Source organism: Streptomyces cupreus, assembly GCF_014257025.1.
Taxonomy (GTDB): Bacteria; Actinomycetota; Actinomycetes; order Streptomycetales; family Streptomycetaceae; genus Streptomyces; species Streptomyces cupreus.
Genome location: NZ_JACMSF010000063.1, coordinates 1 through 46,916, shown reverse-complemented (window position 1 = coordinate 46,916; position 46,916 = coordinate 1). Strand labels below are relative to the sequence as shown.

At 70.5% G+C, this 46,916-nt stretch carries 45 protein-coding genes, 1 other RNA gene and 3 pseudogenes; 23 read left to right on the top strand and 26 right to left on the bottom strand.

Going from position 1 to position 46,916, the window contains the following annotated elements:
• Positions 1-129 precede the first annotated feature (129 nt).
• The gene (locus H4N64_RS36855; RefSeq protein WP_186286952.1) at positions 130-942 is read right to left on the bottom strand and encodes a hypothetical protein; all 813 of its coding nucleotides are present in this window, start codon (positions 940-942) and stop codon (positions 130-132) included.
• A gap of 118 nt (positions 943-1,060) precedes the next feature.
• On the opposite strand from H4N64_RS36855, the pseudogene H4N64_RS36850 reads away from it, so the two are divergent.
• A pseudogene (locus tag H4N64_RS36850) lies at positions 1,061-1,174 on the top strand (IS5/IS1182 family transposase); the annotation flags it as partial.
• Between the two features lie 133 nt (positions 1,175-1,307).
• Positions 1,308-1,631: a VOC family protein gene (locus H4N64_RS36845; protein WP_186286951.1), complete on the top strand. Its 324-nt coding sequence runs from the start codon at positions 1,308-1,310 to the stop codon at positions 1,629-1,631.
• Positions 1,632-1,761: 130 nt separating this feature from the next.
• On the opposite strand, the gene H4N64_RS36840 is transcribed toward H4N64_RS36845, so the two are convergent.
• The 7 genes from H4N64_RS36840 to H4N64_RS36810 form a co-directional block, all read right to left on the bottom strand.
• Entirely contained in the window at positions 1,762-2,178 is a 417-nt protein-coding gene (locus H4N64_RS36840; RefSeq protein ID WP_186286950.1) for an aggregation-promoting factor C-terminal-like domain-containing protein, read from the bottom strand.
• Positions 2,179-2,515: 337 nt separating this feature from the next.
• Entirely contained in the window at positions 2,516-3,346 is an 831-nt protein-coding gene (locus tag H4N64_RS36835) for an ECF transporter S component (protein ID WP_186286949.1), read from the bottom strand.
• Positions 3,343-5,037, bottom strand: coding sequence for an ATP-binding cassette domain-containing protein (locus H4N64_RS36830; RefSeq protein WP_186286948.1), 1,695 nt, complete (start codon positions 5,035-5,037; stop codon positions 3,343-3,345). The genes H4N64_RS36835 and H4N64_RS36830 overlap by 4 nt, the downstream gene beginning before the upstream one ends.
• The gene (locus H4N64_RS36825; RefSeq protein ID WP_260860195.1) at positions 5,034-6,293 is read right to left on the bottom strand and encodes an energy-coupling factor transporter transmembrane component T; all 1,260 of its coding nucleotides are present in this window, start codon (positions 6,291-6,293) and stop codon (positions 5,034-5,036) included. The genes H4N64_RS36830 and H4N64_RS36825 overlap by 4 nt, the downstream gene beginning before the upstream one ends.
• Complete coding sequence (locus tag H4N64_RS36820; protein ID WP_186286947.1) at positions 6,286-6,906, bottom strand: SCO2322 family protein; 621 nt, start codon at positions 6,904-6,906, stop codon at positions 6,286-6,288. Before H4N64_RS36820 ends, H4N64_RS36825 begins: the two co-directional genes overlap by 8 nt.
• A complete protein-coding gene (locus tag H4N64_RS36815; protein ID WP_186286946.1) occupies positions 6,903-8,117 on the bottom strand; it encodes a prenyltransferase/squalene oxidase repeat-containing protein in 1,215 nt (404 codons plus the stop codon). Before H4N64_RS36815 ends, H4N64_RS36820 begins: the two co-directional genes overlap by 4 nt.
• Positions 8,118-8,431: 314 nt before the next feature.
• On the bottom strand, positions 8,432-9,457 hold the full coding sequence (locus H4N64_RS36810; RefSeq protein WP_186286945.1) for an MBL fold metallo-hydrolase: 1,026 nt from the start codon (positions 9,455-9,457) through the stop codon (positions 8,432-8,434).
• 129 nt (positions 9,458-9,586) lie between these two features.
• Here H4N64_RS36810 and H4N64_RS36805 point away from each other — a divergent pair, with 129 nt between their 5' ends.
• Entirely contained in the window at positions 9,587-11,044 is a 1,458-nt protein-coding gene (locus tag H4N64_RS36805; protein ID WP_186286944.1) for an aldehyde dehydrogenase, read from the top strand.
• A gap of 5 nt (positions 11,045-11,049) precedes the next feature.
• Entirely contained in the window at positions 11,050-11,283 is a 234-nt protein-coding gene (locus H4N64_RS36800) for a ferredoxin (RefSeq protein ID WP_186286943.1), read from the top strand.
• A gap of 255 nt (positions 11,284-11,538) precedes the next feature.
• On the opposite strand, the gene H4N64_RS36795 is transcribed toward H4N64_RS36800, so the two are convergent.
• On the bottom strand, positions 11,539-12,159 hold the full coding sequence (locus H4N64_RS36795) for a TetR family transcriptional regulator (protein ID WP_186286942.1): 621 nt from the start codon (positions 12,157-12,159) through the stop codon (positions 11,539-11,541).
• 172 nt (positions 12,160-12,331) lie between these two features.
• Here H4N64_RS36795 and H4N64_RS36790 point away from each other — a divergent pair, with 172 nt between their 5' ends.
• The 3 genes from H4N64_RS36790 to H4N64_RS36780 are packed head-to-tail and all read left to right on the top strand — an operon-like array spanning position 12,332 to position 15,497.
• Positions 12,332-13,687 (top strand): glycosyltransferase, encoded by a 1,356-nt coding sequence (locus tag H4N64_RS36790; protein ID WP_186286941.1) that lies wholly within the window; start codon positions 12,332-12,334, stop codon positions 13,685-13,687.
• Complete coding sequence (locus H4N64_RS36785; RefSeq protein ID WP_186286940.1) at positions 13,681-14,430, top strand: methyltransferase domain-containing protein; 750 nt, start codon at positions 13,681-13,683, stop codon at positions 14,428-14,430. The genes H4N64_RS36790 and H4N64_RS36785 overlap by 7 nt, the downstream gene beginning before the upstream one ends.
• Complete coding sequence (locus H4N64_RS36780; protein ID WP_186286939.1) at positions 14,427-15,497, top strand: prenyltransferase/squalene oxidase repeat-containing protein; 1,071 nt, start codon at positions 14,427-14,429, stop codon at positions 15,495-15,497. The genes H4N64_RS36785 and H4N64_RS36780 overlap by 4 nt, the downstream gene beginning before the upstream one ends.
• A gap of 127 nt (positions 15,498-15,624) precedes the next feature.
• On the opposite strand, the gene H4N64_RS36775 is transcribed toward H4N64_RS36780, so the two are convergent.
• The 8 genes from H4N64_RS36775 to H4N64_RS36740 all read right to left on the bottom strand — a co-directional run bounded on the left by H4N64_RS36775 (position 15,625) and on the right by H4N64_RS36740 (position 23,013).
• The gene (locus H4N64_RS36775; RefSeq protein WP_186286938.1) at positions 15,625-15,915 is read right to left on the bottom strand and encodes a hypothetical protein; all 291 of its coding nucleotides are present in this window, start codon (positions 15,913-15,915) and stop codon (positions 15,625-15,627) included.
• A 37-nt stretch (positions 15,916-15,952) separates the two neighbouring features.
• Positions 15,953-16,957 carry an LLM class F420-dependent oxidoreductase gene (locus tag H4N64_RS36770; protein ID WP_186286937.1) on the bottom strand — a complete coding sequence of 335 codons (1,005 nt, stop codon included), beginning with the start codon at positions 16,955-16,957 and terminating at the stop codon, positions 15,953-15,955.
• Positions 16,958-17,050: 93 nt separating this feature from the next.
• Complete coding sequence (locus tag H4N64_RS36765; protein ID WP_186286936.1) at positions 17,051-17,863, bottom strand: DUF5336 domain-containing protein; 813 nt, start codon at positions 17,861-17,863, stop codon at positions 17,051-17,053.
• 158 nt (positions 17,864-18,021) lie between these two features.
• Entirely contained in the window at positions 18,022-18,987 is a 966-nt protein-coding gene (locus H4N64_RS36760; RefSeq protein WP_186286935.1) for an N-acetylmuramoyl-L-alanine amidase, read from the bottom strand.
• Positions 18,988-19,009: 22 nt separating this feature from the next.
• Positions 19,010-19,663: a class I SAM-dependent methyltransferase gene (locus tag H4N64_RS36755; RefSeq protein ID WP_186286934.1), complete on the bottom strand. Its 654-nt coding sequence runs from the start codon at positions 19,661-19,663 to the stop codon at positions 19,010-19,012.
• Positions 19,664-19,742: 79 nt separating this feature from the next.
• The gene (locus tag H4N64_RS36750; RefSeq protein WP_186286933.1) at positions 19,743-20,900 is read right to left on the bottom strand and encodes a sialidase family protein; all 1,158 of its coding nucleotides are present in this window, start codon (positions 20,898-20,900) and stop codon (positions 19,743-19,745) included.
• Positions 20,888-21,388 carry an RICIN domain-containing protein gene (locus H4N64_RS36745; RefSeq protein WP_186286932.1) on the bottom strand — a complete coding sequence of 167 codons (501 nt, stop codon included), beginning with the start codon at positions 21,386-21,388 and terminating at the stop codon, positions 20,888-20,890. The genes H4N64_RS36750 and H4N64_RS36745 overlap by 13 nt, the downstream gene beginning before the upstream one ends.
• Before the next feature lie 98 nt (positions 21,389-21,486).
• Complete coding sequence (locus H4N64_RS36740) at positions 21,487-23,013, bottom strand: MFS transporter (protein WP_260860194.1); 1,527 nt, start codon at positions 23,011-23,013, stop codon at positions 21,487-21,489.
• A gap of 153 nt (positions 23,014-23,166) precedes the next feature.
• On the opposite strand from H4N64_RS36740, the pseudogene H4N64_RS36735 reads away from it, so the two are divergent.
• From H4N64_RS36735 to H4N64_RS36725, 3 genes and pseudogenes are all read left to right on the top strand, one after another.
• Positions 23,167-24,647, top strand: a pseudogene (locus H4N64_RS36735) (MFS transporter).
• A 51-nt stretch (positions 24,648-24,698) separates the two neighbouring features.
• Positions 24,699-25,241, top strand: a complete 543-nt coding sequence (locus H4N64_RS36730; protein WP_186286931.1) for a SigE family RNA polymerase sigma factor — start codon at positions 24,699-24,701, stop codon at positions 25,239-25,241.
• Positions 25,238-26,077, top strand: coding sequence for a hypothetical protein (locus H4N64_RS36725; protein ID WP_186286930.1), 840 nt, complete (start codon positions 25,238-25,240; stop codon positions 26,075-26,077). The genes H4N64_RS36730 and H4N64_RS36725 overlap by 4 nt, the downstream gene beginning before the upstream one ends.
• Here H4N64_RS36725 and H4N64_RS47005 read toward each other — a convergent pair.
• Positions 25,976-26,590, bottom strand: a complete 615-nt coding sequence (locus H4N64_RS47005) for an SPDY domain-containing protein (protein ID WP_418896325.1) — start codon at positions 26,588-26,590, stop codon at positions 25,976-25,978. The genes H4N64_RS36725 and H4N64_RS47005 overlap by 102 nt on opposite strands.
• A 113-nt stretch (positions 26,591-26,703) precedes the next feature.
• Positions 26,704-27,015, bottom strand: a pseudogene (locus H4N64_RS47000) (DUF317 domain-containing protein); the annotation flags it as partial.
• Between the two features lie 583 nt (positions 27,016-27,598).
• Between H4N64_RS47000 and H4N64_RS36715 the strand changes: the two are divergent.
• From H4N64_RS36715 to H4N64_RS36705, 3 genes are read left to right on the top strand one after another with little or no spacing between them, the layout of a single operon-like run.
• Positions 27,599-28,042 (top strand): hypothetical protein, encoded by a 444-nt coding sequence (locus H4N64_RS36715; protein WP_186286928.1) that lies wholly within the window; start codon positions 27,599-27,601, stop codon positions 28,040-28,042.
• A gap of 56 nt (positions 28,043-28,098) precedes the next feature.
• Positions 28,099-30,156, top strand: coding sequence for an NACHT domain-containing protein (locus H4N64_RS36710; protein WP_186286927.1), 2,058 nt, complete (start codon positions 28,099-28,101; stop codon positions 30,154-30,156).
• Entirely contained in the window at positions 30,156-31,151 is a 996-nt protein-coding gene (locus H4N64_RS36705; RefSeq protein WP_186286957.1) for a DUF6801 domain-containing protein, read from the top strand. The genes H4N64_RS36710 and H4N64_RS36705 overlap by 1 nt, the downstream gene beginning before the upstream one ends.
• 83 nt (positions 31,152-31,234) lie before the next feature.
• Here H4N64_RS36705 and H4N64_RS36700 read toward each other — a convergent pair whose 3' ends face one another.
• A complete protein-coding gene (locus tag H4N64_RS36700) occupies positions 31,235-31,660 on the bottom strand; it encodes an IS5 family transposase (RefSeq protein ID WP_336246906.1) in 426 nt (141 codons plus the stop codon).
• A gap of 44 nt (positions 31,661-31,704) precedes the next feature.
• Entirely contained in the window at positions 31,705-32,337 is a 633-nt protein-coding gene (locus tag H4N64_RS36695; RefSeq protein ID WP_186286955.1) for a response regulator transcription factor, read from the bottom strand.
• 230 nt (positions 32,338-32,567) lie between these two features.
• Between H4N64_RS36695 and H4N64_RS36690 the strand changes: the two genes are divergently transcribed.
• The 3 genes from H4N64_RS36690 to H4N64_RS36680 are packed head-to-tail and all read left to right on the top strand — an operon-like array spanning position 32,568 to position 35,485.
• A complete protein-coding gene (locus H4N64_RS36690) occupies positions 32,568-33,425 on the top strand; it encodes a MaoC/PaaZ C-terminal domain-containing protein (RefSeq protein WP_186286926.1) in 858 nt (285 codons plus the stop codon).
• A gap of 24 nt (positions 33,426-33,449) precedes the next feature.
• Positions 33,450-34,526: a Zn-dependent alcohol dehydrogenase gene (locus tag H4N64_RS36685; protein ID WP_186286925.1), complete on the top strand. Its 1,077-nt coding sequence runs from the start codon at positions 33,450-33,452 to the stop codon at positions 34,524-34,526.
• Positions 34,526-35,485, top strand: coding sequence for a 3-oxoacyl-ACP reductase (locus H4N64_RS36680; RefSeq protein ID WP_186286954.1), 960 nt, complete (start codon positions 34,526-34,528; stop codon positions 35,483-35,485). The genes H4N64_RS36685 and H4N64_RS36680 overlap by 1 nt, the downstream gene beginning before the upstream one ends.
• Positions 35,486-35,554: 69 nt before the next feature.
• On the opposite strand, the gene H4N64_RS36675 is transcribed toward H4N64_RS36680, so the two are convergent.
• Complete coding sequence (locus tag H4N64_RS36675; protein WP_186286924.1) at positions 35,555-35,707, bottom strand: hypothetical protein; 153 nt, start codon at positions 35,705-35,707, stop codon at positions 35,555-35,557.
• A 98-nt stretch (positions 35,708-35,805) separates the two neighbouring features.
• Positions 35,806-37,080, bottom strand: a complete 1,275-nt coding sequence (locus H4N64_RS36670) for a hypothetical protein (RefSeq protein WP_186286923.1) — start codon at positions 37,078-37,080, stop codon at positions 35,806-35,808.
• A 255-nt stretch (positions 37,081-37,335) separates the two neighbouring features.
• Between H4N64_RS36670 and H4N64_RS36665 the strand changes: the two genes are divergently transcribed.
• From H4N64_RS36665 to H4N64_RS36655, 3 genes are read left to right on the top strand one after another with little or no spacing between them, the layout of a single operon-like run.
• Positions 37,336-38,175, top strand: coding sequence for a Nif3-like dinuclear metal center hexameric protein (locus H4N64_RS36665; RefSeq protein ID WP_186286922.1), 840 nt, complete (start codon positions 37,336-37,338; stop codon positions 38,173-38,175).
• Positions 38,172-38,915 carry a zinc ribbon domain-containing protein gene (locus H4N64_RS36660; RefSeq protein ID WP_186286953.1) on the top strand — a complete coding sequence of 248 codons (744 nt, stop codon included), beginning with the start codon at positions 38,172-38,174 and terminating at the stop codon, positions 38,913-38,915. Before H4N64_RS36665 ends, H4N64_RS36660 begins: the two co-directional genes overlap by 4 nt.
• Positions 38,916-38,941: 26 nt before the next feature.
• Entirely contained in the window at positions 38,942-40,174 is a 1,233-nt protein-coding gene (locus H4N64_RS36655; RefSeq protein WP_186286921.1) for a bifunctional RNase H/acid phosphatase, read from the top strand.
• Here H4N64_RS36655 and H4N64_RS36650 read toward each other — a convergent pair.
• Positions 40,149-40,781, bottom strand: coding sequence for a bifunctional 4-hydroxy-2-oxoglutarate aldolase/2-dehydro-3-deoxy-phosphogluconate aldolase (locus H4N64_RS36650; RefSeq protein ID WP_186286920.1), 633 nt, complete (start codon positions 40,779-40,781; stop codon positions 40,149-40,151). The genes H4N64_RS36655 and H4N64_RS36650 overlap by 26 nt on opposite strands.
• Positions 40,782-40,841: 60 nt before the next feature.
• Positions 40,842-41,624 carry a peroxide stress protein YaaA gene (yaaA, locus tag H4N64_RS36645; RefSeq protein WP_186286919.1) on the bottom strand — a complete coding sequence of 261 codons (783 nt, stop codon included), beginning with the start codon at positions 41,622-41,624 and terminating at the stop codon, positions 40,842-40,844.
• Between the two features lie 76 nt (positions 41,625-41,700).
• On the opposite strand from yaaA, the gene H4N64_RS36640 reads away from it, so the two are divergent.
• The gene (locus tag H4N64_RS36640; RefSeq protein WP_186286918.1) at positions 41,701-43,140 is read left to right on the top strand and encodes an RNB domain-containing ribonuclease; all 1,440 of its coding nucleotides are present in this window, start codon (positions 41,701-41,703) and stop codon (positions 43,138-43,140) included.
• Here H4N64_RS36640 and H4N64_RS36635 read toward each other — a convergent pair.
• Entirely contained in the window at positions 43,091-43,873 is a 783-nt protein-coding gene (locus H4N64_RS36635; RefSeq protein ID WP_186286917.1) for a MerR family transcriptional regulator, read from the bottom strand. The two genes, H4N64_RS36640 and H4N64_RS36635, sit on opposite strands and share 50 nt — an antisense overlap.
• 110 nt (positions 43,874-43,983) lie before the next feature.
• Here H4N64_RS36635 and H4N64_RS36630 point away from each other — a divergent pair, with 110 nt between their 5' ends.
• The 3 genes from H4N64_RS36630 to H4N64_RS36620 all read left to right on the top strand — a co-directional run bounded on the left by H4N64_RS36630 (position 43,984) and on the right by H4N64_RS36620 (position 45,773).
• The gene (locus H4N64_RS36630; RefSeq protein WP_186286916.1) at positions 43,984-44,559 is read left to right on the top strand and encodes a Uma2 family endonuclease; all 576 of its coding nucleotides are present in this window, start codon (positions 43,984-43,986) and stop codon (positions 44,557-44,559) included.
• 29 nt (positions 44,560-44,588) lie between these two features.
• Positions 44,589-44,990: RNase P RNA component class A (rnpB, locus tag H4N64_RS36625), an RNA gene on the top strand.
• Positions 44,991-45,338: 348 nt separating this feature from the next.
• Positions 45,339-45,773 carry a hypothetical protein gene (locus H4N64_RS36620; protein ID WP_260860193.1) on the top strand — a complete coding sequence of 145 codons (435 nt, stop codon included), beginning with the start codon at positions 45,339-45,341 and terminating at the stop codon, positions 45,771-45,773.
• Positions 45,774-46,916 lie beyond the last annotated feature (1,143 nt).

The window sequence follows — 46,916 nt, the reverse complement described above, 5'->3', positions numbered from 1 at the left end:
TAGGGCGGGCCCGGTGCCAGGGGATTTGGGGGCGGAGGGTGAGCCAGGTGCGGAGGTGGTCCGGGCCGGTCATGGGGCGCCCTTTCCCGGTCGAGTTCGGGGACTCCCGGCGTGGAAAGGATCTACCGATCACCGTCGGAAGAACCGGCGTTCGTCCCCGTAGGAGTGGAGGCGGGCGGAGGTGTACGTGTAGTTGGCGGGGTCGGTCGAGGGGGCGGCGTCCGTTTCCAGGGAGGCGGCGAGCTGCTCGGAGACGTCGTGGACGACTGTGTTCTCCGGCGTGGTCCAGCTCTCGAAGCGTCCGCCGATGGCGTCCTCGACGAGGGTGTGGGCGGTGTCCTGGTCGACGTCCCAGCGGGTGAGGAACCAGGTCAGGACCTGACGGCAGTGGGCGTACCAGGCGTCTCCGGAGCCGGTGCGGTCCAGGGAGTGCAGGATCAGCTGGTGAGTGGCGCGTTCCCAGGCGTCGCGGCGGTCCTCGGCGGGGAGTTCGCCGAGGGGGTAGCGGTCGAAGAACCGCCCGAGGAACTCAAGCCAGTCCCGCCACTCGCACAGCGCGGCGGTGACTCGCTCCAGGGTTTCGTCCGGGGTGGTGATGGAGTGCAGGGCACAACACCAGAGGCCCACGGGCCCACCCCCGAGATCCCCCTCGTCATGCGACCAACGCCAGCCGGTGGCCCACAACCCGTACCGCTCGACGAGCGCCGCGGTCATGGCGTCGCCCCACTCCCACCCCACGGTGTGCGCCCAGTTGCTGAGCACCCGGAACTGCGCATAGGCCTCATCCCGATCGGCGAGCCTCTCCCACTCGGGCCGCACGGGCGCCCGCCCGGCGGGCCCCAACGCCCGTACGACATCGACCGCTTCGGCACTGTCGAAGGGATGCGTCGCGGGGTCGACCTCGGTCCAGGTGAGGCGATAGGGGCGAAGTTCCAGGTTCACCGGACGGATGTTCCGTGACGGAGGGCCGCGAACTCAACTGAGTTTCCTTCACCCCCTTCGAGCTTGTAACACGATCTTGTTGAGACGCACTGGTTGAGCGTGACTGGTGTGAGTGATGGAGCTTGGGTTCGGCTCCGGACAGACCTGCTGGCGACGGCTGGAGCGGTGGCAGCAAGCTGGCGTGTCCGACCAGTTGCACCGTGTCCTGATCGCTGAGCTGAACGCGGCCGGCTCGACTGGTCGAGGGCCCTGCGTCGAAGCCCAACCGTGATCGTGTCACGAGCTCTCCGCGTGCGTAGGATGCGCGTGTTGGCCAGGGACCTCTGCCACTGTCCCTACGCGGACCAGCACGAAGGGGCGCCAGGATGGGCATTCGGATCAACGGCATTGTCGTCGACGCCAACGACCCCGACCTTCTGGCCGAGTTTTGGAGTCGGCTGCTCGGTCTGGCGATCACCCGGCGTGAGGATGAATGGATCAGCCTTGGGCCGAACTTCGCCGTGCAGAGGGTTCCGGAGACAAAGAGTGTGAAGAACCGTGTGCACATCGACTTGGTGGCTGACGACTTCGCCCAGGCGGTCGTACTCGCCGCCGAGCTCGGGGCGAGCCCTGTGGGCGAGATGCAGGAAGACCTCTGGCAGGTCTGGCGTGATCCGGAAGGCAACGAGTTCTGTATCTGTGTGTCCTGATGGCAGATGCAGCTACATGGCTCGGAAGCCTCTTGCCGAACGAATCACAAGATCGTGTTACGAGTTCCAAAAAACGAAGCCGCACCCGTGTGGACACGGGTGCGGTTCGGTGTGCGGGGGGCCGCTCGGCTCAGTACCAGCCGTTGGCCTGCCAGAAGTTCCAGGCGCCGCAGGGGCTGCCGTAGCGGTCCTTCATGTAGTCGACGCCCCACTCGATCTGGGTGGCGGCGTTGGTCTTCCAGTCGGAGCCGGCGGAGGCCATCTTCGAGGCGGGGAGGGCCTGGACGAGGCCGTACGCGCCGGACGAGGGGTTGGTGGCGTTCACGTCCCAGCCGCTCTCGTGGTCGACGATGTTGGAGAAGCACTGGTACTGGGCCGAGTCGCCGATCATCTTCTTCGCGGTCGCCTGGGCCGAGGACGCCTCGGACACGGCGGCCTGCGCGGGCGCCGCGGCGAAGATCGAGCCGGCGGCGGCAACAGCCACGGCGGTACCGGCGAGGGCCTTCTTCGGAGTGGCGATGCGGCGGATGACAGAAACGGCGGACAAGGCGGTGACCTTTCGTCGGGGACGGAGTGGCCGCGGCATGCCGGAACCACGCGGTGTGTGGCGGGGACATGCGTCGGCGCCGAGGCCCGTGGGGCTCGTCGGCGCCGTGCGACGTCATCCAGAGAAGCAGGCCGGGAGGGGGTCCGCAATGACCCCTTTTGCTAGTTGTGGTCGTATGTGGGGTGCATGCTTCTCGTGTGACGTGGCTCTCAATGTGCAGGTCAGAACCCATTTTGGTGTGGACATGGCGTCCGGTTTGTCCGACTAGGCCGTGTAGTAGGTGATCTGGGTCATGTGGGGTGGTTCACCGTGGTGCTGACGGTGTGCTCCCGGGGGCTTACGCAGCGGGTCCGTCGAATGTGACCGGCGCCTCGAAAGCGGCCCTTCGCGTGGCCCGGCGGAGCGCCTTGAGGATCGCCGGGCCGAGGGTGAGGGTCAGGACGACCGTCACCAGGGCTCGGCCGAGGTCCCAGCCGAGGGAGGTGGTCAGGCAGTACACGATGAAGCGCGCCAGGTTGGCGAGGACGCCCGCGTCCGGGTCGTAGGCGATGTTCGAGGCCTGTTCCCGCAGGAACGGCCAGCCCGCGAGGTTCGTCATCGCGCCGTAGGCGAAGGCGGCGACGAAGCCGTACGCCGCGATCATCAGGCGCTCGGGGAGGCCGCGGAGCCGGTCCGGGGCCGGGAGCAGGCCCGCGCCCATCGTGAACCAGCCCATCGACAGCATCTGGAACGGCATCCACGGTCCGACCCCGCCCGTGAGCAGCGCCGAGGCGAACATGCTGAGCGAGCCGAGCACGAAGCCGAAGCCCGGGCCGAGGACCCGGCCGCTCAGCAGCATCAGGAAGAACATCGGCTCGATGCCGGCCGTGCCCGCGCCGATGGGCCGTAGGGCCGCGCCCGTCGCCGCCAGTACGCCCAGCATCGCCACCGCCTTCGGGCCCACGCCGGACTCGGAGATCGTCGCCGCAACCACCGCGACCAGGAGGACCAGCAGGCCCGCGAACAGCCACGGGGCGTCTTGCGCATGGGCGCTCGCCTGGGAGTCGGGTGGGGCGAAGAGGGGCCAGCCGATCGCGCCCAGGCCGACCGCGCTGACGAGGACGAGGGCGGCGAGGGATCGGGGGCCGAGGCGGATCGGACGGGACTGGGGGGTCGGCGGCGGGGTCATGCGAGGGCCTGCCTGACCTGGGCGACCGTGAGCCAGTGCTGGGGGGCGAGGATTTTGGTGACCTGGGGGGCGAAGGAGGGGGACGACACCACGACCTCCGCTGTCGGGCCGTCGGCGATCACCTCTCCTTCGGCGAGGAGGAGCACTCGGTGGGCCAGTTCTGCGGCCAGTTCCACGTCGTGGGTGGCCAGGACTATGGCGTGGCCCTCGGCCGCGAGTGCCTTCAGGACGGTGACCAGGCGGGCCTTCGCCGCGTAGTCCAGCCCTCGGGTCGGTTCGTCGAGGAGGAGCAGGGGTGGGCGGGCGGTGAGGACGACGGCCAGCGCGAGCGCCAGGCGCTGGCCCTCCGAGAGGTCCCGGGGGTGGGTGTCGTCCGTCACGCCGGGGAGCAGCTCGGTGACGAGTGTGCGGCAGGTGCCGGGGGTGGCGTTCGCGTCGGCGTCGGCTGCGGTGCATTCGGCGGCGACCGTGTCCGCGTAGAGGAGGTCCAGGGGTTCTTGCGGTACGAGGCCTACTTGGCGGACGAGGGTGGGGGGTGCGGTGCGGTGGGGGGTTACACCGCCTACCTGGACTGTGCCCTTGGTGGGTTCGAGCAGGCCGACCAGTGCGCTGAGCAGGGTCGACTTTCCTGCGCCGTTGCGGCCCATGAGGGCGACGGTCTCGCCGGGGGTGATGGTGAGGTCGATCTTGCGGAGCGCTTGGACGTGTTCGCGGGTGATGGCGAGGGCTTGTACTTCGGCGGTGTAGGGGGATCGGGGCGTGCTGGGGGCGCGTCGAAGCCAACGGCGGGTGGGGGGTGTCGTTTCTCGGCGGCTGCGGGTCGGCTGCGGCTGGTCGCGCAGTTCCCCGCGCCCCTTGGGGGTGTTGCTGTCCCGCTGCTCAAGTTGTTCCCGTAGGTCCGCCGCCCTCCGGCGGGCGTCCCTCACCGTCAGCGGCAGCGGGGTCCAGCCCGCCAGGCGGCCCAGGTCTACGACCGGTGGGGTTACCGGGGAGATCGCCATGACGTCCGCCGGGGTGCCCAGTACCGGTGCCGCTCCCGGGGACGGGAGCAGGGCCACCTGGTCCGCGTACTGGATGACTCGTTCCAGGCGGTGTTCCGCCATGAGGATCGTTGTGCCGAGGTCGTGGACCAGGCGCTGGAGGACCGCCAGGACCTCTTCCGCTGCTGCCGGGTCCAGGGCGGAGGTCGGTTCGTCGAGGATCAGGACCTGGGGGTGGGGGGTGAGCACCGAGCCGATCGCCACGCGCTGCTGTTGGCCGCCCGAGAGGGTCGCTATCGGGCGGTTGCGGAGGTCGGACAGGCCCAGGAGGTCGAGGGTCTCCTCCACCCTGCGGCGCATGACGTCCGGGGCCAGGCCCAAGGACTCCATGCCGTACGCGAGTTCGTCCTCGACCGTGTCCGTCACGAAGTGGGAGAGGGGGTCCTGGCCCACTGTGCCTACTACGTCGGCGAGTTCGCGGGGTTTGTGGGTGCGGGTGTCCCGGCCGGCCACGGTTACTCGGCCTCGGAGGGTGCCGCCCGTGAAGTGCGGGACCAGGCCGCTCACCGCGCCGAGGACCGTGGACTTGCCCACGCCGGACGGGCCCACCAGGAGGACGAGTTCGCCTTCCGGGACCTCGAAGTCGACATTCTGGACGGTGGGTTCGCTCTGGCCGTCGTACGTCACGGAGACGTTCTCGAAGCGGATCACGACGGCTCCTTCGGGGTGGGGACGATGGCCGCCGGGAGCAGGCCGAGGAGGATCGCCGCGGCGGGCCAGAGGGGGAGGGTGGGGGCGGTCAGGGGGATTACGCCCGGTTCGAGGGCGGTGGGGTTCGTCGCTGCGGCGGTGAACAACAGGGCGGCTACTGCTGCGCCGGAGGCCGTGACCAGCCAGGCCCGTGCGTCCCAGGGGTCCGGGCGGTAGCGGGTGCGGGTGGCTCGGCGGCCGCCCAGGCGCAGGCCGATGAGGGCCCCGGTGAGGCCGGTGAGGAGTACGGGGAGACCGTACGTGCCGCCTTCCGCCGTCAGTACGCCGTACGTGCCCGCGCAGACGCCGAGCAGGCCGCCGAGGGTGAGGGCGGTGGTGGTACGGCGTACGGCTGGGGGGACGTCGGTAGTGCGGCCGTAGCCTCTCGCGTCCATGGCGGCGGCGAGGGCGACCGAGCGTTCCAGGGCGCCTTCCAGTACCGGGAGGCCGACCTGGACCAGGCCCCGGATCCCGTTGTCCGGGCGGCCCCTCAGGCGGCGGGCGGCTCGTAGGCGTTGGACGTCCGCGATGAGGTTGGGCGCGAAGGTGAGGGCTACCACTACCGCTACGCCCATTTCGTACAGGGCGCCGGGGAGGCACTTGAGGAGACGGGTGGGGTTGGCGAGGGCGTTCGCCGCTCCTACACAGATGAGGAGGGTGGCCAGCCGCAGGGCGTCGTAGAGGGCGAAGACGATGCCCTCCGCGTGTACCCGGCCGCCTATGCGGATGCCCTGGGCCCAGTCGGGGAGGGGGATTTCGGGGAGGGCGAGGAGGGTGTGGGTGCCGGGGATGGGGGAGCCGAGGAGGATGGCGAAGGTGAGGCGGATGAGGATGACGGCGAGGGCGAGCTTGACGAAGGCGTTGTAGGAGCGGGACCAGGGGGTGTTCTGGCGGCAGGTCGCTACGACGTACGCGGATGTCGCTATGAGGAGCGCGAGGAGAAGGGGGTTGGTGGTGCGGGTGGCTGCGGTGCCCAGCGCCAGCGCCCAGAGCCACCAGGCACCGGGGTGCAGGGGTGCGCGGGGTTTTGGCGGGAGTGGGGTCGGATCGCTCGCCGACGCCTGCCGAGTGCCGCTGCGTTGGCAGCGGGCGCCGTCCCCGCGGCACGACTGCCCGCAGCTACGCAGGCGCGCGGGTGCGCCGCTGCGTGGGTGGGCGTCGGCGCAGCGGCACGGCTGCCCGGAGGCACGCTGGTTTTCCCGGCCAGGCCTATACATGCCTGCGTCGGCGTGCCTGCCAGAGTGCTGCCGCTCCCAGGGTTGCCACGCCCGCCACGCCTGCCCATAGGCCCACGGACGGGGTGTCGGTCTTCTCTGTGCTCTTGTTCGTCGTCTTCGCCACCTGTTCTCCGCAACCCGCGCTCGGGTAGCCCGCGATGGCGCACAGCAGGGCGTTGGAGTCGTAGCGGAGGGGTTTGGCCACCGAGGCCAGGGCCTCCGCTGTTGTCGCGTCCTCCGCGACCCGGGCGCAGGCCGTTCGCTGCTTCGGCGGGGTTTCTCCTGACGGGGACTCCGACTTCGTGCCGAAGTCGATCACCAGGGCCACCCTCTTCTTGCCGTCCTGCGCGGGCGTTCGCGCGCAGATCGTGCCGAAGGTCGCCGTGCCGCGTGGAGTGGCCGCGTCCGACGAGTCCTCGCTCAGGGTGAAGCGGAAGCCCTGGACGTCACCGTCCGAGGGGACCGCCGTGGAGGGGCCCTGGGTGGCGTACATCCAGGACGCGCCCTCGCGGTCCCAGAAGGACCAGTAGCGGTAGCCGGCGGCCTGCGCCGAGGGGGCGGCCACCCACAGGGCGAGCGCAGCAACCAGCAGGGCACACGCCCGGCGCCTCACAGCCGCTGTCCCTTGTTGCGGCCGGAGATCAGGAAGCCGACGCCGATGCCCGCGACCAGGCCGACTCCGATGATCCACCAGACGCTGACGCCGCCCTCGTCGTCCTCCTTCTCCGCGGCCTTCTCGGCCGTATTCTGCGTCTTCGGCTCCGGGCCCGTCGCGTTGAGCTGCTTCACCAGGTCCGTGCCGCCGAAGTCACGCGGGTCCGACCCGGCCGCGTCCGCCGCGAGGATCAGCTGGGCGTAGGCCGCGGGGCCGTTCTGCTTCGCCCAGTCCGCGGAGTTCCGCTCAAGCCAGGTCAGGGGCTTCTGCGCCGCCTTCGGACCGCCCGTCACGGCGAGGGCGACGACCGCGTCCGCGGTGTTGCCGTAGTCGGGCTGGTCCTCGGCGCCGGCGAGCGCGGACTTGAGGTAACCGTCCTTCTGAAGCGTCTCGGCAAGGTACGAGGCGCCGTTGGCGGCGGCCTGGTCCGGGTCCGGGTGGGCGGCGTCGGCGCAGGTGAGGTCCGTGTCGGCGGCGGCCTTCGCCGACCCCATGCTCATGCCCTTCATCCCGAGCACGGCAGCCGCCGTAGCGTCCGCGTTGGCCGCCAACTTGCCCTTCTTGTCCGGCTGGTAGGCGAAGGCGCCACCGTCCGGGCAGGGCAGGGCCAGCTCGCGCAGGGCGTCGTAGGGCGACTTGCCGCCGTTGTCGACCGTCTCGGGGTCCTGGCCCACGGCGTTGAGGGCGCCGATGACGACCGAGGTCGAGTTGGCGTCGCTGGCTCCGCCGGGGGTGTAGCCCCAGCCGCCGTCCTTGTTCTGCTCGGACTTCAGCCAGTTGACGGCCTTCATGGCGTCGTCCATGTGGTCGCCGTCCCCGGCCACGGACAGGGCCTGGGCCGCGGCCGCCGTGCTGTTGGTGTCGACCATGACCTTGGCGTCACAGGCCTTGGCGGGCTCGGCGCGGAACGCCGCGAACGCCCCGTTCGCGCACTGCTGGCCGAGCAGCCAGTCGACGGCCTTGGCGGCGGGCTTCACGTCCGACTCGTACTGCGCGATCAGCGCGAGGGACTGGCGCCAGACGCCGTCGTACGTCGGGTCGGTGGTGCCGTACAGGCCGGAGGGGATCGCCATGGACGGCGACGGGGACGGGGACGCGGCCATGACGGGCGTGGCCGTGCCGATCACGGCGGTGGCGGCCAGGACCGCGGCGCTGCGGCGGACGTTCATGATCGGCGGGTGCCTCTCCCTGAGGGGAGCCGGGCAGCACGGGACGACCCCGGGCGGCTCGGCTCCGCAGACCTCGACGGTGCCGTACGGCGGCGGGCTGCCGACGTACGTGAGCCGTTCACGTGACCGTGCGGGGCAGTCCGGCTCGCAGCGCTTGCGGGCTGCTCACGGTTGCGGGTCAGCGCCGGGTTTGCACCGGCTTCCCCCCGTACGGGTGTGGTGACGACGCGGCTACTCTACCGGCCCGTAAGGAAGCGGCTGGGGGAGGCTGTGAGCGGGGGTGCGTTCGACGCGAAGGGTCCCGTAGTGAACCGTCATACGGCGGTGTACGTCACCGGGTCGCTCCCCGGTACCGCCTCCGCCGTGCCCAGCTTCACCAGTCGGCGCAGGTGGGACTCGGTCTCCGAGACCGCGATGTTCCTCGATCCGTAGGGGATTTGGTCCCAGGGGCGGTTCCACTCCATGCGTTCGGCCAGTTGCCAGGCGGTGAGAGGGGTGGAGATGAGGGTGAGGAGGTCGGTGAGGCGGGCCTCGTGGTGGGTGAGCAACTGGCCTACCCGGACCCCCGCATTGGTGAACGCGTGCTGGTGGGCCGGGAGGATTTCGGCGGGGGACAGGCGGGCGACGCGTTCCAGGGAGTCGAGGTAGTCGCCGAGGGGGTCGGTGACGGTGGTGTCGTCGGGGTCCTCGTAGAGGCCGATGTGGGGGGTGATCTCCGGGAGGACGTGGTCGCCGGAGAACAGGCGGCCGTTGCCGGGGAGTCGGTCCGGGTGGGCCTCCTCAAGGTGCAGGCAGACGTGGCCCGGTGTGTGGCCCGGGGTCCAGATCGCGCGCAGGCGGCGGCCGGGGAGATCGAGGAGTTCGCCGGGGACGATCTCACGGTCCGGGAGGGCGGGGGAGAGGCCCGGCAGGGTACGGCGGCGGGCGCCGCGCAGGGGCGCCACGTGTTCCTCCGGGGCGCCGGCCGCGGTGAGCTTCGCCGCCATGTACGTGAACCAGCGCTCGGGTTCGGCCGAGCGGGTGCGGCGCACGATCGCCGTGTCCGCCTCGTGCATCGCGATCCAGGCGCCGGAGGCCTCGCGCACCTTGCCGGACAGGCCGTGGTGGTCGGGGTGGTGGTGGGTGATGACCACGCCGTGGATCTCGGCGACGGCGGTACCGCAGGCCGTCAGGCCCTCGGAGAGGGTGTCCCAGGAACCCGGGTCGTCCCAGCCGGTGTCGATCAGCACCGGGCCCCGGTCGGTGTCGACGACGTACACCAGCGTGTGCCCGAGAGGATTGTCCGGGATGGGGACCCGGACGGACCGTACGCCCCCGCCATGATCGTACGTCTTCGTCATCTGCCCTCCGCCTCACGGCCATTGCCCACTATAACTAGAACTGGTATCAGTTCTGAAACAACGTCAGAAATCAAGCGGCCCAACCAAATCCGACCAGGGAAACCGCCAGCTCCGCAGGAGGCGTCGGCCATGACCGAGCTCGTGGAACACGGACAGCTGTTCATCGGCGGGGAGTTGACCGACCCCCTCGGCAAGGACTTCATCGAGGTTGTCTCGCCACACACGGAGGAGGTCATCGGGCGGGTGCCGCACGCCTCCACCGGTGATGTGGACCGGGCGGTGGCCGTGGCGCGGAAGGCCTTCGACGAAGGGCCCTGGCCGCGTATGTCCCTCGACGAGCGGATCGCGGTCGTCAGCCGGATCAAGGACGCCATCGCCGTGCGGCACGAGGAGATCGCCCGCGTCATCTCCTCCGAGAACGGCTCCCCGTACTCCTGGAGCGTCCTCGCGCAGGCGCTCGGCGCGATGATGGTGTGGGACTCGGCGATCACCGTCGCGCGGAACTTCGGGTACGAGGAACACCGCGACGGAGTCCTCGGCAAGATCCTCGTACGGCGCGAGCCCGTCGGGGTCGTGGCGGCCGTGGTCCCCTGGAACGTCCCGCAGTTCGTCGCCGCAGCCAAGCTCGCGCCCGCGCTGCTCACCGGCTGCACGGTCGTCCTGAAGCCGTCGCCCGAGTCGCCGCTCGACGCCTACCTCCTCGCCGAGATCGCGACGGAGGCCGGGCTGCCGGAGGGGGTCCTCTCCATCCTTCCCGCCGACCGTGAGGTCAGCGAGTACCTCGTCGGGCACCCCGGGATCGACAAGGTCTCCTTCACCGGCTCGGTCGCCGCCGGCAAGCGCGTGATGGAGGTCGCCGCGCGGAATCTGACGCGCGTGACCCTGGAGCTGGGCGGCAAGTCGGCGGCGGTCGTGCTGCCGGACGCGGACGTCGACACCGCGGTGGCCGGCATCGTCCCGGCGGCCTGGATGAACAACGGACAGGCCTGTGTCGCCCAGACCCGCATCCTCCTGCCGCGCTCCCGCTACGACGAGTTCGCCGAGGCCCTCGCCGCCGCCGCGAAGGCCCTCGTCGTCGGCGACCCGCTCGACCCCGCGACCCAGGTCGGCCCCCTGGTCGCCCGGCGCCAGCAGCGGCGCAGCCTCGACTACATCCGCATCGGCCAGGAGGAGGGCGCCAAGATCCTCACCGGTGGCGGGCGTCCGCCGGGCCTGGACAAGGGCTGGTACGTCGAGCCGACGCTCTTCGGCGACGTCGACAACTCCATGCGGATCGCCCGCGAGGAGATCTTCGGGCCCGTGATCTGCCTGCTCCCCTACGGCGACGAGGCCGAGGCCGTGAAGATCGCCAACGACTCCGAGTACGGGCTCAGCGGCAGCGTCTGGACGGCCGACGTCGAGCGCGGCATCGAGGTCGCCCGCCAGGTCCGTACCGGCACCTACTCGGTCAACACCTTCAGCCTCGACATGCTCGGCCCCTTCGGCGGCTACAAGAACTCCGGTCTGGGGCGGGAGTTCGGGCCCGAGGGATACGGCGAGTACCTCGAACACAAGATGATCCATCTCCCCGCGGGCTGGGAGGCGTAGCAGGGATGGGAGACCGCTGGCACGTCGAGGTCGACCGGTCCGTCTGCATCGGCTCGGCCCAGTGCGTCCACCGAGCCCCCGACGGGTTCCGGCTCGACACAGCCCGCCAGTCCCACCCGGTCGAGCCGGAGACCGACGCCCACGAGGAGATTCTGGCGGCGGCGGAGACCTGCCCGGTGGAGGCGATCGTGATCACGCTGCTGGGGAGCGGGGAGCCGGTCTTCCCGCCGGAGGACTAGATCAGGTTTCACCCGAAAAAAGTTCCACTTTGGGTGGTTCTTTCTTCGGTTGAGTGTTCTATTCTGAAACTAGACCTACGGGATGAGTGAGGGAGTCCGAACCGGAGTAGCCGACTCGGCGGAAAGCAACGCTTACGCCGCTGCCGACGTCGACGGTCCGGGCTGAGAGGCCAGAAGGCAGCAGTCGGGCCGGATGGCGACCCCTAGTACCTGATCCGGGTAATGCCGGCGCAGGGAACCCGTCTCGTAGGTCGTTCATGTGTCCGTGGGGGCCGTGAGATCGATCAGCCGGCACACCGTCTCGATGTCGATCTTCACCTGGGCGATGGACGCACGCCCCGAGAGCCAGGTGATCAGCGCCGAGTGCCAGGTGTGCTCGATGACCCGCACCGCGGACAGCTGCTCCGGCGTCGGGTTCTCCTGCCCCATCGCGTCCAGGATGATCACCGTCGTCTGCCGGGACACCTGGTCCACCTCGGGCGACACACTGCGGTCCGCGAAGGTCAGCGCGCGGACCATGGCGTCGGCCAGATGCGGCTCGCGCTGGAGGGCGCGGAAGGCGCGCATCAGCGTCTCCGCGACCCGCTCCGCCGGGGTGTCGCCCGCGGGCGGCTTCTTCCGCAGGGTGCCGTGCATGTGCTCCAGCTGGTCCTGCATCGTGGCGACCAGCAGATGGATCTTGGACGGGAAGTAGCGGTAGAGGGTGCCGAGCGCCACCTGTGACGACTCCGCCACCTCCCGCATCTGCACCGCGTCGAAACCGCCCCGGCTGGCCAGCTGCGCGCTCGCGTGCAGGATGCGGCGGCGGCGCGCCTCCTGCCGCTCGGTGAGGGGCGGGGTGACCGGTCTCGCGGTACTGGCTGCCACCTTGTCCACCTTGTTCCCCTCACCGTGGCGCGACCGTGGCGTGAATCACCTGATCCACTGCTCACGCCGCCTCTACCTGCCGGTAGATTCGGAGCCTCTTGAACGATCAAGTCTGTAACTTGTTCTAGATTAGCGTCCCGGCGTAATGTCGCGGGACAGTGCAGGGAGAAGGGGGCCCAGAGTGACCGCTGAGGCCAGTCGGACGGGTTCCCCCAAGGAGCCCGCCGCGGACGGCGAGCGACCTCTCGACATCGCGCTTCTCACCTATAAAGGGAACCCGTTCTGCGGCGGCCAGGGCGTCTACGTCCGCCACCTCTCCCGCGAACTGACCCGCCTCGGCCACCGGGTCGAGGTCATCGGAGCCCAGCCGTACCCGGTCCTCGACGAGGGCGTCCCGCTCACCGAGCTGGCCAGCCTCGACCTGTACCGCCAGCCCGACCCCTTCCGCACCCCCAAGCGCGGCGAGTACCGCGACTGGATCGACGCACTGGAAGTGGCGACCATGTGGACCGGCGGCTTCCCCGAGCCGCTGACCTTCTCGCTGCGCGCCCGCCGCCATCTGCGCGCCCGGCGCGGCGAGTTCGACGTCGTCCACGACAACCAGACCCTCGGATACGGGCTGTTGGGCGACGTGGGCGCCCCGCTCGTCACCACCATCCACCACCCCATCACCGTGGACCGGCGGTTGGAGCTGGACGCGGCCGAGGGCCGGCGGCGCCGCTACTCGGTGCGCCGCTGGTACGGCTTCACCCGCATGCAGAAGCGCGTCGCGCGCCGCCTGCCGTCCGTCCTCACCGTCTCCGGCACCTCCCGCGCCGAGATCGTCGACCACCTCGGGGTGCGCGAGGACCGTATCCACGTCGTGCACATCGGCGCCGACACCGATCTGTTCTCGCCGGACCCGTCCGTCCCGCAGATCCCCGGCCGGATCGTCACGACCTCCAGCGCCGACGTCCCCCTCAAGGGACTCGTCTTCCTCGTCGAGGCGCTCGCGAAGGCACGCACCGAACACCCCGACGCCCACCTCGTCGTCGTCGGCAAGAAGCCCGAGGAGGGCCCGGTCGCGCAGGCCGTCGAGCGCTACGGCCTCGAAGGCGCCGTCGAGTTCGTCAAGGGCATCTCGGACGCCGAACTGGTCGACCTGGTCCGCTCGGCGCAGGTCGCCTGCGTGCCGTCGCTGTACGAGGGCTTCTCCCTGCCCGCCGCCGAGGCCATGGCCACCGGCACGCCCCTGGTCGCCACGACCGGCGGGGCGATCCCGGAGGTGGCCGGCACGGACGGCGAGACCTGTCTGGCGGTGCCGCCCGGCGACGCGGGCGCGCTGGCCGGCGCACTGAGCCGGCTCCTCGGCGACCCCGAACTGCGGCTGCGGCTCGGCCGCGCCGGCCGGGAGCGGGTGCTACGGCACTTCACGTGGGCGCGCGCCGCGGAGGGCACGGTGGCCCACTACCGCGAGGCCATCGCCCGCTCCGCGCCTGCCAGGACCACCTCCGCCGGTCCCACCAGCAACTATTCCGAAAGCAGGGCCACGTGCTGACCGTCGACTTCTCCCGGTTCCCGCTCGCCCCGGGCGACCGTGTCCTGGACCTCGGCTGCGGTGCCGGGCGGCACGCGTTCGAGTGCTACCGGCGCGGCGCCCAGGTCGTCGCGCTGGACCAGAACGGCGAGGAGATCCGCGAGGTCGCGACGTGGTTCGCGGCGATGAAGGAGGCGGGCGAGGCACCCGAGGGCGCCACCGCGACGGCGATGGAGGGCGACGCACTGGCCCTGCCCTTCCCCGACGAGTCCTTCGACGTCGTGATCATCTCCGAGGTCATGGAACACATCCCGGACGACAAGGGCGTACTCGCCGAGATGGTCCGGGTGCTCAAGCCCGGCGGCCGTATCGCCATCACCGTCCCGCGCTACGGCCCCGAGAAGGTCTGCTGGGCGCTGTCCGACGCCTACCACGAGGTCGAGGGCGGCCACATCCGCATCTACAAGGCGGACGAACTGCTCGCGAAGATCCGCGAGGCAGGGCTCAAGCCGTACGGCACCCATCACGCGCACGCGCTGCACTCGCCGTACTGGTGGCTGAAGTGCGCGTTCGGCGTCGACAACGACAAGGCGCTGCCGGTGAAGGCGTACCACAAGCTGCTGGTCTGGGACATCATGAAGAAGCCGCTCGCCACCCGGGTCGCCGAGCAGGCGCTGAACCCGCTGATCGGCAAGAGCTTCGTGGCGTACGCCACCAAGCCGCATCTGCCCCGTCTTTCCGAGAACGAGGCGGACGCCAAGTGACCACCCCCCGGACAGAACACCTCGTCCTGCCCGGGGTCCTCACCGCAGAGCAGGCCGCCGCGACCGTCGCCGGACTGCTCGCCGTACAGCGGGAGGACGGCGCCATCCCGTGGTTCCGGGGCCATCACCTCGACCCCTGGGACCATGTCGAGGCGGCCATGGGCCTGGACGCGGCCGGAGAGCACAAGGCCGCCGAACGGGCCTACGAGTGGCTCGCGCGGCACCAGAACGAGGACGGCTCCTGGTACGCGGCGTACCAGGACGGAGCCTTCGACGACATCACCGACCGGGGCCGGGAGACGAACTTCGTCGCCTACATAGCCGTAGGAGTGTGGCACCACTACCTCTCCACCGGCGACGACACCTTCCTCGACCGCGTGTGGCCGACCGTCTACGCGGCGACCGAGTTCGTGCTGCGGCTCCAGCAGCCGGGCGGGCAGATCGGCTGGCGGCGGGAGGACGACGGTACGGCGACGACGGACGCGCTGCTGACCGGCTCGTCCTCGATCCACCACGCCCTGCGCTGCGCCCTCGCTATCGCCGAGCAGCGCGAAGAGCCCCAACCCGACTGGGAGTTGGCGGCCGGAGCGCTTCGGCACGCGATCCGACGCCACCCGGAGCGGTTCCTGGACAAGGACCGCTACTCGATGGACTGGTACTACCCGGTGCTCGGCGGTGCTTTGACCGGCGCGGAGGCCAAGGCGCGGATCGAGGAGTCCTGGGACCGCTTCGTCGTGCCGGGTCTCGGGGTGCGGTGCGTCGTCCCCAACCCGTGGGTGACGGGCGGCGAGTCGGCCGAACTCGCCCTGGCCCTGTGGGCGATGGGCGAGTCCGACCGGGCGCTGGACATCCTCCAGTCGATCCAGCATCTGCGGGACGAGGAGACCGGCCTGTACTGGACGGGGTACGTCTTCGAGGACGCCGCGATCTGGCCGCGGGAACTGACGACCTGGACAGCCGGTTCCCTGCTGCTCGCGGTCGCGGCGCTCGGCGGCCACGAGGCGACCTGCCAGGTCTTCGGCGGCGACCGTCTGCCGACGGGGTTGGATCCGGACTGCTGCGCCTGACCTAAGCAGGTCGGGTGAAGTCCGCTGCGGTTCGGCAGCGCCCCGAAGGGGCGCGGGGAACTGCGCGACCAGCCACGACGGTGCGGCAGCGAACCGACGGCTCATCGCGGCACTTCCAGCGGAGCGCTCAGTGGCGGTGGACCCGGTTTGCGATGGCGTGGCCGATGAACAGGTACACCAGCGCGGCGAGACCGTATCCCGCCACGACCCTGGCCCACGCGTCGTCGAACGTGAACAGGTCGTGGGACCAGCCCGCCAGCCAGCGGGCCGCGTCATGGATGAACTGCACGAAGTCGTTCGCGCGGTTCGCGTCCAGCAGGTACATCAGGATCCACAGGCCCAGGATCAGGGCCATGATGTCGGCGACGATCGCGATGACCGTGCCGGCCTGATGGGCATTGCGATATCGAGGGGACATGCCCCCCGGGTAGCCGCTCGGACGCGAACGAAACGCGTCACGAGTTGAGTTCCGCCAGCACGCGCAGCGACTCCTCGTCCGGCGCGAGCGCCAGCAGGTCCGTCACCGGGCCCTTGCGCCACAACTCCAGCCGCTCGGCGATCCGTTCACGCGGCCCGACCAGGGAGATCTCGTCGGCGAAGGCGTCCGGTACGGCGAGCACGGCCTCCTGCCGGTGCCCTTCGAGGAACAGCCGCTGGATCCTGCGGGCCTCCTCCTCGAAACCCATGCGAGCCATGAGGTCGGCGTGGAAGTTGCGGGCCGCGTGACCCATGCCGCCGATGTAGAAGCCGAGCATGGTCTTTACCGGGAGCAGGCCTTCGGTGACGTCGTCACAGACCCGGACTTGGGCCATGGGGGCGACCAGGAAGCCCTCCGGCAGGTCGGGGATCGCGTACGCCTCGGGGCGGGTCGGCGACCAGTACAGCGGGAGCCAGCCGTCGGCGATACGCGTGGTCTGGGCGACGTTCTTCGGGCCCTCGGCGCCGAGAAGGACGGGGAGGTCGGGGCGGAGGGGGTGGGTGATGGGTTTGAGGGGTTTGCCGAGGCCGGTTGCGTCCTCACCCTGGTAGGGGAGGGGGTGGTAGCGGCCGTCGAGCTGGACGGGGGCTTCCCGCCTGAGGACTTGCCGTACGACATCGACGTACTCCCGGGTCGCGGTCAGCGGCGACTTCGGGAAGGGGCGGCCGTACCAGCCCTCCACCACCTGCGGCCCGGACAGCCCGAGCCCGAGCATCATGCGGCCGCCGGAGAGATGGTCGAGGGTGAGGGCGTGCATGGCGGTGGTGGTGGGGGAGCGGGCGGCCATCTGGGCAACGGCCGTGCCGAGCTTGATCCTTGAGGTGTGGGAGGCGATCCAGGTGAGCGGGGTGAAGGCGTCTGAGCCCCAACTCTCGGCGGTCCAGACGGAGTCGTAGCCGAGGCGTTCGGCCTCCTGGGCGAGCGCCATGTGCGCGGGGGAGGGGCCGCGCCCCCAGTAACCGAGCGCGAGACCGAGCCGCATGCCTGCCTCCTGACGGTGTGTCAGCCGGGGGAGGCGACTGTACGACAACGGCCCCTCACCGGGAAGGGTGAGGGGCCGTGACCGTGAGCTGTGTCAGCCGCGCTGGATACCGCTGGTGTCCTGAAGGACACCGCGACGGCCGTCCTGCGTCTGCGCGATCAGGCTCGGGCCGCGCTGCTCCACGGCCAGGTACCAGGTGCCGGGCGCGAGTTCGGCGATCGGCGTGGGCGAGCCGTCCTCGGCGAAGAGGGGGCGCGGCACCGGAACGGCGAACCAGAACGGGGAGAAGTCCCCGGCCGGAGCGGGCGCCTGCGGCTGGCCCGGCCCCGGCTGACCGCCGAAGGGCTGCCCGGCCTGCGGCTGGGCGCCGTAGGGCTGACCCGGCTGCGGCGTCGGCTGCTGGGCGCCGGGGTAGCCGTAACCACCCTGCGGCTGACCGCCGTAGGGCTGCGGGGCCGCGGGGCGGGGGGCCGGGACGAGGGCGGCCTGGAGGGCGGGGAGCAGGGGGCTCGCGACGGCGGCGCCGGCCAGCAGAAGGGCGGCGATCAGACCGAGGATGAGGCCGGAGCCCACCTCGACGTCGAATCCCTCCGTGTCGATCGACCCCGCCGGGTCGATGATCGTCCAGAAGGAGGTCCACGCGGCGAACACGGTCAGCGCGACGCCGAGCTGGCCGAGGTCGAGGCCGACGACCTTGCGGGGCTGCGGCAGCGCGCGGGCAACGACGATCAGGACCGCGCCTGCGATGCCACCGACGTACATGCTCATCAGCAGGCCGAGGTTGTCCCAGGCGTTGGGAATGTTGCTGCCGTCGCCGCCGTAGGTGTTGAGGAACGACGCGACGAACAGCAACACCGCTGCTCCGATCACCACGCCGTCGCCTCGAGTGAGGGAGCGGATATTCACTTCAGGTCCTTCGTAGGTCGTCTCGTCATCGGTAGAGGCGTCGCTGTCACCATGTCGCCGTCAGGCCCCGGTGTGAAGCGCGGGGGTGGCCCCTCATCGTAGGGACGACACTATCGTCCGTACGATCAGGCTGTCCGCCGGGATCAAGGTGCTGATCGCTACGCGCGCAGGAAACTCACAATTCCATCAGAGATCCCCTGCGCCGCCTTCTGCCGCCAAGTACCGCTGGTCAGCTGTGCCGCGTCCTTGGTATCGCGCATGTTGCCGCACTCGATGAACACCTTGGGAACCGTTGACAGATTGAGACCGCCAAGGTCCTTACGCGTGACGAGTCCGGTGCCGTCGCCGACGTAGTTGGAGGGCGCGCTGCCGGTGACGCGGACGAAGTTGCCCGCGATGCGCTCGCCGAGGTCGCGCGAGGAGGCGACGATCGGGCGGGTGTCCGCGGCACCGGAGTTCACCGTGCCGGGAAGGATGACGTGGAAGCCGCGGTTGCCGGTCCCGGATCCGTCGGCGTGGACCGAGACGACCGCGTCGGCATGGGCCTCGTTGCCGATCTCGGCCCGCTCGTCGATGCAGGGGCCGTACGAACGGTCGCCGTCCTGGGTCAGTTTCACCGTCGCGCCCTGCTTCTCCAGCAGCGTGCGCATGCGGTGGGCGACGTCCAGAGTGAACTTGGCCTCCGTGTACCCGGAGTTCGTGGACGTGCCAGTGGTGTCGCACTCCTTGTAGCCCGTGCCGATGTCCACCTTGCGGTTGATCTCGGCGGTGTGTTGGAAGTTGGCCGGGTTGTGGCCCGGGTCGATGACGACGACCTTGTCCTTGAGGGGGCCGGAGGCGGCGGGAGCGGAGCTCGGCGAGCTCGTCGTGGGGCTCGGGCTCGGCTTCTCGTCGTCGGCGGGGGAGGACTCGGTAGGGGAGGACTCGGTGGCGGAGGACACCGTCGCCGACGGCGTCCGTACCGCCGCCGACTCCGAGCCGCCGTCCCCGTCACCCACGGCGCCGAGCCCCTCGTACACCACCCACCCCAGCAGCGCGCCCGGCACGAGCGCGGCGAGGGCCATGGTCAGGGGGCGGCGCCGGGGGCGACGGGGCGGTTCGAATTCAGGGCCTGCGTACGACACGTCAGCGACTCTAACCGCGGCCTCAGATCCCCGCCCCCGTTCGCCGCAGCACGCGCAGCGAGTCGGTGACGGAGATCTCCTCGAACGCGCCCGACTCCAGCGCCCGCAGGTACACGCGGTACGGGGCCTGGCCGGTGAACTCGTCGACCGGGTCCGGGAACACGTCGTGGATCACCAGCAGGCCGCCCTCGGCCACATGGGGGGCCCAGCCCTCGTAGTCCGCGGTGGCGTGCTCGTCGGTGTGGCCGCCGTCGATGAAGACCAGGCCGAGGGGGGAGGACCAGACCTTCGCCACCTGCGGGGAGCGGCCGACCAGGGCGATCACGTGCTCCTCCAGGCCCGCCCGGTGGAGGGTCCTGCGGAAGGTCGGCAGCGTGTCCATCAGGCCGATCTCGGGGTCGACCGTCTCCGGGTCGTGGTACTCCCAGCCCGGCTGCTGCTCCTCGCTGCCGCGGTGGTGGTCGACCGTGAGGGCGCTCACCCTGGCCGCGCGGGCCGCGTCGGCGAGCAGGATCGTGGAGCGCCCGCAGTAGGTGCCGACCTCCAGCAGGGGCAGACCGAGCCTGCCCGCCTCCACGGCAGCCGCGTACAGGGCCAGGCCCTCGTCCGCGGGCATGAACCCCTTCGCGGCCTCGAACGCGGCCAGGATCTCGGGCTTGGGGGCGGCCGGGGTCATGGGGGGCCTTTCGGTCGTACGAGCGTCTGGGCGCCCCCATGCTGCCGTACCCCCGGACAGGGGTACGGCAGGGGGTGGGTCAGCTGGCGTCCGAGATGTCCAGCTTGTTCACCTTGATGCGGGAGGTGTCGAACTCCCAGACGACGTAGAACTTGCCGGGCGCGTACTCGTCGGCCATGGCGTAGGTGTCCCAGCCCGCGCCCGTGGTGCCCGCCTGGTCGGGGTCCTCGTCGGCTGCCGCGCCGTTGGCGAAGAACTTGCCCGCGCTCCAGGCCGCGCCCGCCCGCTTGGTCTTGTAGTTGAGGACGTCACGGTTGGCGGCGGTGTTGTGGATCGACAGGTACCGGCCGGTGCTGTCCTTGATGAACTGGACCTTCACGTTGTAGCTCGGGATGTTGTTGTCGAGCGTGAAGGGCGTCCAGGTCAGACCGCCGTCGGAGCTGGTGGCGGTGGCGGCGCGGGTGTAGGCCGCGTCGCTGCGGGCGACCATGACGAGCTTGTTGGGGTCGTCCTGGGAGACGGCGACCTGCGACTCGCCGGGCTTGAGGGCGCTCGGGTCCGGGACGACGCCGCCGGCCGTCCAGGTCTTCAGGTCCGAGGAGATCAGTACGCCGTTCTGCCGGTCCGAGGCCCAGAAGGGGATGACGTGCTTGCCGTTGGCGAGCTGGGTCGGGCGGCCGGCGATGATGAGGTTGGCGAAGCCCTCGTCCGCGGTGGTGTCCGGGAGGTCGAGCGGCATGGTGACGGGGTAGTCCTGCCAGGTGTGGCCCTCGTCGGTGCTCCGCTTGACGACGATGGCGTCGATCGGGAGGCCGTTCTTGTTGGTGCTGGAGGCCTTGGTCCGGCCCATGTAGGCGAAGAGTTCGGTGCCCGTCTGGTAGAGGACGACGAAGTGCCAGGTGTGCTCGCTGGTCTCCTGGGCGAGGACCTTGGGGTGGCTCCAGTGCGCGCCGCTGTCGGTGGTGTAGGCGTACCGGATGTAGCCCTGGTCGACCTTGCCGGGGACGGTGCCCTCGCGCCAGGCCACGACGGCGTTGGTGGAGCTGGTGGCGATGATGTCGGGGGTGCGAGGGCCGTCGCCCTCGGTCACGGCGTCGATATGGGCGACGGACTCGCCCGAGGTGCCCTCGGCGGAGGCCGGTCCGGGCAGCAGCAGGCCGGTCAGTACGGCGAGGACGAGTGCGGTCAGGAGCGCGGTCCAGGCGCGCTTGCGGGTCATCAGGGTCACCACAGCCATTGCTGGTCCTTGTTGGTGGAGCAGGTCCACTGGATGGCCTGCACGCCGGCGGTCGGGCTGGAGCTGGGGATGGCGAGGCAGAGGTTGCTGTTCTTGTTGACCAGCCGCTCGTCACCGTCGTGCACCCAGACCTGCTCGGTGCCGGTGCCGCACGGCCACTGGATGGCCTTGGCGCCCGGATCGGTGTTCCCGCTGCCGATGGCCAGGCACTGGCCGCTCGCCTTGTTGACCACGTGGTAGCCGCCGGTGACGGGCTCCAGGGACCAGAAGTTGCTGTCGCTGTAGCTGCACGTCCACTGGATCATCACGGTGCCGGGGTCCGGGTCGGAGGCCGGGTTGGCCAGGCACAGCCCGGTGCCCTGGTTGAACAGGCGGGCGTCGGGAACGGCTACGGCGGCCTCGGCGGCGGAGGCCGAGCCGGTCAGCGACGAACCCGTGAGCAGGGGCGCGCAGATGAGGGCGGCGGCCGCCCTTCTTCTCAGGTTCATGCCAGGGAAGACTGCGCGGATGAAAGCCACCCGCCGTTAACGGCGGGTGGATCTCAGGAGAAGAGATCTTCTCGAGTTGATCAGGATGTGCCGCAGGCTCAACTGCCGTCCCGTGCACGGGCGATCGGGGCGACCTCGGCGTCCAGGACCCGGCCGCGCAGTACGTCTTCGGCGCGGGCCAGGTTGGCGTCCTCCTCGCTGCTGGCGCGCAGTTGGGGCGCGCGGTTCGGCTTCGGCAGGAACAGGGCGAGCAGCAGGCCGATCGCCACCGCGCCGGTCGCGATCAGGAAGGAGACACGGAAGCCGTGCATGGTCGGGATCTCCACGCCGTTCACGGTGTTCGCCGTGTTGGCCAGCACCATGCCGATGACGGCGCTGGAGACGGACGTACCGATGGAACGCATCAGCGTGTTCAGGCCGTTGGCCGCGCCGGTCTCGGAGGCCGGGACCGCGCCGACGATCAGCGCGGGCAGTGAGGAGTAGGCGAGGCCGATTCCGGCGCCGAGGAGGACGGCGATGACGAGGGACTGCCAGGCGGCGCTCATCAGGCCGAGTCCCGCGCCGTAGCCGACAGCGATGATCAACAGGCCCAGGATCAGGGTGAACTTGGGGCCGTACTTCGCCGAGAGGCGGGCGTAGACGGGGGCCGTGAACATCATCGTCAGGCCCAGCGGGGCGACCAGCAGGCCCGCGACGACCATCGACTGGCCGAGGCCGTAGCCGGTGGACTCGGGGAGCTGGAGGAGCTGGGGGAGGACCAGGGAGACGACGTAGAAGGAGACGCCGACCATGATCGAGGCGAGGTTGGTGAACAGGACGGCCGGGCGGGCGGTGGTGCGCAGGTCGACCAGCGGGGCCTTGGTGCGCAGCTCGTAGACGCCCCACAGCAGGAGCACGACGACGGAGGCGGCGAACAGGCCGAGCGTGGTGGCGGAGGTCCAGCCCCAGTCGCTGCCCTTGGTGATCGGCAGCAGGAAGAGGACCAGGCCGGTGGAGAGGCCGAGCGCGCCCGGCAGGTCGAAGGAGCCCTCGGCGCGCATCGGGGACTCCGGTACGGCGAGGAGGGTGAGGGCGATGGCGAGGACACCGAGGCCGGCGGCGCCGTAGAAGAGGGCGTGCCAGTCGGTGTGCTGGGCGACCAGGGCCGCGGCGGGCAGCGCGAGTCCGCCGCCGACGCCGATGGAGGAGCTCATCAGGGCCATCGCCGAGCCGAGCTTCTCGCGGGGCAGCATGTCGCGCATCAGGCCGATGCCGAGCGGGATGGCGCCCATCGCGAAGCCCTGGAGGGTACGGCCGACGATCATCGGGAGCAGGGCGCTGGTGACGGCGCTGACCAGGGCGCCGGCCACCATCACGGCGAGGCTGAGCACCAGCATGCGCCGCTTGCCGTACAGGTCGCCGAGGCGGCCCATGATCGGGGTGGCGACGGCGCCGGAGAGAAGGGTGGAGGTGAGGACCCAGGTGGCGTTGCTGGGGGAGCTGTCCAGCAGTTGCGGCAGGTCCTTGATGACCGGGACGAGCAGGGTCTGCATCACCGCGACCACGATGCCCGCGAAGGCGAGAACGGGGACCAGTGCCCCCTTGGCCGATCTTCCGGTGGGCTGCTCGTTCGTCGTACGTGTCATGTGTAGCTTGAACTCGGTGCGCCGGGGCAACTATTCCGATGCTTTGGCTTACTAACGAATTCTTGACCTGCTCTTGACGGACGGGCCTACGGGCTTCGGGGTCTGCGGGCCTAGTCCGAAATCCCGATGCCAGGAGTGTCCGGGGTTGAGAGCATGACAGGCATGCTCGAAGCCGCCAGAGTGACCCCCGTGCCCCGTCGTGCCGTGCCGCCCGCCTGGGCGGTGGTGGCGCTCGCGTGCGCGGGGCAGTTCCTGGTCGTCCTCGATGTGTCCGTGGTGAACACGGCGCTGCCGTCGATGCGGACCGGGCTCGGGCTGAGCGAGCAGGGACTTCAGTGGGTGGTGAACGCCTACGCCATCGCCTTCGCCGGGTTCATGCTGCTCGGCGGCCGGGCCGGTGACCTCTACGGGCGCAAGCGGATGTTCCTCGTCGGGCTCGGCCTGTTCACGCTGGCCTCCCTCGGCGGCGGACTCGCCCAGGACGACTGGCAGCTGCTGCTCGCCCGAGCGGTACAGGGACTCGGCGCGGCCGTACTGGCACCGGCGACTTTGACGATCGTCACCTCGGCCGTGCCGGAGGGCGCGGCCCGGGCGCGGGCGATAGCGACCTGGACCGCGGTGGGCGCGGGCGGCGGCGCGGCGGGCGGGCTGGTCGGCGGACTGCTGGTCGAGATCCTGTCCTGGCGCTGGGTGCTGCTGATCAACGTGCCGATCGGCGCGGTGGTGCTCTTCGGGGCCGCCCGGTACCTGGCCGAGAGCCGCGCGGGGGACGGACGCCGGCTCGATCTGCCGGGCGCGGTGCTGGTGACGGCGGGGCTCGCGACCCTGGCGTACGGGATCTCGCAGACCGAGGCCGAGGGCTGGACGGCGACGGCCACGCTGGTGCCGCTGGTCGCCGGGCTCGTCATGATCGGACTGTTCCTCGCGGTGGAGGCGCGGACGGCGGCGCCGCTGATGCCGCTCGGACTGCTCGCGCGCCGCGCGGTGTCCTCGGCGAACGTGTCGATGTTCCTGTGCGGCTCGTCCATGTTCTGCATGTGGTTCTTCATGACGCTGTACGCGCAGAACGTGCTCGGCTACACCCCGCTGGAGGCCGGTCTCGCGCTGGTGCGAGCTCGCTGGCCGTGATCGTCGGCTCCAAGCTCGCGCCCCGACTGATGCCCCGGCTCGGCGCGCGCAACCTGGCGGCGCTCGGCACGGTGGTGGCGGCGGCCGGATTCGCCTGGCAGTCGCGGTTGACCGTGGACGGCGGCTACCTCACGGCGATCATGTTCCCGGGGATCCTGATGATGCTCGGCGCCGGTCTGACGGCGACCCCGCTGGCCGCGCTCGCCACCTCGGGGGCGCCGCCACAGGAGGCAGGACTGGTGTCCGGGCTGGTCAACACCTCCCGCGTGATGGGCGGTTCACTGGGGCTCGCGGTGATGTCGACGATCGCGGCGGCCCGGACGGAGAGCAGCTCCGGCGCTACGGCGCGGGCGCTGACGGAGGGCTACGCGCTGGTGTTCCGTACGGGGGCTGGGGTGCTGCTGGCGGGGACGCTGCTGATGCTGGTGTGGCTGCCGCGGAAGGTGTCGGTGGAGACGTCGTCGGAGATTACGCCGGAGAAGCCGGTGGAGAAGTCGGCGGAGTGAGGCAACGGTCCGGGACCCTCATGGACTCCTTTATTCATCTAGGAGGTGCCCATGGGGGAACGCACACAGGAGCGGGACGAGGAGTTCCAGCACTTCGTCACCGGCCGCTGGCCGCGGCTGATGCGCACGGCATTTCTCCTCACGGGGGAGCAGCACGCCGCGGAGGACCTGGTCCAGTCGACGCTCGAACAGGTCTATGTGGCCTGGCGCAGGGTCGGTTCGGCCGACGAACCGGAGGCGTACGTACGGCGCGTGATGATCAACGCCCACGCACGCAAGCACCGCAGACGGCTCAGGGAGTTCCTGGCGCCCAAGGACGACTCGGGCCTGGTCCACGAGGTCGCCGACACCGGTGACCGCATCGCCCAGGCCGACGACCGCAACGCCCTGCTGAAGGCGCTCGCCCAACTGCCGCCCCGGCAGCGGGAGGCGGTCGTGCTGCGCTACTGGGAGGACCTGACCGAGACCCAGACGGCGGAGGCGATGGGCTGTTCCGTCGGCGCGGTCAAGAGCAACGCGGCCAAGGGGATCGCGAAACTGCGCGCCATACCGGGCCTGGCGGAGACGGTGACGTACGGAGGGCGGATGCGATGAGCGCGGACCGGGAGACGAACCTCGACATGACACACAGGGACATCGCCCTCCTGCTGGCCGAGGCGGCGGACGAGGTCGAGATCGGTATAGCCCCCACCCAGTCGGTGATCCGGGGCGGCCGCCGACGCAGAGCGCGGCGGTGGGCGGTGGCCGCGGCCACGGCGCTGGTTATCGCGGGGACGTCGGGCGCGGTGGCGGTGGCGGGGCTGCCGGGCGGCGGAGACCAGGGGCAGGTGGCCACGCAGCCCTCGCCGTCGGAGGAGCGGGACCTGTCGGCGCCGTACCGGACCACGCTGGCGACCGGGACGGACGAGGGCAAGGAGTGGTCGGTGTTCGTGGACGTGTGGCCGACGCCGCGCAACGAGGCGGAGGCGGACACGGTGTGGAACGCCCTGACGGAAGCCCACGGCACCCCGCCGGACGCCAAGGTGCCCTCCGACCTGATCGGCACGGTCACCTACTTCGTGAAGCGCAGCTATGGAGGGGAGACATCGGGGGTGATGGAAAACAGGATCCCGGCGACGGAGTCGATGCTGGGCTCGGACCTCCAGACTGCCGCGATTCCCCTGGTGCCGGACACCGACGGCCCGCAGCGCCTGGTCATCGGCCAGGTGGCCAAGACGGCCCAAGGCGTGGTCTGTGAGTGGAAGGACGGTACGAGCACGGAGGTGGGCCGCGCCGGGAAGGGCGAGGAGGTCAGCACGGACGAGGAGCTGATCCGCTCCGCCGAGGGGTCACCGGTGGACTGGTTCGTTTGCCTGGCGCCGAAGGACACGTCCCACAAGGAAGTGCTGGTCCGTGTGCTTCCGTTGCCGGAGGGCGCCCAGAAGTCCTAGGGCGCACATCGAGTCGTGATCAATCTGCGGGATTCGCCTGCGTGGCGGAGTCTGGACCGGTAGACGTTCGTGCGTGACGCGAGTGCAACTGACGGCGGGCACTCCGCCCCGTCCTTGTGATGGGCGATCAGAGGGGCGCGGTGGTGGGCCAAGACAGCTTCTCCTTGTGGAGAGGGCATGGGGGAAGGAGCGGTCGGCCCAGAGACGTCCGGGCCGACCGATGACGTGGTGTGGATCAGGCGGGGTGAGGGTGAGATACGCCTCGGCGCCTCGGGGCAGTTCGTAGCGGTCGACCGGGTTCGGGTCGGCGAGCGCGGTGGTGAAGGCGGCGAGGATGCTGGTCGGTGTGGTGTCGTCGAAGGAGGCCGCCCACTGCGCCGGGGCGTCGTAGTCGAGACGGGCGGTGGCCAGCCAGCGGGCGGGCGCGTGGTCCGAGTGACCGTCGTAGCCAGGTACTTGGTGGGTAAAGCGGGCCTGAAGTCGCGGCGCGTGATAGGTACGAGGCTGCTCGATCGGTTCAGGAGACCATCCGGCGCGGCGAGAGGGGCGACGACCGCCGCGTCATCGGCCTCGGTCCGAGCGGGGCATCGCAGCGACTGCTCCAGGGCCGTGTCCGGGGCGGCGGCCAGTGCGCCGATCACCGGCAGGAGGACCTCCTCGGGCGTTTCGTCGGTGAACAGTGCGGTCCAGGCCCGAGGGCTGAGGGCGTCGCGGCGGGCCCACAGCCGCCAGAGCACGCGCTGGCCTTCGATGCGCGATACGGGCTGGGCCTCGGGAGGAATTCGAGGGCCAGGCGCTGGCTCGGATCGAACACGCGCGTGTTGTCCATCCACGTCGCGTCGGTCCAACCGGCGTCGGTCAGGGTCTGGATGACGGTGCCTGCGCTGTCCTCGCCGGGGCCGGCGAGGTAGCGCGGGGCGACGCGGTACAGCGGCCATTCGACAGGGGTGAGGTTGGTGGGCGCGGGCGTGGTCGGTGTGTGGAGCACGGCGTGAATCCCTTCGTTGACCTGGGGCTTTTCCGAGCCGTCGTACGTTGCCTTGGACCGCGCCGTGGTCTCAAGCGGGTTGCGCGTGGTTCGCGTCTGCCGTGGGCGAACTTATTGACGACGAGCATGATGAGACGGTCTTGTCGGGGTGGGCTTCCCCCGGTGTGCGGGAGGTGCTGACTAGCTGGTGGTGCAGTCGATGGGGCGAATCGGCTCGGCGCTGGACAACGCCACGGACTCGTTCCACTCGGTCCTCAAGGCCGCCTACGTTCATCGGCACACCTTCGCCACCGCACCGAGGAGAGGCTGAAGATCGCCACGCGGATCGCGGACTTATGCAACACGAAGGAGCCACAGTGCAGCGGGCGGGAAACCACCTGCCGAGTTCGAACGGATCACGAGGAAGGGCGAACCCGCACCGGTCAGGAGGGCCGGGCCGCATAACCGACGTCTTGCGCAACCAGGGGATTGACAGATGCCCACATGGCTAACATCGAGGGACTGAACTCGCTTGGGCAACAAGGGGATTACCTGTGCTCGACACCACTGCACTGCTCGACCAGATCGTGCTGGCGACCGAAGCGGCGACCGTCGCCTACGGCGTGAGCGTGCTGGCCAGAACCCAGAACGAGGCAGCCGACGCGACCGTACGGCTGGGGCAGCGCCTTCTCGGCAGGATCCTGAACCGTGACGCCGGCACGGCCCCCGAATCCGACCCCGTGCGCGCCGCCGTCGTATGCCTCGCGGACGCGGGCGAGGACCAGGACCTGCTCGCCTTGCGCCGCGCGGAGCTGAGGATCGCCCTGCGCACGGCCCTCACGGAGACGCCGGGCCTCGCGGAGGACCTCTCGGACCTGCTCCCGGAACGGCCGCGTTCTACCGTCCACGCATCCGGCGAGCGCTCGGTCGCGGTGGGCGGGGACAACTCCGGGAACATTTCCACCGGCGACGGCGCGGAAGACGGCCCGCAGCGGTGAGTGGCTCGTCCGGTCAGCGGGGGGATGTGCGGGCGGAGGGCGGGGGCTCCGTTGCCTTGGGCGGGAACAACTACGGGCACATTGACACCGGCCACAAGATCACGAACGTCTACGGGGCGCGCCGCCACCTGGACACGCTGGCCGACAACCTCCAGGCACTCGCGCAAAGGGTCCTCGACGACCTGGATCAGGACGAGATCCAGCGACGCCTACGGAACGGAAATCCGCTGCCCGTGCGTTGTGGGGCGGCACCTGGGGACTTCACCGGTCGAAGCAACGGTGCCCGGGAGGTCTCGACGGCGCTGGCGGAGGCTTCCCCGCTGGACCTGAACGGTCGGCTGGAGAGCATCGCGGCTGTCTACACGAGGGACGAGCCCGGCAGACTGCTGGTGCTGGGCGGAGCCGGTTCGGGGAAGACCGTCCTGATCCGGCGCTTCGCGCAGGCCCGGCTGGAGGACCGTAACCGGACCTGCAAGGGACCAGTGCCGGTGATCTTCAGTCTGGGATCATGGGACCCCACAGCCACGTCCTTGAAGGGCTGGCTGATCGACCGCCTGGAGCAGGATCACCCGTTCCTGGCCAGGCGGGCCTCGTACAAGTCGACATGGGCCGCCGGTCTGGTCGGCATGGGCCATGTGCTGGCGATCCTGGATGGGTTCGACGAGATGGCGGAGACCTTGTACGGGGACGCGCTGCGGCAGCTCCGGGCCACGCCCGCCAACCTGCCGCTGCTGCTGACGAGCCGCCGGGAAGCGCTCAAGGGCATCAACGCAGGCGAAGGGCTCTTTCCGGGGATCGAACTGACCGGCCTCACCTTCGCCGACTGCTCCGCCCGCCTCACTCCTGCCTCGACCGCGTGGAAGCCCGTTCTGGACCGGTTGAGCCGCCCCTCCGGCGACCCGGCAGCCGCCCGGCTCGCCGCCGTACTGACCACTCCCCTGATGCTCACCATGGCCCAGGCCTTCCAGGCGTCCGGCAGAGATCCGGAACGCCTGCTGAAACCGGAGGAGTTCAGCTCCCGGGGCGCGCTGGAGAAGGGTCTCCTGAACGCCTTCGTGCCGACTGCGTACGACCCTCTCGTCAACACGGCCGTCCCGAAACGCCGACGCTGGAGTGCCGAGCGCGCAGGCCACTGGCTCGGCTACCTCGCCACGCACCTGAAGAAACAGAAGCGCGACGAACAGAAGCCCGACGCGCAGGACATCGAGTGGTGGCAGCTGGGCACGACCATGAGCCTGCCGACGCGCATGCTCGTCTCCGGGGCCGTGTGCGGGCTCGTGGCGGGGACGGCGGTCGCACTCGTCCACGCCCTCCTGAGCGACTTTCCGACCGCGCTCCTCGACTTCTTCCTGAATGTGCTGGGAATCGGACTGACCTTCGGGCTCATGCACGGATTTGCGTCGAAATCGAAGGCCAGCGGCGCGTTCAAACCCTCCCGCATGCAGATCGGGCTACGCGGCGACTCGATGAGGGTGAGAGTGAGGAGAGTCCGGGAGAGCCTCCTTCCCAGAGTCGGGGGCGGACTCGCGGGCGGACTGATCTTCGGGGTTGTGTTCGGAGGCGGAGCCGCGCTCTACGCGATACTCCTGGCCTACCCCTGGCCCTGGGTCGCCCTTCTCCTCGGGAACTGGCTCGTGGCCGGGTCCCTGATCGGCCTGGCGGTCGGGATCGTCCTCGCACTGGCGGCCTGGCTCGAGACGGACGCCAAGCCGGATGAGTCGGTCAGCCCGACGGAGCTGTTGCGCACGAACCGCACGATCGTGCTCGTCCAGGCGGGCGCGGTCGGACTGATTCTCGGGCTCGGATACGGAACCGTCATCACGCGTTTCAACGGGTTCGCCCACGGGCTCCCGGCCGGGATCGGGGCCGGGCTCGCTGCCGCGGTCGGGGTCGGCACATTGAGCGCGTGGGGCCGGTGGGTGGTCCTGGTCCGGATCTGGCTTCCCCTGACACGACGGCTCCCCTTGGGGGTGAACACCTTTCTGGACGACGCCCGCGAACGAGGCGTACTGCGGCAGGCCGGCGCGGTCTACCAGTTCCGCCACGCACTGCTGAGGGACCACCTGGCCGAGGCCCACCAGCGGGGTAGGCGTCCGACGGAAGGCAAGAGTTGATGGGCGTCGAGAGCCGCACGGCACACGGCGGCACGAGGAAGTACGGGACCGGAACGGCTCTGGGACTCGCCGGGACGATGACAGCCGCGATCGGAATCGTGGCGGCATCGGGCACCCCACCCGCCGCCGCACAACCGGTGTCGCTCACGCTGCGCTACACCTGCGCGTTCACGGGAATCGGCACCGCGCCGGTGACGATGAGGATCAGCACGGACATCCCGAGTTCGCTCGAAGCCGGCGACTCCAGCCCGAGAGCCGCCGTGAACGGCGTGGCGACGGTGGACGCGAGCTTCACCGCGCTGGCCCCGCTCGTCGGCGCGCGGACCCTGGAGGGCTCCGTGGACGGGACCGCCACCGTGTCCGCGCCGCAGGGCGACAGCCGCCTGTCCGTGCCCATGACGATCCCCCGGACTCCCATCCCGGCCTTTGGGGCGTTCGACATGTCCGCCAAAGGCACCGCGCCCGCCGTCACCTTCACCCGGCCGGGCAACGCGAAGGTCACCGTCGGCGACCTCGGCCTGCACCTCACCCCGAGGGACGCGAACGGCAACATGACCCAGGTGGGCACAATGAACGCGGCCTGCACGGTGGACCCCGGACAGAACCAGGTTCTGCAGTCGCTGGTCGTCACGAAGCAGGTGAAGGCGACAGGGACGACCGGGGGTTCCGGAGCCGGCCCCGGGACCCCCGGCGGAACGACCACGGGCACGCGCCCCGGAGCGGGAACGGCCCGTGCAACGTCGAGCAAGACCACCACACCGAACCCGTCACCCAGCTCGACCGGATCCGTACCACCCCGTAGCCCGTCCCCCTCGCCGGGAGCACCGACCGTCGACACGCCACGGGACGACCCGACGAGCACCCCCGACGACAAGCACGGCGACCCGGACCCCAAGAACCCGATCGCTCTGGCGTTGGGCGCCGTCGTCGTGGGCGGCGCCGCCACGCTGGTCGGTCTCGGCGCGCGGCTGAGGAAGCGCCGCGCGGACGACTGAGACGGAGTCGCCTCGCTGCCCGGCCGTGCTCAGCACCGACAGCGGCTTCTGCCCCTGCTCGACAGCAAGGTGGATCTTACTCGTCAGCCCGCCCCGGGAACGTCCGAGGCCGTGGTCGGCCGGCTCGACGGCAATGCCGCCGGGCGGCTCCTTCTGCAGGTCCCCCTCTTCGCCGCCCCGGCCGCGTGCTGGTGAGCCCGGCAGACGGTGGAGTCGACGTTCACCTCCCAGGTGATCAGGCCCTTCGCGTCGGCCTGAGCCTGGAGCTGGGTGACGATCCGCGCCCAGCTGCCGTCGCGCTGCCAGCGGCGGAACAGGTCGTGGGCCCGATCCCACGGCCCGTAGCGTTCGGGTACGTCGCGCCAGGGGGCACCCGTCCGGGTCCGCCACCGTATGCCGTCTATGAGCTGCCGCCGCGTCCACACCGGCGGACGGCCCGGCTTGATGCCCTGCGGCAACAACGGCTCCAGCCGGGCCCACTGGCCGTTCGTCAGATCACCACGCCCCACAAGACGTGATCATTCACGACCAAGATCCACTTTCGCAACAGACCCTAGAGCCAACCCTGTTGCCGGGCTGCCCGCAGAGCCGCCGCCCGGTTGCGGGTGCCGGTCTTGCCGATGGCCGAGGAGAGGTGGTTGCGGACCGTGGACTCGGAGAGGAGCAGCGCGTCGGCGATGTCGGCGACCGTCGCGCCGTCCGCCGAGGCGCGCAGGACGTCGCACTCCCGGGCGGTCAGCGGGTTGGGCCCGGCGCTCAGCGCGGCCGCCGCCAGCGCCGGGTCGATCACCGTCTCTCCGGTCAGCGCCCGGCGGATCGCCACCGCCAGCTCCTCCACCGGGTCGTCCTTCACCAGGAAGCCCACGGCGCCGGCCTCCATGGCCCGCCGGAGACAGCCGGGCCTGCCGAAGGTCGTCAGGATCAGTACCCGGCAGTCCGGCACCTGGTCGCGCAGGTCGGCGGCGGCGTCCAGGCCGCTGCGGACCGGCAGTTCGATGTCGAGGAGGGCCACGTCGGGGCGGTGGATGAGGGCCGCGTCCACGATCTTGTCCCCCGAGCCGACCTGGGCCACCACCTCCAGGTCCGGTTCCATCCCCAGCAACAGCGCCAGTGCGCCGTGCATCATCCCCTGGTCCTCGGCGAGCAGCACCCTGATGGACTTGGCGGGACGGTGATCCCGGGGCATCTCGTTCACGGCCCAAGGGTAGGGCGAGGGGGCGGAACGCGCGCGGGGACTGGTTCTGACATACCGTCAGGAGCCTTCACAACTGCGGAGCGCTCGGCTATAACGAGGGCGCCGGACTGGAACGCGTTCTAGGGACTGTCGTCAAATTCCCCAGTCCGCCCATACGCGACCTCGGTGCGGCCGACGGTGCGGACGACCGCGCCGAGGTCTCAGATCCCTTACGGAGCCCCATGCCCATCGACGCAGCGAAGGCCGTAGCCGCCGAACCCCGGTCCGGTGAGATCTCCTGGACCGCCAAGGACGTACAGCTCTACCACCTCGGCATCGGCGCAGGCCTCCCGGCCACCGACCCCGACGAGCTGCGCTACACCCTGGAGTCCCGGCTGCATGTGCTGCCCAGCTTCGCCACCGTCGCCGGCTCCGGCGCACCCGGAGTGATCAGCGGTCTGTCCATGCCCGGCGTCGAGGTCGAGCTCGCCCGCGTGCTGCACGGCGGACAGAGCCTGGAGATCCACCGCCCGCTCCCCGCCGAGGGCACCGCGACCACCACCTCGCGCATCGCCGCCGTGTACGACAAGGGCAAGGCCGCCGTCCTCGTCCTGCGCACCGAAGTCGCCGACGCCGAAGGGCCGTTGTGGACCAACGACTCGCAGATCTTCATCCGGGGCGAAGGGGGTTGGGGTGGCGACCGGGGCCCGTCGGCCCGCCTCGATCCGCCCACCGGTGAGCCCGACAAGATCGTCGAACGGCGGATCCGCGAGGACCAGGCGCTGCTCTACCGTCTCTCCGGCGACTGGAACCCCCTGCACGCCGACCCCGAGTTCGCCGCCAAGGCCGGCTTCGACCGGCCCATCCTGCACGGCCTGTGCACCTACGGCATCACCCTCAAGGCGGTCGTCGACACCCTGCTGGGCGGCGAGGTGGGCCGGGTGCGGTCGTACGCCACACGGTTCGCCGGGGTCGTGTACCCGGGGGAGACCCTGCGCATCCGTATGTGGGACCAGGGCGACGCCGTCCGGGTCGCCGTCGGCGTCGTCGAACGGGACGACGCGCCCGCCCTCACCGACACCGTCGTCCACCACTCCTGAGTCACCGTCGAGGGGAGCCGCACCATGCGCGCAGCCGTACTGCACGAGACCGGCCAGGACAAACTGGAGGTCCTCGACGACGTCGAGGCGGTGGGCTTCGGCCCCGGCCGGGTGAGGATCCGGGTGCGGGCCACCGGCCTGTGCCACTCGGACCTGTCCGCGATGAACGGCGTACTGCCGCAGCCCGCCCCCTTCGTGCCAGGCCATGAGGGCGCGGGGGAGATCCTCGAAGTCGGCGAGGGCGTCACCGACTTGAAGGCCGGCGACCGGGTCGTCGTGTGCTGGCTGCCCGCCTGCGGTGCCTGTCCCGCCTGCAAGCGCGGCCAGACCGAGCTGTGCCTGGCCGGGTTCATGAACGCCGGGACCCCCAACTTCAAGCGCCCCGGCGGCGATGTCTTCGGCTTCGCCGGCACCGGCACCTTCGCCGAGGAGGTCGTCGTCGACGCGGGCTGCGCGGTACCGGTCCCCGAGGACGTGCCCTTCGACATAGCCGCCCTCATCGGCTGCGGGGTCACCACGGGCCTCGGCGCGGCTGTCAACACCGCCGATGTGGAGGTCGGTTCGTCGGTCGCCGTCATCGGCTGCGGCGGCGTCGGCATCTCCGCGATCCAGGGCGCCCGGCTCAAGGGCGCCGCCGAGATCGTCGCCGTCGACCCCGTCCCCAGCCGCCGCGAGGCCGCGCTCACCTTCGGCGCCACCAGGGCCGTGTCGCCCGACGAACTGCCGGGCGCCAAGCAGGAGATCACCGGCGGCGAGGGCTTCGACTACGTCTTCGAGGTCGTCGGCAAGTCCGCCACCGCCCGCACCGCCTACGAGAACACCCGGCGCGGCGGCACCCTCGTGATCGTCGGCGCGGGCGCCATGGACGATTTCCTCCAGCTCAACATGTTCGAGCTGTTCTTCGACGAGAAGCGGATCCTGCCGTCCCTGTACGGCGGCGGCGACGTCCTGCGCTCCTACGAGCGGACCATCGACCTGTGGCGGGCGGGCCGCGTCGACCTGGCCGGGCTGATCACCCACCGGGTTCCCCTGGCCGAGATCAACGAGGCGCTCGACCAGATGCGTACCGGCAGCGCGCTGCGTACGTGCGTCGAGCTGTGATGGCCCCGCCGCCGGGCACCCCGCCGCCGGGCACCCCGCTGGCGGGGCTGACCGCGATCGTCACCGGCGCCGGACGCGGACTCGGCCGCGCCGAGGCGCTGGAGCTGGCCCGGCTCGGCGCTGCCGTCGTCGTCAACGACTACGGGCAGCCCGGCCGGGACGGCTCCGGCGAGTCCTCCGCCGGGCCCGCCGAGGAGACCGCCGCCGAGATCCGCGCGGCGGGCGGCCGGGCGCTCGCGCACGCCGGGGACGTCGCCGACTTCCAACAGGCCGCCCGGCTGGTCGGGTCGGCGGTCGAGGAGTTCGGCAGGCTGGACATCCTCGTCAACAACGCGGGCATCCTGCGCGACCGTATGGTCTTCTCCATGACCGAGGACGAGTGGGACTCGGTGATCCGCGTCCACCTCAAAGGCCACTTCAACACCACCCGCTTCGCGACCGCGCACTGGCGCGAGCGCTCCAAGGCGGACGGGGGGCCGGTGTACGGGCGGATCGTGAACACCTCATCGGAGGCGTTCCTTGCCGGATCCGCCGGACAGCCCAACTACGCGGCCGCCAAGGGCGGAATCGTCGGACTGACCACCTCCACGGCTCTCGCGCTCGCCAAGTACGGGGTGACGGCCAACGCCATCTGCCCACGGGCGCGGACCCGGATGACCGAGGACGTGTTCCGACCGACGGACGGAGACGGCCTCGACCCGCTCGCCCCCGAGCATGTCGCCCCCCTCGTCGGCTACTTGGCCTCGCCCGCCGCCGGGCGGATCAACGGCCAGTTGCTCGTCGTGCACGGCGGCATGGTCGCGGTCGTCGAACGGCCCCGGGTCCGGGCGCAGTTCGACAGCAAGCAGGACACGTTCTCCTACGACGAGCTGGACGCCGTACTCACTTCGCACTACGCGGACCGGCCGCCGGGGGAGACGTTCGCGGCGGCGGAAGTGCTGGGGCTGAAACGGGCCTAGACACAGCGGGCCTGGACACAGAACGGCCCCGCCCCCCGATTTCGGTGAGGGGCGGGGCCGTTCTGTCGTTCAGGCCGCCGTCTCGGTCTGCTCGCCCGGCTTGCGGTGGCGGCCGCGCGGGGCCGCCTCGCCGTCGTGGGACGAGACCGGACCGCGGTGCCTGCCGTGCCCCGCGTTCTCCTGGTCCTGGGCAGGCGGGTGGGTCGTAGTGGCGTCGCTCATCGGAAGAAATTCACCCCGTCAACAATGATCTTTCAGACAGCCGGGCGAGTTTAACCGTCACACCTCGGGCCGAATCCAGCCGCACACGCCAACCGCCACTAGTTCGTTACAAGACGCCCCAACGGCGCCTGCTGCAACGGCACAGGACGTGCCACGCCGGGCTCCGGGGGATCCGCGTCCGGCCGCTCCTCGGCACCCGGCGCACCAGCCGCCGACGAAGCCGCACCGTCCCGGACCGGATCCCCCGAAGCGTCCTCCCCCTCCCCAGTGGGAGCCCCTGCGGGAGCCCGTGCCGGAGCTCCCATGGGATCCGTGGACGCGGTGGGATCCACAAGCGCGCTGGGATCCACCAGCGCGCTGGGATCGACCCGCACCACACCGCACGGCACCTCCCCCGTGGCGTACGGCAGCCGCAGTTCCCCCTCCCGCGTCCACACCCCGGCGCCGGCCAACCACCCCTCGGGCGCCGGAAGATGACGCATCTGCTTCTCGGCGGGCCGCCACACCCCGACCCAGCTGCCGAGCGGACCGTCCACCCGCAGCGCCACCCCGCAGTCCTCCGGCATCAGCACCTGCCCCGGCTGGATCGCGAACGGCGTCACCGCGCAGTCCGGCACCCGCAGACACTCCGGGAACCGCACCGGCAGCATGCTGCCCAGCACCCCCCACCCCAGCCTCGGCGGCCGCCCCGGCTCCGGCGCGTCCGAGCCGATCAGCAGCAGCCCGCTGTCCGGGTCCGCGAGCAGCAGCCGGTCGTCGGAGTCCGCCGCGATCTGCAGCAGCGGCGACACCTCGCCACCGCGCTCCAGGTCCACCACGACCGCCTTGATCCGGCCCCCGACCTCCCGGTCCAGCGCCAGCATCCGCCCCGTGCGGTCCAGCCACACCCCGCCCGAGCAGCGCCCCGGCAGCTCGGCGACATGCTCGGGACCGAAGGCGCCGCCCGCCACGAGCCAGATGTCGCTGGTGTGCCGGCCCACGGCGAGGGCGTACGCCCTGTGCCCGCACGGCGCCGGGGGCAGCAGCCGCAGCCGGGTGTCGGGCTCGGGGCACTCGACCGCGCCGACCAGCAGCTCGCCGGTGCCGGGCCCGGTCGGGTAGAGCAGCGTGAAGACATGCCGTCCATCGGTGGGCCGGCGGATCAGGACACGTCCGTCGCCCATCGGCTGCACCTCGGTGCCGGGCTCCTCCGGCTGGTTGCCGGGCAGCGGCACCGCGTACGGCTCGGGTCCGTCCAACGTCCAGCGCTCCGGGAACCAGCAGCCGCCGTCCAGCGTGAGGCGGGCGGCATAGGCACCGTCCGCGGTGATCGTGCATCCGGCCCGCGGCGCCTCGGACTCGGGAGCCGTGGGTTCGATGGCACAGGCCGTCATCGTCTGGTCACCTCCGGCGACGAAGCTAGTTTTCGTACGCACAGACGTGGGACCGACAGGCTCCCGCTTCACACATAAGGATGGCCCAGGAACGATTCGCCTGAGGAAACGGGGACGGATGTGCTGCGCGGGAGCCAGTGACGTCCGGGCGGACCCCCGCGAAGGCCCCGCGAAGGCCCTGCGAAGGCCCTGCGAAGGCCCAGCGAAGGCCCTGCGCCGGTTCTACGGCACAGAACAGGCAGGTAGCCTTTCCCCGTGCCCCGTCTGTCTGAAGTCATCGCCGCGCTGGAGATCCTGTGGCCCGCCGAGCGGGCCGAGTCCTGGGACGCGGTCGGCACCGTGGTGGGCGAGCCCGACCAGGAGGTCACCCGGGTCCTGTTCGCCGTCGACCCGGTCCAGGAGATCGTCGACGAGGCGGTGAAGCTGGACGCCGACCTGCTGGTCACCCACCACCCGCTCTACCTTCGCGGTACGACGACGGTGGCGGCCTCACACTTCAAGGGCCGTGTCGTCCACACGCTGATCAAGAACGACATCGCGCTGCACGTGGCGCACACGAACGCGGACACGGCGGATCCGGGTGTGAGCGACGCCCTGGCCGGCGCGCTGGACCTCCGTGTCGTGGGGCCGCTGGTGCCGGACCCGAGCGACCCGTCCGGGCGCCGGGGCCTCGGCCGTATCTGCGAGTTGGACCACCCGGTGACGGTCCGCGAGCTGGCCGCCCGCGCCGCCGCCCGGCTGCCCGCCACCGCGCAGGGCATCCGCGTCGCCGGCGACCCCGAGGCGACCGTCCGCACCATCGCCGTGAGCGGCGGCTCCGGGGACAGCCTCTTCGACGTCGTACGCGCGGCGGGCGTCGACGCCTTCCTCACCGCGGACCTGCGCCACCACCCGGCGTCCGAAGCCGTCGCCCAAAGTCCTCTCGCGCTGCTCGACGCGGCGCACTGGGCCACCGAGTGGCCCTGGTGCGAGCTGGCCGCCGCCCAGCTCGACGAGATCTCCGACCGCCATGACTGGGGCCTTCGCGTCCATGTCTCGAAGACGGTCACCGACCCCTGGACCAGTCACTCCCCTTCACCTGGAGCCCCCAACTGAACGCCGCGCCCGCCGACCAGATCCGCCTTCTCGACGTCCAGGCCCTCGACGTCCGCCTCCAGCAGCTCGCGCACAAGCGCCGGTCGCTGCCCGAGCACGCCGAGATCGAGTCGCTGACCAAGGACCTCACGCAGCTGCGCGACCTGCTGGTGGCCGCGCAGACCGAGGAGAGCGACACCGCCCGCGAGCAGACCAAGGCCGAGCAGGACGTCGACCAGGTCCGCCAGCGTGCCGTCCGCGACCAGCAGCGCCTGGACTCCGGTGCGATCACCTCCCCGAAGGACCTGGAGAACCTCCAGCACGAGATCGCCTCGCTCGCCAAGCGGCAGGGCGACCTGGAGGACGTGGTCCTGGAGGTCATGGAGCGCCGTGAGTCCGCGCAGGAGCGGGTCGCCGAGCTGACCGAGCGGGTCGGCTCCGTGCAGTCGAAGATCGACGACGCGACCGCCCGCCGGGACGCCGCGTTCGAGTCGCTGGACGGCGAGGCGGCGACCGTGACGAAGGAACGCGAGGTCATCGCGGGTGCGATCCCGGCCGACCTCCTCAAGCTCTACGACAAGCTGCGCGAGCAGCAGGGCGGCATCGGCGCGGCCAAGCTGTACCAGCGCACCTGCCAGGGCTGCCGCCAGGAGCTCTCGATCACCGACATCAACGAGATCCGCGCGGCGGCGCCCGACACGGTGGTGCGCTGCGAGAACTGCCGACGCATCCTGGTGCGTACGGCCGAGTCGGGTCTGTAGGACCCGGTAAGTAAGGGGCTTGGGCCGTGCGGGAGTTCATCGTCGAGGCGGACGGCGGGTCACGGGGCAACCCGGGGCCCGCGGGCTACGGGGCGGTGGTCTTCGACGCCGCCACGGGCCAGACGCTGGCGGAACGGTCCCAGTACCTCGGCATCGTCACCAACAACGTCGCCGAGTACCGGGGCCTGCTGGCCGGCCTGCGAGCCGCCTTCGACCTGGACCCGACCGCGACCGTGCACGTTCGCATGGACTCCAAGCTCGTCGTGGAGCAGATGTCGGGGCGCTGGAAGATCAAGCACCCCGACATGAAGCCGCTGGCCATGGAGGCGTCACGGGTGTTTCCGCCGGAGCGGGTGACGTACGAGTGGATTCCCCGGGAGCGGAACAAGCACGCGGACCGGTTGGCGAACGAGGCGATGGACTCGGGGACTTCGTTGTCTTCGGGAGCTTCGGGAGCTTCGGGAGCTTCGGGTGCTTCGGGAGCTTCGCTGTCTTCCGCTGTTTCGGGTGCTTCGGGAGCTTCGTCGTCTTCCGGTGCTGCGGGTGCTTCGGGTGCTTCGGGAGCCGTGCAGGCCGACGCCGACATCCGCGCGGCGAAGGTGGTGGCGGCGCCCGGCTGGGCACCCGCCGACATGGGCGCGCCCGCGACCTTCGTGCTGCTGCGGCACGGTGAGACCGCGCTGACTCCGCAGAAGCGATTCTCCGGGAGCGGCGGCAGCGATCCCGTCCTCTCCGAGATCGGCCGGGACCAGGCCGAACGGGTCGCCGCCGCGCTGGCCCGCCGAGGAACGGTCCAGGCCATCGTGGCGTCACCCCTCGCCCGTACCCGGGAGACGGCCGCCGCCGTAGCCCGGCGCCTCGGCCTCGAGGTGACCATCGACGAAGGCCTGCGCGAGACCGACTTCGGCGCCTGGGAAGGCCTCACCTTCGGCGAGGTCCGCGACCGCTACCCGGACGACCTCAACGCCTGGCTCGCCGACCCCGAGGCCCGCCCCACCGGCGACGGCGAGAGCTTCACCGAGACCGCCACCCGCATCGCCGCCACCCGCGACAAGCTGATCGCGGCCTACGCGGGCCGCACGGTCCTCCTGGTCAGCCACGTCACCCCGATCAAGACCTTGATACGGCTGGCCCTGGGCGCCCCGCCCGAGTCCCTGTTCCGCATGGAACTCTCGGCGGCCTCCCTGTCCGCGGTGGCGTACTACGCCGACGGCAACGCGAGCGTACGGCTCTTCAACGACACCTCGCACCTGCGCTGAGCCCGGCCGCCGCCCGGGCCAGCGACTCGATCCGCGCCCAGTCCCGCGCGGCGACCGCCTCCGCGGGAAGCATCCAACTCCCGCCCACACAGCCCACGTTGGGCAGCGCCAGATACTGCGGCGCGGAGTCGGCCCCGATCCCACCGGTGGGACAGAACCGCGCCTGCGGCAAGGGCCCGGAGAGGGACTTCAGATACGCCGTACCGCCCGCGGCTTGTGCCGGAAAGAACTTCATCTCCCGCACTCCGCGCTCCAACAGCGCGACGACCTCGGAAGTCGTCGACACCCCAGGCAGGAACGGCACCCCGGACGCCCGCATGGCCTCCAGCAGTACGTCCGTCCAGCCCGGGCTGACGAGGAAGCGGGCCCCGGCCTCCACCGCCTTGTTGACCTGCTCCGGCGTGATGACGGTCCCCGCGCCGACCACGGCGTCCGGCACTTCGTCTGTCATGGCCTGGATCGCGTCCAGCGCGACCGGAGTCCGCAGGGTCACCTCGATCGCGGGCAGGCCCCCGGCGACGAGCGCCCGGGCGAGCGGCACGGCGTCGGACGCGTCCTGGATCACGACGACGGGGACGACGGGGGCGAGGTCCAGCACGGAGGTCATGCGGACATCCTGCCGCCGCTGTGCACTATGCACAAAGGTCGTTGCGCACAGTGCAATAGGTCAGTGGATCTCGTCCACCAGCACATCCAGCGACCAGGCCGACCCCGCCTTCTTGGGCGCCTCCGCCTCCACCACGTACCCGAGATCCCGCAGCGCCTCCACCAGCTCAGCGGGCCCGGCCGGCCGGGTGCCGGACGCCAGCAGACTCCGTACGATCCGCCCCTTCGTCGCCTTGTTGAAGTGGCTGACGACCTTCCGGGTCGGCGCGTGCAGCACCCGTACGCTCGCCGTCCGCCCGGCGATCTCGCCCTTCGGCTTCCAGGCCGCCGCATAAGCCGCCGACCGCAGGTCGAGCACGAGCCCGTCCCCGGCGGCTTCGGGAAGGGCAGCCGCCATGGCCGTACGCCAATGCGAGCCCAGCGCGCCGAGCCCTGGCAGCTTCACACCCATCGAGCAGCGGTAGGAGGGGATCTTGTCGGTGGTCCGCACCGCGCCCCACAGCCCGGAGAACACGAGCAACGAGCGCGCGGCCCGCTTCTTCGCGGCGGCGTCGAGGGAGGCGAGGCCGAGGGCGTCGTAGAGGACACCGGTGTAGATCTCCCCGGCGGGCCGGGCGCCGGCGGTCCGGAGCTCGACGTTCTTGGCGATCTCGCCGCGCAGCCCCTGGCTCAGCCCGAGCACCTCACGCGCCTTCTCCTCATCCCCGGCGCACAGCTCGACGAGCTCGTCGAGGACGGCCGCACGGGCCTCGGCGAGCCCCGGCAGCGACAGTGACTCCAGCTTCAGCGGGGCGCCGCGGCCGGAGGGTGCCTTGCCTTCGGAGGGCGGCAGCAGGACAAGCACGGGTGGATCTCCTTCTGTAGAGCTCGGCCACAGCGTACGGCGTGCCGCCCGGCGGCCCCCGACCTACGCTCGCTGTATGCCCCGCCGCCACATCCGCGTGACCGGCGCCCCCGAAGCCCCCCTCCGGGCCGCGCTCGCAGAGTTGCGCACCGAACTGGACGTATCCGAGACCTTCCCGCCAGAGGTCCTGGCAGAGGCCGAGCGGGTGGCTCGGGACCCCGCGCTACCGGTGGAGGACGCCACGGACGTCCCCCTGTTCACGATCGACCCGCCCACCTCGACCGACCTCGACCAGGCGATGCACCTCTCCCGCCAGGGCACCGGCTACCGCATCCGGTACGCCATCGCCGACGTCGCCGCCTTCGTCGTACCGGGATCGTCGCTGGACCGCGAGACCCACCGCCGCGTGACGACCCTCTACTTCCCGGACACCCGCATCCCTTTGCACCCCGCGCTGCTGAGCGAGGGCGCGGCGAGTCTGCTGCCGGGCCAGACGCGCCCGGCGGCCCTGTGGACGATCGACCTGGACGCCTATGGCCGCCCGCTGGCCGTGGACGTGCGCCGTTCGCTGGTCCGCAGCCGGGCCAAGCTGGACTACGCGGGCGTACAGAGAGAGATCGATGACGGAACGGCGGAGGAGCCGCTGGCGCTGCTGGCGGAGATCGGGCGGTTGCGGGAGGGCCTGGAGGTGGACCGGGGCGGGATCTCGCTGGCGGTCCCCGAGCAGGAGATCGTGGAGCGGGACGGCGGCTACGAACTGACGTACCGAGCGCCGCTGCCCGTCGACGGCTGGAACGCCCAGATCTCGTTGCTGACGGGGATGGCGGCTGCGGACTTGATGCTCGGGTACGGCACGGGAGTCCTCCGCACGCTCCCCGCCGCCCCCGACGGCGCGGTGGCCCGCCTACGCCGTACCGCGCACGCCCTGCACATCGACTGGCCGCACCACGTGTCGTACGCGGCGCTGGTCCGCTCCATGGATCCGCGGGTCCCGCACCACGCGGCGTTCTTGCAGGAGTGCACGACGCTGTTGCGGGGAGCGGGCTACACGGTGTTCCGGGACGGCGACCTGCCGGACATCGTGACGCACTCGGCGGTGGCGGCGCCGTACGCCCACTGCACGGCCCCCTTGCGCCGCCTGGCAGACCGCTTCGCGTCGGAGCTGTGCATGGCGGCGGTGGCGGGCGTTGCTCAGCCCGACTGGGTTGTCTCGGCCCTGGACGCGCTGCCCGGGGAAATGGCGGAGGGCTCCCGCCGTGCCGGGACGGTGGAGCGGGCATGCGTGGACATCGTCGAGGCGGCACTGCTGAAGGACCGGGTGGGGGAGGTCTTCGACGGGTGCGTGGTGGACGTGGACGAACGCGAGCCAGCCGTCGGCACGGTGCAGCTGGAAACTCCGGCGGTGATCGGGCGGATCGAGTCCGGCGACGGGGCGTTGCCGCTGGGGGAGCGGATGCGGGTACGGCTTACGCAGGCGGATCCGGTGGGGGCGAAGGTGCGGTTCGCTCCGGCGTGACGAGCTGCTGGATGGTCCGCCGGATGGCTTCGGCCTGCGCGGGAGCGAAGTCGGCGTAGAGGGCACGCAGGAAGCTGCTGTCGTGATCGACGACGGCGCCCTGGACTATCTCGTCTGGTAGACAGTCGGTGAGGATGCGGGAGGCCTCGTCCACGCGGGGGTCGTCGGGATCGGCGTCGGCGAGATCGTCGAGGAGGGCGTAGGCGGCACGGGCGCGCTCGATGCTGTCGGGGGTGGCGAGGCTCTTGCCGAGCAGCGAGGTCAGCTGTCCCCGCTCCTCCGGCCCGGCACTGGTCTCGATGAGAGCGAGAATTTCCCGGTCCTTGGCGGCCATAGGGGAGTGGGAGGAGAGATAGGCGGTCCGCTGAAAGAGGGAGGCCAGCTCAGGAGAAACGGGCCCCTCGACGGACACCCCGCTGTCCATGAGCGCCCGCAACCGAGCCCGCCGCTCCCGAATAGCGGCCTCCTGCCGAGCGAGATCGTCGTCGAGCTCGGAAAGCACCTCGACGAGCTCCTTCCCGACGTCATCGGCAAGCACATCCCGCACCTCACCGAGCCCGAGCCCCAACTCGGTCAACCGCCGAATCCGCGCGAGCAAGACGGCATGCCGCAGGGTGTAATCCCGATACCCATTGCTCAGCCGCTCCGGCTCAGGCAACAGCCCGAGGTGGTGGTAGTGCCGAACGGTGCGGGTGGTGACACCTACGGCGTCGGCGAGCTCTCCGATGCGCATGGGAACAGTAGAGACCTTGACGTGGCGGGAGGGTCAAGGGACCGGCCGAGGCGCCCCGTGTAGGTGATCTTCCCCAGTTCAGCCCTTGTGGGCAGTCAAGGGGGCCTTGTATGGGTGCCATGGCACTGGACCCGATCACTCAGAAGGTTCTACTGGACTGGATCGTCGACCTGGACACTCCGGAGGGCCTCCGGGTGGAGCTCATCGAGGGGGAGGTCGTTGTGACCCGGGTGCCGGACGGGCACCACGAGCACTGCATCAGCGAGGTCGTGAGCCAAGTGCACCAGCGCTCCTCGACCGACATGCAGTTCTCCGGGAACAAGGGCCTGAAGTTGCGGAGTGCGGACGGCTGTCCGCAAGATCACGTGATCCCGAACGGGACGTTCGCCCCCAAGGAACTGCGGCTGCATCGGGGAGCCGATCCCTGGATGCCGTGCGAGGGAGTCACGATGGCGCTGGAAGTGATGTCCGGCAGGCCGCGGACGGCCCGTGAAATCAAGCGCCGCTGCTACGCCCGAGGCGGTGTCCCTCACTGCCTGCTCATCGACCGCGAGACCGGGTGGATCACGCTGTTCGGTGCCCCGGAGTCGGACGACTACCAGGAGCTCCACGCTGTCGCCTTCGGTAAACCCCTCCCCCTCCCCGCCCCTTTCGCCTTCGACTTGGAGACGACGGATCTCCTCTGAGCGCCTAGTACCATGGTCGACACGGCAGACGAGCCGGGCGGACGGCCGCGTGGGGTTCCTTCGTGAGCCTCCCGAGGAACGTCCGGGCTCCACAGGGCAGGGTGGTGGCTAACGGCCACCCGGGGTGACCCGCGGGACAGTGCCACAGAAAACAAACCGCCCAGCACTCAGGTGCTGGGTAAGGGTGAAACGGCGGTGTAAGAGACCACCAGTGCCCAGGGTGACCTGGGCAGCTAGGTAAACCCCACCCGGAGCAAGGTCAAGAGGGAGCACCCCGGTGCTCCTGCGCGGACGTTCGAGGGCTGCCCGCCCGAGTCCGCGGGTAGACCGCACGAGGCCGGCGGCAACGCCGGTCCTAGATGGATGGCCGTCGCCGGAGGCTCCGCGAGGAGCCCCCGGAACAGAACCCGGCGTACAGCCCGACTCGTCTGCCATCACGGCTCTGACCTGGGCTTATGCCCTGGTCGGGGCCCTTTTCCGTCTCTGGGGGCATCCCGCTTCTACCTGCGAGTTCCTGGGAGTTCCCGTCGAAGTGTGTACTGGTTGTGCACTGGGACGGGGTGCCGGGCGGCGAGTTCGATGAGCGCTGACACCGAGCCCCGGGAAGGAACTGCCGGGAGCCGAGGCTTCGATCCGGAAGCGTGGATTCGGCCGCTGTGCGCTCTGGTCGTTGCCGGGGTGGCGGCTTACGCCTCGTATGTGCACCAGCGAGAGTTCGCGATGCAGGGGGAGCGGATGCGGTCAGCGCTTCGTTGTGGCCGCTGTCCGTCGATGGCCTCATGCTCTTGGCAACAGTCGGTCTGCTGAAGCCGACGGGACCCCGTACACGTCGCGCGCGGGGTGCTGTGTGGTCGGCGTTTCTGCTGGGGATCGCGGTCTCGCTGGCGGCGAACGTCGCGGCTGCGCCGGCTCTGGAGTGGAAGCCGGTGCTGGTTGCCGGGTGGCCGCCGGTCGCGCTGCTGCTGTCGGTGGAGTTGTTGGCGCACCGTCCCGCGGGCCGGGTAAGGGCGGAACTCGGCGGTGGGGAGGACAGCGAGGGAGATGCCGACCGTTATCGGGTGCACGGTGATCCGCTGCTGCAGCGTGCCCGACGAGTGGACGCCCGACACCGCGAACTGCATCAGCGCCCGGTCTCGGCCGAGTCGTTGCGCAAAGAACTGCGGATCGGAGCGGGCCGGTCGAGACAGTTGGTCGCCCTGGTGCGCTCGCCATAACGGCGGCGTTCGAGCCTGACCGCGGGCCACCACTACCGGGTATTCAGGTGCACCTGGAACGCGGCCGGCGAGGCACCGAGAGCCCCGCCGAGTCCCGGACTGCCCATGCCTCCCAAGGCCTGGGAACCAGCGCCAGTCCAAGAGACCAGCATGGGCATCGGCATCGAGGGGACCCGTAGCGAAACCCGGCTGAGTCCGAATCCGCAGGGGTGGCCGTGACGTCCACAGTTGTCATGAGAGAGCGGCCCAGCACCCCGGACTGTGTGGTTCGGCACCGAGGTCAAGCCGTGTGGGCGCGGCGTGGATGCGCAGGGTGGTTCAAGTTTGCCGAACGGCGTTGCGTGCGCGGCTGACTGGCACACCTTGTATCCGGCACCCGACATCCGGAGCAGGGGCAGAGCCAGAGTGCGCCCGCGGTTCATTCGCCAGGCAGCGGTGACCCGGGGTGCTTTGAGCGTGTGGCGCCAGAACATGCTCGAAGGCGTCTCGTGCCATGTGGAGGCCATGATGGCGCTCTCTGAAAACGGTTCTGTCAGCAATCTCGTGAAGGCGAGGTCAAGCCGTCGGAACCTCGCGGAGATCGGAAATTTCACGGCAGGAGCAATGGCATCAACGATCTTTACCTGCGCGCCAATTCGTTAAATTACGGCTCTGCCTTTCCTTGATTGGGTGTGCGTTCCCATGAGGCACCTGCATTCACCCTTCTCGGCGAGTAAGACGCCGGAGCATGCGCGCAGCATCTAGGTCGTTCTCGATGGATAGCAGGTATGCGGCTGGCGGTGAGGCGGCAAGCTGGGCTTGACGGTCTAGAGTCAGGGTACGGCCAAGGCCGACCACTGCAAAGGCTGCTCCGGTTGCCAAACCGAGGATTGGCTGCCCGGCCAATATGCCGCTGGTCGTTGTGGCGACAGCAGCGGGGAGGTCAAATCGGAGGTTCAGGGTGCCAAGCACCGCATCCAAGCGGAGCGACTGCTCAAGCCTGCGCCCGGTCGACTCGGCCCGCACGCTCCACGAGCGGGCGACCCCAGCCAGCAACACGCGCGACGCTGGCTGAAGCTACCCCACTCCGTTGAACTCCGAACCAATTGGGGCGACGAGTAGCCTTGGCCGTTTTCCGGGCTCTGTCCGCAGTTCCGTGAATCA

Bases quoted from the DNA above. Each gene is read 5' to 3' on its own strand.
- H4N64_RS36825 (WP_260860195.1), bottom strand. From the start codon at position 6,293: ATGTATAGGCCTGGCCGGGAAAACCAGCGTGCCTCCGGGCAGCCGTGC.
- H4N64_RS36670 (WP_186286923.1), bottom strand. From the start codon at position 37,080: ATGACGGCCTGTGCCATCGAACCCACGGCTCCCGAGTCCGAGGCGCCG.
- H4N64_RS36740 (WP_260860194.1), bottom strand. From the start codon at position 23,013: ATGACACGTACGACGAACGAGCAGCCCACCGGAAGATCGGCCAAGGGG.
- H4N64_RS36635 (WP_186286917.1), bottom strand. From the start codon at position 43,873: ATGCGCATCGGAGAGCTCGCCGACGCCGTAGGTGTCACCACCCGCACC.
- H4N64_RS36630 (WP_186286916.1), top strand. From the start codon at position 43,984: ATGGGTGCCATGGCACTGGACCCGATCACTCAGAAGGTTCTACTGGAC.
- H4N64_RS36640 (WP_186286918.1), top strand. From the start codon at position 41,701: ATGCCCCGCCGCCACATCCGCGTGACCGGCGCCCCCGAAGCCCCCCTC.
- H4N64_RS36730 (WP_186286931.1), top strand. From the start codon at position 24,699: ATGGGGGAACGCACACAGGAGCGGGACGAGGAGTTCCAGCACTTCGTC.
- H4N64_RS36745 (WP_186286932.1), bottom strand. From the start codon at position 21,388: ATGAACCTGAGAAGAAGGGCGGCCGCCGCCCTCATCTGCGCGCCCCTG.
- H4N64_RS36695 (WP_186286955.1), bottom strand. From the start codon at position 32,337: ATGCCCCGGGATCACCGTCCCGCCAAGTCCATCAGGGTGCTGCTCGCC.
- H4N64_RS36685 (WP_186286925.1), top strand. From the start codon at position 33,450: ATGCGCGCAGCCGTACTGCACGAGACCGGCCAGGACAAACTGGAGGTC.
- H4N64_RS36805 (WP_186286944.1), top strand. From the start codon at position 9,587: ATGACCGAGCTCGTGGAACACGGACAGCTGTTCATCGGCGGGGAGTTG.
- H4N64_RS36810 (WP_186286945.1), bottom strand. From the start codon at position 9,457: ATGACGAAGACGTACGATCATGGCGGGGGCGTACGGTCCGTCCGGGTC.
- H4N64_RS36755 (WP_186286934.1), bottom strand. From the start codon at position 19,663: ATGACCCCGGCCGCCCCCAAGCCCGAGATCCTGGCCGCGTTCGAGGCC.
- H4N64_RS36690 (WP_186286926.1), top strand. From the start codon at position 32,568: ATGCCCATCGACGCAGCGAAGGCCGTAGCCGCCGAACCCCGGTCCGGT.
- H4N64_RS36815 (WP_186286946.1), bottom strand. From the start codon at position 8,117: ATGAACGTCCGCCGCAGCGCCGCGGTCCTGGCCGCCACCGCCGTGATC.
- H4N64_RS36650 (WP_186286920.1), bottom strand. From the start codon at position 40,781: ATGACCTCCGTGCTGGACCTCGCCCCCGTCGTCCCCGTCGTCGTGATC.
- H4N64_RS36800 (WP_186286943.1), top strand. From the start codon at position 11,050: ATGGGAGACCGCTGGCACGTCGAGGTCGACCGGTCCGTCTGCATCGGC.
- H4N64_RS36775 (WP_186286938.1), bottom strand. From the start codon at position 15,915: ATGTCCCCTCGATATCGCAATGCCCATCAGGCCGGCACGGTCATCGCG.
- H4N64_RS36680 (WP_186286954.1), top strand. From the start codon at position 34,526: ATGGCCCCGCCGCCGGGCACCCCGCCGCCGGGCACCCCGCTGGCGGGG.
- H4N64_RS36705 (WP_186286957.1), top strand. From the start codon at position 30,156: ATGGGCGTCGAGAGCCGCACGGCACACGGCGGCACGAGGAAGTACGGG.
- H4N64_RS36835 (WP_186286949.1), bottom strand. From the start codon at position 3,346: ATGACCCCGCCGCCGACCCCCCAGTCCCGTCCGATCCGCCTCGGCCCC.
- H4N64_RS36620 (WP_260860193.1), top strand. From the start codon at position 45,339: ATGCTCTTGGCAACAGTCGGTCTGCTGAAGCCGACGGGACCCCGTACA.
- H4N64_RS36675 (WP_186286924.1), bottom strand. From the start codon at position 35,707: ATGAGCGACGCCACTACGACCCACCCGCCTGCCCAGGACCAGGAGAAC.
- H4N64_RS36725 (WP_186286930.1), top strand. From the start codon at position 25,238: ATGAGCGCGGACCGGGAGACGAACCTCGACATGACACACAGGGACATC.
- H4N64_RS36770 (WP_186286937.1), bottom strand. From the start codon at position 16,957: ATGCGGCTCGGTCTCGCGCTCGGTTACTGGGGGCGCGGCCCCTCCCCC.
- H4N64_RS36750 (WP_186286933.1), bottom strand. From the start codon at position 20,900: ATGGCTGTGGTGACCCTGATGACCCGCAAGCGCGCCTGGACCGCGCTC.
- H4N64_RS36845 (WP_186286951.1), top strand. From the start codon at position 1,308: ATGGGCATTCGGATCAACGGCATTGTCGTCGACGCCAACGACCCCGAC.